Raw genomic sequence first — 54790 nt, forward strand, 5'->3', positions numbered from 1 at the left:
GGGCCGGGGCCCCCCGCCGCACCGCCCCCCGCCCGCCCGCCGCGCGCCCCCCCCCGGGGGGGGGGGGGGGCCCCCCCCGGGGGGGGGGGGCCCCCCCCCCCGGGGGGGCGCCCGCCCACCTCTCCTGTGTGACGGGCTCGGTCAGCAGATGTGAGCACGGCTCTCCATGGCGCCGCGTGCGGACTGCTCGTCGCCGTACACCTCGCACATGTGGCGGCCGTCGGGCGTAGCCGTGTGCTCGACCTCCCACAGGCTCGTCTCGCTGCCGTCGAGGAGCAGGAAGGCGTGCTCGTACAGGGTGAAACCGGCGTCCCGCCCGTCCACCCGGCACTGTCGGCCGAAGACCTGGGTGATGTGATGGGCGAACGCGGCGCGCAGCAGGCGGGCGGTCTCCTCACCGGGGCCGTCGCTGTTCTCCGCGCGACGCAGGACTCGGCGGGCGTGGTCGGCGGAATTGTCCGGGGCGTACATCCGGGGCAGCGGGACCGGGGGCGCCGCCATCAGGACCGTGAGCACCTCCAGATCGGCCTGCGGTCCGTCGTCCCCGAACATCGGGGCCTCACCGCAGCCGCCGGCCAGCCGCGCGGCGGCGACATGGACATCCGCCTCGTCGTCGTACAGCTCGTGGTGGCGCAGGTCGGGCTCCGTCCGGGACCGCGGGCCCGTCGCGCCCCGCGGACCGCCGTGCACCAGCTCCCACAGGGTGAGGGGGGTGCCGTCGGACAGCAGATACGTGTGCCGGTAGGTCTCCCGGTGGAGTACGGAACTGTGGTGCGAGGAGTGCAGGGAGCTGCTGTGGGCGAGTGCGGTACCGAGTCTCTCGACCGTGCTGTCGGGCAGGTCGAAAGAGTTGAGTGCCCGTCGCAGGAGTCGCTCGAGGTGCTGCTCGGTTGTCTCGTACGGATCGCTCAAGGTGCTGTCTCCAGGCCGTCGCCGCGTGTTACTTGGTGCGTGCTTAACGTAGTCCCTGGCTCCGACATCGTGACCGGGGTTCAGAAAAACGTATGTCGCGCGCAGATGGTTCCTGTCGGTTCGTCCGAACTTCCTTACTCGGGAGGCGAGTCGGATGCCGGGCGTTCGCGCGGCGCGGGCGGTGCCGGGGGCCGGTGTCCGCCGTAGAGATCGCTGTACGAAGGGTAACTGCCCCCGCCGGGGCGGCCGTCAACGCTCCGAGCTGCCCGGACGGCCTTCACGATGGCGCGGGTCAGGACGTCCGCGCCGGCCGCCAGGAGGTCGTTGAGCGCGATCGGGTTCCGCGGATCCAGCTGCTGGGCGCCGGTGGCCAGTGCGAAGACGGTGTCCCCGTCGGTCAGCAGATGTACGGGGCGGACGGCGCGCGCCAGTCCGTCGTGCGCCGTGCCCGCGAGCTTCTGCGCCTGGGCCCGGGTGAGATCCGCGTCCGTGGCGACGACCGCGAGGGTGGTGTTGAGCGGAGGCCGGACGCCCGTCGCCCGCGCCTCGGCCAGGCGTCGCTGTGCTGCACGGTGGACCTCGGGCGCGGGGTGCACCGGCGGTTCGGCGGCGCCGTACTCCCCGTACAGCACTCCCGTACGCGGATCGACCACCGAACCTGCCGCGTTCACCACGACGAGCGCGCCCACCGTGATCCCGGAGTCCAGCCGCACGCTCGCCGTGCCCACCCCGCCCTTCAGCTGCCCGGCGACCGCCCCCGTACCGGCGCCGACATCCCCCTCGGCGACCGGAGCCCCCGACTCGGTGCCCGCCGCTTCCTCCACCGCCGCGCGACCGGTCGACGCGTCGGGGCGGGCCCGCCAGTCGCCGCCCCGCCCCAGGTCGAAGACGCACGCGGCCGGAACCACCGGCACCACCTGTGCTGGATCGGGCCCGACCCGCACCCCGCGCCCCTGTTCCTCCAGCCAGGCCATCACACCCGACGCCGCGTCCAGGCCGTACGCGCTGCCGCCCGTCAGGACGACGGCGTCGACGCGCTGGACCAGATTGCGCGGATCGAGCGCGTCCGTCTCCCGGGTGCCGGGGCCACCGCCGCGCACGTCCACGGCCGCGATCGCACCGCCCTCGGGGGCGAGGACCACCGTGGTGCCGCTCAACGCACCCGCGCCCGCCACCCGCGCGTGGCCGACACGCAGTCCGGCGACATCGGTCAGCGCGTCGAGCGGCCCGGCGGCGGCTGACAACGGGGAGGGGCCCGTCGGTTCCTGCGGTTCTTCCGTCACGCGTGCTCCTCACTGGAAACTGGATTCACCACTACTGGAAACCGGATTCACCATGTGCGCCGTGCGGTGCTCGCGACTCGCCGCCCCGGCACCTCCGGCGCCACTCGCGCGACCGACGTCATCGGCGTCGGCCGTGCCGCTCGGGCCGTTCCTGCCATCCGCGGTTGTCGCTCACCGCCCGCTCGCCGCCCCTGCCCCGCCCGTGCCCGCCACGTCCGGCCGCCGGGACAGGGCCACGCCCACGGCCACCGTCGCCGCCGCCACCAGGCCGGCCGCGAACACCGCCCATTCCCCGGCGAACGTGCAGGCCAGGATCGCCAGCGCGGCCAGGGGGAGAGGCAACTGTTCCGCGAGATCGCGCTTGAAGTGGCGGGCGTGCAACGCCCACACCGTCAGCAGGAAGAGCGCGGAGGGCACGGTCACCGCGGCGGCCGCCACGGCGTTCGAGACATGGGCCTTGCCCACGGCCTGTTCCACGGCGACCTCGATGCCCGAGCCGATCGCCGCCGCCGAGCCGAAGACCAGGAAGTGTCCGTATCCCCAGATGAACGCTTCCCTGCTGCCGCGGAGGTAGTCGTGGATCGGCACGGCGAAATAGATCCACCACGCCGAGAAGACGATCAGCAGCCCACCCGCGGCGATCGGCAGCAACGCGCGGAACGCGTTGTGCTCGTCCATGGCCTCCTGGACCGCGACGGTGGCCGCCGCGATCGTCTCGCCCAGCACGATGATCGTGAACAGGCCATAGCGCTCACCGATGTGGCGTGGATGCCAACTCGTCGCGCGGTCGCGCTCGGCCAGCACCGGAACGGAGATCTCCGCGAGCACCAGCACGACGAAGACGGCGGCACGCGCCCCGCCCGAGTTGTCGGTCAGCAACAGCATGCCGATCCAGCCCAGCTGCACCACGGTGATCCCGACGGCGTACCGCAGGGCGACACGCCTCTCGGAGCCCTGGGTGCAGTACGCGGCGCGCAGCCACTGGCTGGTCAGCGCGAGCCGCATCACGACATAGCCGGCCACACCGACCGTCCAGTCGCCCGTGTCGAAGGCACGCGGCACCCCGGCGGCGAAGATGAGCACCCCGGTGATCTGGACGAGGGTGACCACGCGGTACAGGGGATCGTCGGTGTCGTAAGCCGAGGCGAACCAGCTGAAGTTGACCCAGGCCCACCAGATCGCGAAGAAGACGGCCGCGTAGCTGACGATTCCGGTGACGGCGTGTCCTTCGGCGACGGCGTGCAGCAGCCGTCCGCCCGCCTGCGCCACGGCGACGACGAAGCAGAGGTCGAAGAACAGCTCCAGCGGGGTGGACGCGCGATGTTCCTCGGCTCGACTGCGGGCAGTCATTCTGGGCCTGGTCATGGGCATATCGGCACACCAGATGGGTCGGCGGCGCTCGGGTGACGCGTCCCGGACGCCGGTCAGCGGATTCTCGTGCATGTGTTCATGAGCCGACGGGGGCGCAAGGTCCTCGGGGGAACCGCAGGCCGGTGCGGCTGTGCCGGCCCGGCGACAGATTACGGTCCGGACGGGCGAACGGGCTCACCCCGCCGATCAGCAAAACAGGACCAATCGCCCCACGCGACCCTACGGTGACGGAGTGACCGGGCCATCAGAAGCCTCCGCCGAAGCCGCGCAGCCCGCCTCCGGCGCGCGCATCCCCGGAGCGCCCGGCACCCAGCCCGCCGGGACCGGATCCGGGCCCGGTCGCACCGGACCGGGCGGACCCCCGACCCCCGACCCCCGGCTCCCCGACCCCCGACTCCCCGTTCTCCGGCTCCCGGTCCGTCACCGCCCGCGCGACCGCGGCCGGCGTCCTCGTCTCCGCTCCGCTGGCACACATGACCGAGGCCCAGCAGCACCGGAGCGAGGAGCCCCCGGACCGCCCGGAGTACCACCCGGGCAGCGCCCGTCCCGAGCTCAATCGCCCCCTCCACGAGCGGTATCCGCAGATCCGCTCCACCAGCGGCTACGGCGACCCGCGGGTCAGGCGCACCGGTCCCGGCCCGGGCGCGGGAACCGACCAGGAACCGGAGCGCTCCGCGAAACTGACGGCCCGGCTGGCCCCGACCGTGACCGTCGTCATCGGACAGCTCTGGGGCCTGACCGTCGTCATCGACGCGTGGATGGAGGGGAACACCGGCACGGCCTGGTGGGGTGCGGGCTTCCTCTGTCTGTCGTTCCCCTTCGTCCTCGGGTTGTGGCTGCTCGCCCCGAAGGACCGCTGACCGCCGCCGTACTCTGGATGTATGAGCACCGCCCCCGCCCCCGGCCCGCGCGATTCGAAGCCCACCCAGCCGGTACAGCCGAAACCCGGACCGGCGCTGATCTTCGACGATCCGCTGGACCAGCAGTCCGCGGACGATACGGACCGAGGATGGGGTGAGCGGGCCCCGGCCGGTGGCAGCGCCGGCGATCTGGCGCGCTTCCTCGACGAGAAGCCGCCCCACCACATCTGATCCCTTGCTCCGTGGTGGTCCGACGACGCCGCTGCCGGTTCTCCTGCCACGCGTCCCACCAGTGGTCGTGACCGCTACCGGTCGTGACCTCGGCCGGGGTCCTCGCCGTGGCCCCCGCGCATCGGGCCGCCGCGCAGCGAGACGAGAGCGTCGCGGATCTCCTTCAACACTTCCGGTTCGCTCACCTCCAGCGTCTCCGGCACGCCCTCCTTCGCCTGTGCCGTACGCGGAACGAAACCCTCCGCAACGTACGGCAGTGTGCGAAGAAGTCGCCCGATGTGCGCCTTTGGTTTGATTGTTTGATCGTTCATCAGCGCACGTCAGCACAGAGTCACCGCCAGCCTGGCCGAAATGCCCGCACCGGCCAGCGAGGCGGCCACGGCCCGGGGGACCGACAGCACGATCAGCGCTCCGTCTTCCGCAGGACCTTCGACCGGGGGCTGTGGGACGTCGGCCACCCGCGCGCCCTTCGCCAGCACCCGGACATCGCTTCCGGTCGGCGCGGCAGTGATCACGTCGACCCGGTCTCCCGGTCGCAGCAGCCGCACTGTCGCGGCATCCGCGATCCGGACCGGCGCGGACACCAGTGGAACCGACTGCCGCGCCCGCTCCGGAGCCGTCCCTGCCGTACCGCCCTCCCTCATCCGTGCCCCCCGCGCGGTGTCCCCGTCCGCGCCGTCACCGCCCAGCCCCGTCGCGGCGAGTGCGGCAGCTGTCAGGGCCAGCCCGGCGGCCAGGACGCGGCGCTGTCGCCACAACGCACGCCGCAGACGGTGCCCACCGCCTCCGCGCACCCGCACCGGCTCGAACGCGGGCACACCACCCGGCGGGGGAGCCGATGCCGGTGGTCCCGGAGCCGTCGGCCGTGCCGTCCCGGCACTCGCAACGGGACGTTCAGGGCGTACGGACGCCCACGACGGGGGCGATGGGAACGGAGGGAGCGGCGGCGAGCACGGCGGAGAGGGCCGAGGCGACGGGAACGCCTGGGGCGGAGGGCAGGACTGAGACGGCGGGGAGGGCGGGGGAGGCGAGAGCGACGGAGACGGCGGGGAGGGCGGGGGAGGCGAGAGCGACGGAGACGGCGGGGAGGGCAGGGACGGCGGGAACGACGGAGACTGAGGCAACGGAGACTGAGGCAACGGAGACATGGCAAACACCAACTGCCGTGAGGAGATTCGGACGAACACGCCTCACGATCCACCGTCCGCGAGTTTCCCGCCGAAGCCTGTGGATGCCCCAGGCGTTGTGGACAACTTCCTCACCCACTCACACCACAACGGTCACCCGCGACCCGCTACCCGCAACTGCCTCCCACTGCCTGCCCCACTCCGTCCCGTTCCCCTCACGGCCGTCCCCATCGACCCGCTAAGGAAGCTCGATCCCCGTGTCCAGCCCGTCCAGCGCGTGGGAGCACGGGCAGTCGCGGTCGGCCACCGCCGGCAGCGCGGCCACCACGTCGAAGAGCACCGCGCGCAGCCGGTCCACATTGGCCGCGAACACCTTCAGCACTTCTCCGTGGGAGACGCCCTCCCCGGCCTCCGCCCCCGCGTCCAGGTCCGTCACCAACGTCATCGTCGTGTAGCAGAGGCCCAGTTCGCGCGCGAGGATCGCCTCCGGATGCCCGGTCATCCCGACCACGGACCAGCCCATCGCCGCATGCCAGCGCGATTCCGCCCGGGTCGAGAAGCGCGGCCCCTCGACGACCACGAGCGTTCCGCCGTCCACCGGCTCCCAGTGCTTCGCGCGTGCTGCCGCCAGCGCGGCCCTGCGCCCCTCGGGGCAGTAGGGATCGGCGAAGCCCAGATGCAGGACGTTCGGCTCCGCTCCGTCGGCCCGGGTCTCCCCGTCGTAGTACGTCTGCGTCCTGGCCTTGGTGCGGTCCACCATCTGGTCGGGCACGAGCAGCGTGCCGGGCCCGTACTCCGGACGCAGGCCGCCCACCGCGCACGGGCCGAGCACCTGACGCACACCGACGGAGCGCAGTGCCCACATGTTGGCCCGGTAGTTGATGCGGTGCGGCGGCAGATGGTGGCCGCGCCCGTGACGGGGCAGGAAGGCGACGCGTCGGCCGCCCACCTCGCCGAGGAAGAGGGAGTCGCTCGGCGGTCCGTACGGGGTGTCCACACGCACCTCCGTCACGTCCTCCAGGAAGGAGTACAGGCCCGAGCCGCCGATGACACCGATCTCTGCGTTCACCATGCGATCACACTAGCGGCGCGAGAAAACGCCGAGGACCCCGCCGAACGGATCGACGGGGTCCCGGGGAACGTTGCGGTGCGACTCAGGCTGCCGACGTACCACTCGTCGAGGACGACGAGGACGACGAAGAAGACGCGGGGACCGAGGAGGAAGCGGGCGACTTGGAGTCGGACCCGGTCGACGACGACGAGGAATCGGAACCGGATGCCTTCGCCGAGGACGACGCCGGCGTGCTGCTCGACGAGGAGCCACGGCTGTCGTTCCGGTAGAAACCGGAGCCCTTGAAGACGATGCCGACCGCCGAGAACACCTTCTTGAGGCGTCCTTCGCAGCTCGGGCACACGGTCAGGGCATCATCGGTGAACTTCTGCACCGCCTCGAGGCCCTCGCCACATTCGGTGCACTGGTACTGATAGGTCGGCACTTGCTCCTCCTGGCACTCTCACTCAATGAGTGCTAACGACGCTCCATACTGACGTATTCCGCGGGATCAGTCCACCGTGACCGGCTCCCGGTGACCGACACCACGTGCCACGGTCCGCGGCGAGGCGGCGGGCACGAGCCTCGAACGCAGTGCCAGCAGCGTGGCCAGCGCCAGTACGGTCGCCACCAGCGGCACCACGAAACCGGTGCTCGCGCCGTGGGCGTCGGCGAGTCGGCCGGCGATCGTCACCGCGCCCGCCTGGCCCAGAGCGACCGAGCCCGTCAGCCAGGTGAACGCCTCGGTCCGGGCGGACTCCGGTACCAGCCCCTCGACCAGCGTGTAGCCGCTGATCAGGGCCGGGGCGATGGAGAGTCCGACCAGCAGTCCGAGCCCGGCCAGCAGGGTCATGGAGTGCACCGCCCACAGCCCGGAAGCGGTCAGGGCCAGTGCCGTGTACCCGACGATCAGCCGCCGTCGCGGCCCGCTCTTCCATGCGATGGCGCCGCAGGCGATCCCGGCCAGCATGTTGCCGGCCGCGAAGACCCCGTACAGCAGGCCGTTCGCACCGGGCCGGCCGACCTCCTCGGCGAAGGCGGTCAGCGAGACCTGCATGCCGCCGAAGACCGCGCCGATCCCCAGGAAGGTCACCGCGAGCACCCGGACGCCCGGTACGGACAGCGCGGACGCATGCCGCCGGGAGGTGCTGGTGGCGCGGGTGCTCACCGCGGGCTGGGTGCGGCGCTGCGCGGCGAAGAGCAGGCCGCCGACCAGAGTGAGGCCGGCCTCCGTGATCAGGCCGGCTGCCGGGTGCACCCCGGTGCACAGCGCGGTGGCGAGCACCGGGCCGATGACGAAGGTGAACTCGTCCGTCACCGATTCGAACGCCGCCGCGGTCGGCATCAGCGGGGAGGCCGCACGGCCCGGTGCCGCGCCCAGCACGGCTGCCCAGCGGGCCCGGACCATCGGCCCGACCTGCGGAACGGACGCGCCGGTCGGCACGGCCGCGGCGAACAGGGCCCACAGAGGCGCGTCCGCCAGCGCCAGCGCCGTCAGCGCCGACACGGACACCGCGTGCACCAGGACACCCGGCAGCAGTACGGCGCGCTGGCCGAAACGGTCGGCGAGCTTTCCGGTCTGCGGGGCGAACAGAGCCATGGAGACACCGGTCACGGCGGCGACGGATCCCGCGCTGCCGTACGAGCCGGTGGTGTGCTGGACCAGGAGCACGATGCCGATCGTCAGCATCGCGAAGGGCTGCCGTGCGGCGAAGCCCGGCAGGAGAAACGTCCACGCACCAGGGGTGCGCAGCAACTGCCCGTATCCGGGGCGGTCGGAGACCGTGGACGCCACGGTCCATGCCTTTCTGCCGCCTGGTGGCCGAGCTCCCGCCCTGCCGGCACGGGTGGTGCGGGCTCGTACGGGTGCTGCCGAGAGCTGTCCTCTTCGCGCGGGACTGCGGTAGATGCCGGGCGCTCAGCAGAGGCGGAGGACGCCACGACCGCCATACGGTCGCGCCAGCTCTGCGTCAGGCAGAGTTGGTCGTTCAGGTTGGTCGATCGGGTTGGCCGATCTGGCCGCTCGACCCCTACCGGGGGCCGATCAGATGGCCTTCATGATACAGGCAGACACCCTTGCGGGCCTCTGATTGTGGGCAGGGAGCCTGTTCAGGCCTCGGATAGAAATACACAGCCTCTTCCGTCCCAGCCGTCGCATCGACTCCGGCGGCCGGGGCCGCCGGAGTCGAGGGCCGCCGGGGTCGACGCGACGACGTCAGTGACGGGCTTTCGACCCGTCCGCCTTCCCCATTCTCTTCACGGCCTTCAGCGCGTGCGCCACGTCATGGGCGACATCGGGCGCGGCGAGGCTCTCGCCACCACTGCCGGTGGTGCCCAGCCAGCCCGCGAGCTTGCCGCCCTCGCCGACCGCGCGCAGCCGTGCCTCCGCCGAGTCGCGCACCGGGTCGGTGGTGACCACGAGCAGTTCGTCACCGCGCCGAAGCACGGTCGACGGCGCCGGCACGAAGCTCTTCCCGTCCCGTACGACCAGGGTGACCGCGGCGCCGGCGGGCAGCCGCAGCTCCCCGACCTCCACGCCGTGCATCTTCGACCTGCCGGGGATCGCCACCGACAGCAGATGGCCGCGCAGCCGTTCCAGTGGTGCCGACTCGATGCCGAGGTCGGTGGCCTCGGCCGGGTCGTCGGCGATCTTCAGGGCCTTCGCCATCCAGGGCAGGGTCGGTCCCTGGATCAGGGTGTAGACGACGACGAGCACGAAGACGATGTTGAAGATCCGGGTGGAGCCCTCGACCCCGGACACCATCGGGATGGTCGCCAGGATGATGGGTACGGCGCCGCGCAGCCCCGCCCAGGACATGAACGCCTTCTCCTGCCAGGGCAGCCGGAACGGCGCCAGCGAGATGAAGACCTCCAACGGACGTGCCACCACGGTCAGCACCAGTCCGACGATGACCGCGGGCCAGAAGTCGTCGTACAGGTCGTGCGGGGTGACCAGGAGACCGAGCAGCACGAACATGCCGATCTGGGCCAGCCAGCCGAGCCCGTCGGCGAAGCCGCGGGTGGCGGGCCAGTGCGGCAGTTTGGCATTGCCGAGGATCATCGCGGCCAGATAGACGGCGAGGAAGCCACTGCCGTGGACGAGGGCGCCCGCAGCGTACGCGGACACCGCGATCGCCATCACCGCGATCGGGTAGAGGCCGGACGCGGGCAGTGCCACGTGACGCAGCCCGAACGAGCCGAGCCAGCCGACGGCGAGACCCATGGCCGCACCGATCGCGAGTTCCAGGGCTATCTCGCCGACCAGTATGTACCAGCTGTCCACCGGTCCTTTGGTCGAGAAGGCCACCACCAGGATCACCACGGGGGCGTCGTTGAAGCCGGACTCGGCCTCCAGTACGCCGGTGACCCTGGCGGGCAGCGGCACCTTGCGCAGCACCGAGAAGACCGCGGCGGCGTCCGTCGACGAGACGACCGCGCCGATGATCAGCGACTGGCGCCAGTCCAGGCCGACCAGGTAGTGCGCCCCGGCCGCGGTGACACCGACGCTCACCGCGACGCCGGCGATCGAGAGCACAGCGGCAGCCGGCAGCGCGGGTTTGATCTCTTTCCACTTCGTGCCCAGGCCGCCCTCGGCGAGGATCACGACCAGTGCGGCATAACCGATCACCTGGGTCAGTTCGGCATTGTTGAACTTGACGTCGAAGAGGCCGTCCTGCCCCATGACGATCCCGATGCCGAGATACAGGAGCAGGCTGGGGAGCCCGCTGCGTGACGAGATGCGCACTGCCGCCACCGCGACGAGCAGGACGAGTGAGCAGACGAGCAGGAGTTCGTTGAGCACGTGGACAGTCAGTGGCCGTTCCTTCCCTGCGTACGCCTGCCGAATCGAGTTTCGGCATCGGCCGTTGGCGGCCGGTACTTCGTTACCTTACCTAATCTTTAACGTTTTCTTGACGCGTTCGATCGTTCGTACGACCACCTCGGAATTCGAACCATCTCGATGCCGCGTCAGAGCCGCGTCGGCGCTGCGCCTATGGTTGCTCCTGCACTCCCAGGACCACCTGCCCCTCGAAGGACAGCGATGCCCGCCAACACAACCGCCTCTTCCGGCACCACCGGTTCCACCGGTGGGAAGACCGGCAGGAAGAAGGGGCGACGTGCCCGCCTGATCGTGATCGTCCTGGTGCTGGCGCTTGTCGCGGGTATCGGTTACGGCGCGTTCTGGTCCGTATCAACCGTGCGGGCCTCGTACCCGCAGACGACCGGGTCGATCAAGATCGAAGGCCTCGACGGCAACGTCGACGTCAAACGCGACAGCTACGGGATCCCGCAGCTGTACGCGGACACCGACGCCGACCTCTTCCGCGCCCAGGGCTTCGTGCAGGCGCAGGACCGCTTCTGGGAGATGGACGTCCGCCGTCACATGACGGCCGGCCGGCTCTCCGAGATGTTCGGCTCCGGGCAGGTCGACACGGACTCCTTCCTGCGCACGCTCGGCTGGCGCAAGGTCGCTCAGGAGGAGTACGACAACGTCCTGTCCGCGGACACCAAGAAGAACCTCCAAGCGTACGCGGACGGCGTGAACGCCTACCTGAAGGGGCGCGACGGCAAGGACATCTCCGTCGAGTACGCCGCCCTCGGCCTCACCAACGACTACAAGCCGGCCGAGTGGACCCCGGTCGACTCGGTCGCCTGGCTCAAGGCCATGGCCTGGGACCTGCGCGGCAACATGCAGGACGAGATCGACCGCTCGCTGATGACCAGCAGGCTCGACGCGAAGAAGATCGAGGACCTCTACCCGCCCTACCCGTACAAGAAGCACAAGCCGATCGTCGAGGGGGGCGCGATCTCCTCGGTCACCGGGAAGTTCGACCCGGCCGCGACGCCGTCGTCGTCCGGCCTCGGCTCGGACACCGTGCAGGGCGCCACCGAGGGCGTGAGCACCCAGCTCGCCTCGCTCTCCGACACCCTCGACCAGATCCCGGCGCTGCTCGGCCCGAACGGCAACGGCATCGGGTCCAACTCCTGGGTGGTCTCGGGGCAGTACACGACGACCGGCAAGCCGCTGCTCGCCAACGACCCGCACCTGGCGCCGCAGCTGCCCTCGCTCTGGTACCAGATGGGGCTGCACTGCCGCGAGATCTCGGCGAAGTGCCAGTACGACACCGCGGGCTACACCTTCTCCGGCATGCCCGGCGTGATCATCGGTCACAACCAGGACATCGCCTGGGGCTTCACCAACCTCGGCGCGGACGTCACCGACCTCTTCCTGGAGAAGGTCTCCGGCGACGGCTACCTGTACGACGGCAAGGTCAAGCCGTTCACCACCCGCGAGGAGACCATCAAGGTCGCCGGCGGCAAGAGCCGGACCATCACCATCCGCGAGACGAACAACGGCCCGCTGGTCTCCGACCGCAGCAGCGAACTGGAGAAGGTCGGGCAGAAGGCCCCCGTCGGCAACTCGGCTCCGGACCGGGCCGAGGGGTACGCGGTCGCCCTGAAGTGGACCGCGCTGGAACCCGGCAAGTCCATGGACGCAGTCTTCGAGCTCAACCGGGCCAAGGACTTCAAGAGTTTCCGGGCGGCGGCCGAGCACTTCGAGGTGCCCTCGCAGAACCTGATCTACGCCGACACCAAGAACAACATCGGCTACCAGGCCCCCGGCAAGATCCCGGTCCGTATCCAGGGCGACGGCACGATCCCCAGCCCCGGCTGGTCCTCGGAGTACGGCTGGAAGAAGGACCCGATCCCGTTCGAAGAGCTGCCCTACGAGTACAACCCGAAGCGCGGCTACATCGTCACCGCCAACCAGCCCGTCATCGACGAGAAGAACTATCGCTACCTGCTCACCAAGGACTGGGGCTACGGCACCCGCAGCCAGCGGATCAACGACCTCATCCAGTCGAAGATCAAGGGCGGCGGGAAGATCTCGACCGAAGACATGCAGAAGATGCAGATGGACAACACCAGCGAGATCGCCGCGCTGCTGGTGCCCGAGCTGATGAAGATCAACATCTCGGACAAGAGCGTGCGCGAGGCGCAGAAGCTCCTGGAGGGCTGGGACTACACCCAGGAGTCCGACTCGGCCGCGGCCGCGTACTTCAACGCGGTCTGGCGCAACATCCTCCAGCTGGCCTTCGGCGACAAGCTGCCCAAGGAGCTGCGGGTCAAGGGCGAATGCCTCAATGTGCCCCGCGCCGACAGCTCGGGCCCGGTCGACGAGCAGGGCAAGCTGGTGCGCGAGTGCGGCCAGCGCGAGCCGGACACGGCACAGCCGGACGGCGGTGACCGCTGGTACCAGGTGGTCGCCAACCTGATGGACGACCCGAACAGCGACTGGTGGAAGTCGCCGAGGAGCGGCCGGGACACGGCGACCGAGAACCGCGACCAGCTCTTCGCCCGCGCCATGGCGGACGCCCGCTGGGAGCTGACCGCGAAGCTCGGCAAGGACATCACCACCTGGAGCTGGGGCCGGCTGCACCAGCTGACCCTGAAGAACCAGACCCTCGGCACCGAGGGCCCCGGTCTGCTCCAGCGTGTCCTCAACCGCGGCCCGTGGAACATCGGCGGCGGCGAGGCCGCGGTGAATGCCACCGGCTGGAACGCGGCCGGCGGCTACGACGTCGTCTGGGTTCCCTCGATGCGGATGGTGGTCAACGTGGGGGACTGGGACAAGTCCCGCTGGATCAACCTCACCGGCGCCTCGGGGCACGCGTTCGCGGCGCACTACACCGATCAGACCGACAAGTGGGTCAAGGGCGAACTGCTCGACTGGTCCTTCGGGACGAACGCCGTCATGAAGTCGACGACCGACACCCTGACCCTCAAACCGTAGGGCCCGTCCGGCGGGTCATGGCCGGAGTCACCACCACGTCCACGGGGTGGTCGTGCGGTTCCTCGGGGACCCGCGCGACCACCTCGTTCTCGTACAGCAGGACGATCAGCGCGGGATGCGCCCCCGCCGCGGCGAGCCGGGCCAGCACCCGGTCGTAGCTGCCGCCGCCGCGGCCGAGCCGCATCCCGCGCGCGTCCACCGCGAGGCCCGGCAGCAGGACCACGTCGGCCTCCAGAACCGCGTCCGGGCCGAGCCGTTCCCCGTCCGGCTCCAGCAGCCCGCGGCCGGCCGGGGCCAGACGGGCGGCTCCTTCGTACGGTGCCCAGTCCAGGTCGTTGTCCGGAAGGAGCACCGGCAGCAGCACCCGCACGCCCCGCGCGCGGAGCACGTCCAGCAGGGCGCGCGTGCCCGGCTCGCTCCCCACCGAGACATATGCGGCGACGGTGCGGGCCCCGGACAATTCCGGGAGACCCAATGCGACCCGGGACAGAACCACCCCGGCGTTTTCCACGTCTTCCCTGCTGAGAAGGCGCCGTGCAGCCAGCAGTTCACGCCTGAGAAGCGCCTTTTGGGACATGTCGGTGTTCAACGGTCACCCATGAATCTCTCGTATATGCATACAGGCGTACAAAATTAACCAGAGCCTCATCTTCCGCCCATACGCAACGGATATCGTTCTTCGCATGACTCAGTCGCACACCAGGATCAGCAAGGCTGTCATCCCGGCCGCAGGGCTCGGTACCCGCTTCCTGCCGGCCACCAAAGCCACTCCGAAGGAGATGCTGCCTGTCGTCGACAAGCCGGCGATCCAGTACGTCGTCGAGGAAGCGGTGGCCGCCGGTCTCTCCGACGTACTGATGATCACCGGTCGCAACAAGCGCCCCCTCGAGGACCACTTCGACCGCAATTACGAGCTGGAGTCCGCGCTCACCCGCAAGGGAGATGCCGAACGGCTCCAGAAGGTCCAGGAGTCGAGCGACCTGGCCACCATGCACTATGTCCGGCAGGGCGATCCGCGCGGCCTCGGCCACGCCGTGCTGTGCGCCGCACCGCACGTCGGCAACGAGCCGTTCGCGGTCCTGCTCGGCGACGACCTGATCGACCCGCGCGACCCGCTGCTGGCCCGCATGGTCGAGATCCAGGAGCGCGAGGGCGGCAGCGTCGTCGCGCTGATGGAGGTCGAGCCCGAGCAGATCCACATGTACGGCTGCGCGGCCTTCGAGCCCACCGGCGAAGGCGACGTCGTGCGCGTCACCGGTCTGGTCGAGAAGCCCGACAGGGCCGAGGCGCCCAGCAACCTCGCCATCATCGGCCGCTATGTCCTGGACCCCGCGGTCTTCGACATACTGCGCAGGACCGAGCCGGGCCGCGGCGGCGAGATCCAGCTCACCGACGCCCTGCAGCTCCTCGCCGAGGACGAGAAGATCGGGGGCCCCGTGCACGGTGTGGTCTTCAAGGGGCGCCGTTATGACACCGGTGACCGGAGCGACTACCTCCGTGCCATTGTCAGACTCGCGTGCGAACGTGAAGACCTGGGCCCCGACTTCAGGGCCTGGCTCCGCAGTTATGTCACCGAGGAGATGTAGCACTTTGAGCAGCAGCCCGATCTGGTCGGTGGACGAGCACCTGGAAGACATTCTCGGCGCGGTGCGACCGCTCGAACCCATCGAGCTGCAACTGCACGACGCCCAGGGCTGCGTTCTCGTCGAGGACGTCGTCGTGGAGATCGCCCTGCCACCCTTCGACAACAGCTCGATGGACGGGTACGCGGTCCGTGTCGCCGATGTCGAGGGCGCCGACGAGGAGTTCCCCGCCGTGCTCACCGTCATCGGTGACGTCGCGGCGGGCAGTGACGGGCTGCCCGGCGATCGGAGCGTCGGACCGGGCGAGGCCGCCCGCATCATGACCGGCGCCCCGCTGCCGGCCGGTGCCGAGGCCGTGATCCCGGTCGAGTGGACCGACGGCGGCACGGGCGGCGGCCCCGCCGACACCATGCGCGCCCACCGCGACGCCCCCGAGGGCGCGGGCGGTGAGGTCCGCGTCCACCGCCCCGTCGAGGCCGGCGCCCATGTCAGGGCGCGCGGCAGCGACGTCAGGCCGGGCGATCTGGCCCTGAGCGCCGGATCGGTGATCGGCCCTCCGCAGATCGGACTGCTCGCCGCGATCGGCCGCTCCACGGTCAAGGTGCGGCCCCGGCCGCGCGTCGTCGTGATCTCCACCGGCAGCGAACTGGTGCAGCCGGGCGAGGAGCTGACCGGCGGCCGGATCTACGACTCGAACAGCTTCGCCCTGACGGCCGCCGCCCGGGACGCCGGAGCGATCGCCTACCGGGTCGGTGCCGTCACGGACGACGCGGACACGCTCCGCGCCACGATCGAGGACCAGTTGATCCGCGCCGACATCGTCGTCACCACCGGTGGGGTCAGTGTCGGGGCGTACGACGTCGTGAAGGAAGCCCTGTCGTCGGTGGGCGACGAGGACGAGCCCGGCAGCGGCATCGACTTCCGCAAGCTCGCCATGCAGCCGGGCAAGCCGCAGGGCTTCGGCTCGATCGGCCCCGAACACACACCGCTGCTGGCGCTGCCGGGCAATCCCGTCTCCAGTTACGTCTCCTTCGAGCTGTTCGTGCGGCCCGCGATCCGTACCCTGATGGGGCTTCAGGACGTGAACCGTCCCACCGTCAGAGCCGCGCTGAACACCGACAAGGCGCTGTCCTCACCGGCCGGCCGACGGCAGTTCCTGCGGGGCACGTACGACGCGGAGGCCGGCACCGTCACCCCTGTCGGCGGTTCCGGATCGCATCTGATCGCGGCTCTCGCCCGAGCCGACGCGTTGATCGTGCTGCCCGAGGACGTCACCTCCGCCGAGCCCGGCACGGACACCGAGGTGATCCTGCTCCGCTGATCCCCGGGCGGTGGCGGTACGGTATCTGCCGCTGTGCCTTCCCGGGGACACCCCCGGGGCCCCGGGCCCGCACCCCGGTGCGGGCCGAGCGGGCAACCGGCGCCCTACCGCGAGGCGGAGTGAGTTGAGTACGCAGAACAGGCTGACGCACATCGACGAGGCGGGCGCGGCCCGCATGGTCGACGTCTCGGAGAAGGACGTCACCGCGCGGGTGGCCCGCGCCAGCGGCCGGGTCCTCGTCTCGCCGCGCGTCGTCGAACTGCTCCGCGGCGAGGGGGTCCCGAAGGGCGACGCCCTCGCCACCGCGCGTATCGCCGGGATCATGGGGGCCAAGCGGACCCCCGACCTGATCCCGCTCTGCCACCCGCTCGCCGTCTCCGGCGTCGCGGTCGACCTGAGCGTCGCCGACGACGCGGTGGAGATCCTGGCCACGGTGAAGACCACGGACCGCACCGGCGTCGAGATGGAGGCCCTGACGGCGGTCTCGGTCGCCGCGCTCACCGTGATCGACATGGTCAAGGCGGTCGACAAGTCGGCGGTCATCACGGACGTACGGGTCGAGGCGAAGTCGGGCGGCAAGTCCGGCGACTACCGGCGCACCGCACCGGACGGAGCGGACGCGTGACGGCGCCCGGAACCGGGGCCGGTGACAGCCGGCCGGCCGGGCCTCCGCTCGGTGGCGCGCCGACCACCCCGTACGCCGCCCTCGTCGTCACCGCGTCGAACCGGGCCTCCGCCGGGGTCTACCCCGACAAGGGCGGCCCCCTGATCTCCGAGGCGCTCACGCAGCTCGGCTTCACCGTCGACGGGCCGCGGGTCGTGCCCGACGGCGACCCGGTCGAACAGGCGCTGCGCGAAGGGGTGGCCGCCGGGTACGACGTCATCGTCACCACCGGTGGCACGGGTATCTCGCCCACCGACCGCACCCCCGACGTCACTCGTCGCGTCCTCGACCACGAGATTCCCGGCATCCCCGAGGCGATCCGTGCCGAGGGCCGCGACAAGGTGCCCACCGCCGCGCTCTCCCGAGGTCTCGCGGGTGTCGCCGGCGGCACGCTCATCGTGAACCTGCCGGGCTCCACCGGCGGGGTCCGCGACGGCCTCGCCGTCCTCGCACGTCTTCTGGTGCACGCCGTCGACCAGCTGCGCGGTGGCGATCACCCCCGACCCGGGAGCCCGAGCTGAACGTCCCGACGTGGCCGGTGGTCCTCAACGACGGCGAGGTCACTCTCCGTCCGGTGAAACTGCGCGACCAGCGCATGTGGCGCGAGGTCAACCGGCGCAACCGTGAGTGGCTGCGCCCCTGGGAGGCGACCGTGCCGCCGCCCGCCCCGGGCGGTCCGGTGGCCCAGCGCCCCACCTACCGTCAGATGGTCCGTCATCTGCGCTCCGAGGCCAACGCGGGCCGGATGCTGCCCTTCGCCATCGAGTACGAGGGCCGCCTCGTCGGTCAGCTGACGGTCGCCGGGATCACCTGGGGCTCGATGTGCTCGGGCCACATCGGCTACTGGGTCGACCAGGAGGTGGCGGGCCGCGGGGTGATGCCGACCGCGGTCGCCCTCGCCGTCGACCACTGCTTCGCCAGGGTCGGACTGCACCGCATCGAGGTATGCATTCGGCCGGAGAACAGGCCCAGCAGACGCGTCGTCGAGAAACTGGGATTTCGTGAGGAGGGCCTGCGCCCGCGCTATCTCCACATCGACGGCGCCTGGCGGGACCATCTCATCTACGCGCTCACCGCGGAGGAAGTGCCCGACGGGCTGCTCCGGCGCTGGCACCAGGCACGACCCGGAACACCACGGGAAATGAAATAAGTGTTCGATATTGATCGGCGTATGGCCGCAAACGAACGCGCAAACTCGCACGGGCGATCTGAACAATCACAAAAAAAGTCCTTGAAATCAGCCGGATCGTGCGACACACCGGGCCAATTGGCGGATGCCCCCGTGCAAACCCCTCTACGGTGTGAGACGTGAGCAGCAGCGGCCTGATCTACGCAGTCATCGTCGGGGCCTGGGCCGCCTACTTGGTGCCGATGTGGCTCCGCAGGCAGGACGAGCTCAATGAAGCCCGCCCGACGGAACGCTTCAGCACCGCCATCCGGCTGCTGTCCGGACGGGCGGCCATGGAGCGCCGGTACGCCAAGGAGTTGCGGGGGCGCATCGCCGAGGAGGCGGAGCCCGACGCCGACCCGGACGCCGTCACGGATCGATTGGATTCCGTGGACGTCCGGGCCTTCGCCGCGCCTCCGGCGCACACCGAAGCCCGGATGCACGACCCGGCGCACCCGCCCGAGCACTCGGACCGGGAGCGCTCCGGGCCCGGCCCTTCGCGGCGCGCGCGCCCGCGCTCCGGTGCGGCGGACGCCGAGCGCGTCCGGCGCGCCCAGCGCCTGCAGGTTCTCGCGCGCCGGCGGCGCACCACTGTCGTCCTCTTCCTCGCCTTCACCCTCGGCGCGGTCGTCGCGGCGGTGGGCGGCCTCGGCTTCCTCTGGGCGCCCGCGGTCCCGGCGGTCCTGCTGAGCACGTACATCGTGCATCTGCGCTCCCAGGAGCGACGCCGGTTCGCCTTCACCATGGACCGGCGGCGGGCCGAGGTGGCGGCGCAGCATCTGCGCGAGAACCGTCCCCGCAGGCACCAGCCGGCCGCGGCGGCCCCCGCCGAGGCCGACGAGGAGCCCGAAGCGCGCCACCCCGAGCCCGAGCCCGCACCCGCGGTCTCCCCGCAGGAGGCCGGCCGCCGCGCCCTGGTCGAGCAGACGGACCACGCGGAATGGGTCGACCAGCAGCGCGAACGCGGTCGGGTCCAGGGCGACAGCTGGGAGCCGGTCCCGGTCCCGCTGCCGACGTACGTCACCGCCCCGGTCGCCCCGCGTGTCACGGGCGGCGTCGAGGTGGGCAACCCGGAGACCTGGAGCGCGGCCCGCTCCAGCGCCGCCGAGCCCAGCCAGACGGGCACCTCGCACGCCGTGGCGCCCCCCGTCGACCCGGCACCGCGCCAGCGCACCAACCAGTCCCGCCGCACCCGCGACCGCGGCCGGACCCCGCTCTTCGACCAGTACGAGGACGGGGAACGCCCCCGTGCCGCCAACGAGTGAGCCCCTTCGCGCCCCGCTGCGACACCGACTCGGCTGACCAGCAAGGACCGGATTTCCGAGCACCCCTGTGGGGGTGCTAGAGTTTCACTCGTTGCAAGGGCCTGTGGCGCAGTCTGGTAGCGCACCTCGTTCGCATCGAGGGGGTCTGGGGTTCAAATCCCCACAGGTCCACCGCACACACGAGATCCCGTCCGATCGAAAGATCGGGCGGGATCTCGTCGTTCCGGTACTTCCTTCCGCACGGGTCCGTGTGGGGAAGGGACCTCACGGGCCGTCAGCGGCGGCGGGCGGCCCACAGCCAGGTGACGTCGATCACGGCGATCGCGCCCCAGATCCCGCAGACGGCGGCAACGCCGGGCGGCGCGAGTGCTGTTGCGAGGGCGCCGAGTGCGATCGTGCCCAGCACCACTCGGGCGCCACGCCCCGCGGTCAGGGAGGCGCGCAGCGGCCCGGGTTCGGCCAGCCGGTCGGACAGATAGGCGTCGAAGGCCTCCGCGACCTGGTCGTCGATCTCGTCCCGCAGCCGGGCGTCCAGGGAGTCGGGTACGCGGGCCGCCCGAGTCGCTCCCGCTGTGGCCCCGACGGCCGTCCCGGCTGCCGCCCCGGCTCCCGGTGGCACTCTTCCGGTCACTTCTTCTCGCATCTCGCCCCCGTGATACGCGGCGCCCGGTGGCGCCTCCCGGACCAACGTAGCGATTGCAGAGATGTTCTGCAAACAGTCTCTGCAATGATTGCAGAGAATCTCTGCACTATGCTGGCGGGCATGGTCGAGCGTCCCGAGACGAGAGTGCTCACCGGCCCGGACCTCAAGGCCTTCTACAAGGCGCTGTCCAATCCGGTGCGCCGCGACATCCTGAGCTATCTCGGCGAACACGGCGAAGCGAACTCCACCGGCGTCGCCAAGGCCCTCGGTGAGTCCACCGGTACCACCAGCTATCACCTGCGCAAGCTCGCCGACCTCAAGCTGATCGCGGAGATCGAGGAGCGTTCCACCGGGCGGGAGCGCTGGTGGAAGTCGCTCATGACCAACATCTTCACGCCGCCCGGCCTGGAGATGACGGCGGACGAACGCGAGGCCGCCGTGAAGATCGGCGCGCTCAAGATGACCCATGACCTGAATCTGGTCGTGCGGGCGTACGCCGGGTACGACGCCTCGGCGGGCTGGAACCAGATCTACCGGGCCGGGCTGCGGATGACGAAGGAACAGGTCGCCTCGTTCACCGAGGAGTACCAGGCGCTGCTGCACAAGTACGCGAGCGCGCCCGGTGAACACCCGCCGGGCTCACGCCAGATGGCCGTTCGCCTGGTGGTGCTGCCCGACGACGGGCGAGGCGCACCGCCGCCGGCCGACGGGGCGTGACGGCGGGGGCGCCGCACCGAACCGCTGTGTGTTCAGACGTGGTTGCCCGGTGTCCGGGGGACGTGTCGGTGGGGCGGTCTACGCTGGTGGCGCTCGGCTGCTTCCGCGGGTCCTGACGGGCCGAGTGCTCAGCTGCTCGTGACTTCCCGTACCAAGGAGCGTCCTGTGACGGCCGGAACACCCGAGGTCCAGATCGACACCGGCAAGCCCCACCCCGCGCGCGTCTACGACTGGCTCCTGGGCGGCAAGGACAACTATCCGGCCGACCGGCAGGTGGGGGAGACGCTGCCCGAGGAGGCGCGGGGCAACGCGGCGCGGAACCGGGCCTTCATGCACCGGGCCTCGGCGTGGCTGGCGCGGGGCGGGGTCGACCAGTTCCTCGACATCGGCACCGGCATCCCCACGGCACCCAATCTGCATCAGGTCGTCCAGGCCATCACCCCGGCCGCCCGGATCGTCTACGCGGACAACGACCCGATCGTCCTGCGGCACGCGGAAGCGCTGCTGACCAGCAGCGCGGAGGGGGCCACCGACTACCTCCACGCGGATGTACGGGAGCCGCAGGCCATCCTCGAACGCGCCCGTGGGCTGCTGGACTTCAGCCGGCCCATCGCGCTGTCCCTCATCGCGCTCATGCACTTCCTGCCCGACGACCAGGACCCCTACGGCATCACGCGCACCCTGGTCGACGCCCTGCCCGAAGGCAGCTTCCTGGTGCTCTCGCACGGCACGGCCGATCAGCACCCGGAGCTGCGGCAGAAGACCGAGACCGCGTACAAGAAGGGGGCGATCCCGCTGCGGATGCGGACCCGGAGCGAGGTCGAGCACTTCTTCGAGGGCCTGGACCTCGTCGAACCCGGGCTGGTGTACGCCACGCAGTGGTACCGGGAGGGGCCGGCGCCCGTCGAGGAACGCAGTGGTTTCCACGTGGGTGTCGGGCGGGTGCGCCGAGCCGGGGCGTGACGTTGGGGACCGATGAGTTCGGGGCGGTGCGGCGGTCCTCCCTCTGAACGCGACAGCGGGAAGGTGGACCGGTGAGCAATCTGCGCGACCTCCTGGAGAGGCATGTCGGCGGCGGATCGGCGCCCGGGGCCGTGGGGCTGGTGGCCCGCGGCGACCGGGTCGAGGTGGCGGCGGTGGGCTCCGCCGACGTGGTGGGCCGGGCCCCGATGGCCAGGGACTCGATCTTCCGCATCGCGTCGATCACCAAGCCCGTCACCGCCGCGGCGGTCATGATGCTGGTCGAGGACGGCCGGATCGCGCTCGACGACCCGGTCGGGCCGTGGCTGCCGGAGCTCGCGTCACCGAAGGTGGTCCGCACCCCGGCATCTCCGGCCGACGACGTGGTCCCGGCCGCCAGGGCGATCACGGTGGCGGACCTGATGACCTTCCGGGCCGGGTACGGCTTCCCGTCCGACTTCTCGCTACCGGTGGTCGGGCTGCTGTTCGACGAGCTGAAGCAGGGGCCGCCGCAGCCCCGGCTCGTCGAGGCGCCGGACGCGTGGATGGCCACCCTGTCCCGTATCCCGCTGCTGCACCAGCCGGGCGAGGTATGGCTGTACAACACCTGCTCCGACATCCTGGGCGTGCTGATCGCCCGGGTCTCGGGCTCGTCCTTGCCCGAGTTCCTGGCCGAGCGGCTGTTCGAGCCGCTCGGCATGGCCGACACCGGATTCGCGGTACCGGCGGACGGGCTCGACCGGTTCACCAGCTACTACCGGACCGGACCGGAGGGCGGTGGCCTTCAGCTGGTCGACGGCCCTGACGGGCAGTGGAGCAGCCTGCCGGCCTTTCCGTCCGGGGCCGGTGGCCTCGTCTCGACCGTGGACGACTGGTACTCCTTCGCCCGGATGCTGCTCGCCGGGGGGAGCGCCTGCGGGCGCCGCCTGCTGTCGGCCGAGTCGGTGCGACGGATGACCAGCGACCATCTGACGCGGACGCAGCGCGACGCCGGCACGTTGTTCCTGGAGGGGCAGGGCTGGGGCTTCGGCGGCTCGGTCGATGTCGAGGTCATCGACCCCTGGAACGTCCCGGGACGCTACGGCTGGGTGGGCGGCACCGGAACGGCGGCGCACCTCACCCCCGCCACCGGCACGGTCACCGTCCTGCTCACCCAGCTGGAGATGACAGGACCGACCCCGCCCGCGCTGATGCGGGAGTTCTGGCGGTACGCGGCCGAGGTCTGAGGCCCGGGAGTGCAGAAAACCTCAGTTCAGCGGCTTCGCGAAGCAGATGCTGCTCTCGTAGGCGCGGTAGTGGCCGAACTTCTCGCACGGGGTGTAGCCGCTGGACCTGTACAGCGCGATGGCCTCGGGCTGTTTGTCCCCGGTCTCCAGCACCATGCGGGTCCGGCCGGCGGCCCGTGCGTCGGCCTCCAGCGCGGCCAGGATGCGGCGCGCCAGCCCGTTGCCGCGGCCCTCGGGGATCACGAACATCCGCTTGATCTCGGCGTCGCCGTCGGAGTATCCCTCGGCGTTGTGCTCCTGGGAGCGCCAGCCGCCGGTGGCGACCGGGCGCCCCTGCGCGTCGTAGGCGAGGAGGTACAGGCCGTTCGGCGGGTCGAACATCGACGGGGCGAGCGGTGTGACATCGCCCTCGTCGCCGTATCGCTCGGCGTATTCGAGCTGCACCTGGTCGTTGAGTTTGACGGCATCGGCGTGGTCGAAGGGCCGAGGGTGGATAATCATGCGAATAATGGTACAGGTATGCAATTCATTGATGCCGGTATCGTGCCGTAATGCTCACTGTGACCACCGTCAATGTAAACGGGCTCCGCGCCGCCGCCAAGAAGGGCTTCGTCGAGTGGCTGGCCGGGACCGGAGCCGATGTGCTCTGTCTGCAGGAGGTGCGGGCCGAGCCGCAGCAACTGCCCGCCGAGGTGCGTGAACCGGAGGGCTGGCACACCGTGCACGCGCCGGCCGCCGCCAAGGGGCGGGCGGGTGTCTCCCTGTACACGCGGCGTGCGCCCGAGCGTGTGCAGATCGGGTTCGGTGGCTTCGGGGACGCCGGGAGCGAGGAGTTCGACGCGAGCGGGCGGTACGTCGAGGTCGATCTGCCCGGCGTCACGGTCGCGAGCCTGTATCTGCCGTCCGGCGAGGTCGGCACGGAGAAGCAGGAGGAGAAGGAACGGTTCATGGCCGCGTTCCTCCCTTATCTGCAGGGCCTCAGGAAGCGTGCCGCGGCCGACGGTCGCGAGGTGGTGGTCTGCGGTGACTGGAACATCGCCCACCGGGAGGCCGACCTGAAGAACTGGAAGGCCAACAAGAAGAGCTCCGGCTTCCTCCCGGAGGAGCGGGAGTGGCTGACCCGGGTCTTCGACGAGGCCGAGTACGTCGACGTCGTACGGGCGCTGCGTCCGGAGGAGGAGGGGCCGTACTCGTGGTGGTCCTACCGGGGGCGGGCCTTCGACAACGACACGGGCTGGCGCATCGACTACCAGGTGGCGACGCCGGGGCTGGCCGTCCGCGCGGTCAAGGGCTGGGTCGAGCGGGCCGCGACGCACGGTGAGCGGTGGAGCGACCATGCGCCGGTGACGGTGGTCTACGAGCTGTAGACCCGCGGGACGGAGACCGAGGGCCGGGGTGTCGACGGGGCGGGAGGCCCGGGAGTACGGGTCAGGACTCGCTTTCCCGCAATGGGCGGTCCGGGGCCTCGTGGCGCAGGCGCCGGTCCAGCGCCATGGAGAGCTCGGCGTCCACCACCGCGCGGGCCAGCGGGCGGAGCTGGGGCGGCTCGGTCTCGTCGCTGTGGGCCCGGAGGATGCCGACGAACAGGTCGGCGAGCGCGTCCGCGTGCTCGCGGACCCGGCGGCCGGCCGAGAGCACCGTGGCGAGCGGTATCCCCTCCCGGACCAGTTCCGCCGACGCCTCCAGCAGACGGCGGCTGATGTGGACGATCTCGTCGCCGTCGGTGGCCAGGTAGCCCAGGTCGAGCGCGGCGGCCAGATTCTCCGGGGTGACCTCGCCCTCGAAATGGTCCGCGAGCTGTTCGGGGGTGAGACGCACCGGCGTCTCCTCGCTCGGCTCGCCCAGGCCCAGCACTTCGGCGACATCGCGACCGCTCTCGAAGGTGCGGGCGAGATCGGCGATGCCGGTGAGCGTGTGACCGCGTTCCAGCAGGCCCGCGATGGTGCGCAGTCGCGCCAGGTGGTGGTCGTCGTACCAGGCGATGCGCCCCTCGCGGCGAGGCGGTGAGATCAGCCCGCGCTCCCGGTAGAAGCGCACGGTCCGCACGGGGATGCCGGCCGCATCGGCCAGCTCCTCCATGCGGTATTCACGGTGCTCGCGTCCCTCAGCCACACCCGCACCCTATGTTGTACCGCCGGTAACTTTCCCTTGTCGCCCCCTACCCATCGGTACGGAGCTGCTCTACTCTCCCAACAATGCCAGTGATTGCTGGCAGAGTCGTGTGACGTACCGCGAGAGGGGCAGCATGGCCCAGCACGAGCACGAGCACGAGCACGAGCACGAGCACGAGCACGTACGCGTGGCGGTGATCGGATCCGGATTCGGGGGCCTCGGGGCCGCGGTCCGGCTGCGCCGCGAAGGCATAACGGACTTCGTCGTCCTGGAACGGGCCGACTCCGTCGGCGGCACCTGGCGCGACAACAGCTATCCGGGCTGCGCCTGCGACGTGCCGTCCCACCTCTACTCGTTCTCGTTCGCCCCCAACCCCGAGTGGCCACGCACCTTCTCCGGGCAGGAGCACATCCGTGCCTACCTGGAGCACGTCGCGGACACCTTCGGGCTGCGTCCGCACCTCAGGCTCAACCATGAAGTGCTGCTGATGAGCTGGGACCGCGAAGCGCTCCACTGGGTCATCGAGACCGGCAACGGGGCCACCTTCACCGCCGATGTGGTCGTCTCCGCGACCGGGCCTCTCTCCGACCCGAAGACGCCCGACGTCCCCGGGCTCGACAGCTTCCCCGGCAAGGTCTTCCATTCGGCGCGCTGGGACCACGACTACGACCTGACCGGCAAGCGCGTCGCGATGATAGGCACCGGCGCCTCCGCCATCCAGATCGTGCCCGCGATCCAGCCGAAGGCGGGCAGGGTGACGCTCTTCCAGCGCACCCCGCCCTGGGTCATGCCGCGCATGGACCGGAGGATCAGCGGCGCCGAGCGCTGGCTGCACCGCACGCTCCCCTTCACCGGCACCGCGCGCCGCGGACTGCTCTGGGGCATCAGGGAGTTGCAGGTCAGTGCCTTCACCAAGCACCCCAACGAGCTGGGTGTGGTCGAGTCGATAGCCAAGTCCAACATGGCGCGGTCCATCAAGGATCCGGCCCTGCGGGCCAAGTTGACCCCCTCCTACCGCATCGGCTGCAAACGCATCCTGCTCTCCAGCACCTACTACCCGGCGCTCGCCCGGCCCAATGTCGACGTGGTCGCCTCCGGCCTGGCCGAGGTGCGCGGCTCCACGGTCGTCGCCGCCGACGGTACGGAGACCGAGGTGGACGCGATCATCTTCGGCACCGGCTTCCATGTGACCGACATGCCGATCGCCGAGCGGGTGGTGGGCGCGGAAGGCATCACACTCGCCGAGTCCTGGAAGGACGGCATGCAGGCGCTGCGCGGCGCGAGTGTGTCCGGCTTCCCCAACTGGATGACGATCATCGGCCCCAACACGGGGCTCGGGAACTCCTCGATGATCCTGGTGATCGAGTCCCAGCTGAACTACATGGCGGACTACCTGCGTCAGTTGAACGTGCTGGGCGGTCGCGTCGCACTCGACGCGCGGCCCTCGGCGGTCGGGGCCTGGAACCGGCACGTCCAGCAGCGGATGAAGCGCACGGTGTGGAACGTCGGCGGCTGTGACAGCTGGTACCTGGACGCCAACGGGCGCAACACCACGGTCTGGCCGGGTACCACCGCCGAGCTCCGCAAGGTGACCCGGTCGGTCGACCTCGCGGAGTACGAGGTCGTCCGGGCCCCGAAGAAGGCCGCCGTGCCCGGGGAGCCCACCACGGTGAAGGCCGTCGCCGAGGAGGTCGTGCGATGAGCCGGCCGCTGCGGCGGGACGACGCCCCGCCCGCCCCCGTGCGCGAACTGACCGCTCTCTCCGCCGACGGCGCGCGCATCCATGTCGAGGTGCACGGGCGCGAAGGCGCCCCCGCGGTGGTGCTTTCGCACGGCTGGACCTGCAGCACCCGCTTCTGGGCGGCGCAGATCCGGGACCTGGCGGTGGACCACCGGGTCGTCGTCTACGACCAGCGGGGCCACGGCCGTTCGCCCGCGCCGGGCCGCGAGGGGTACAGCACGGACGCCCTCGCCGACGACCTCGAAGCGGTGCTGGCCGCCACGCTCGAACCGGGTGAGAAGGCCGTGCTCGCCGGGCACTCCATGGGCGGCATGACGATGATGGCCGCCTCGCGGCGGGCCGGACTGCGCGAGCACGCGGCGGCCGTACTGCTGTGCAGCACCGGCAGTTCTCGGCTGACGGCCGAGTCGCGGGTGGTGCCGTTGCGGGCCGGGGCCGTCCGGACCAGGGCGACCCGCGCGATCCTCGGGTCGCGGGCCCCGCTCGGACCGGTCACACCGGTCTCCAGGTGGATACTCAAGTACGCCACGATGGGGGCGGGTTCGGCCCCCGACCGGGTCGAGACCTGTGCCCGGATCGTGCATGCGTGCCCGCGGGGGGCCAGGGTCGCCTGGGGACACGTCCTCGCGGAGCTCGATCTCGACGCGGGAGTGAGGGAGTTGCGGGTGCCCACGGCGGTGATCGCGGGAACGGAGGACCGGCTGACGCCGCCCGTGCACGCCCGCGCCATCGTGGCGGCGCTGCCCGACTGCCTGGGGCTCACCGAACTGGCGGGCATGGGGCACATGACACCGGTGGAGGCGCCGGAGGTGGTCACGGCGAAGCTCCGGGAACTCGTCACCGCGTACCTCCCGGTGGGTGCGGTCGGCGTGGACGGTGTGGACGGTACGGCCGAGAAGGAGGATGTCGCATGAGCGGCAGGCGGAGTCTGGAAGGACAGGTCGTCGTCGTCACGGGCGCGGCGCGTGGTGTGGGCGAACTGCTGGCCCGCAAGCTCTCGGCGCGCGGCGCCAGGCTCGCCCTGGTCGGTCTGGAGCCGGACGAGCTGAAGAAGGTCTCCGAGCGGCTGCACTCGGAGAGCGACCACTGGTTCGCGGACGTCACCGACCACACGGCGATGGCGCGCGTCGCCGAGGAGGTCAAGGCGCGGTTCGGGAAGGTCGACGTCGTCGTCGCCAATGCCGGGGTCGCGGCGGGCGGGCCGTTCCTCGACTCGGACCCGGAGGCGTGGCGTCGGGTCATCGAGGTCAATCTGATCGGTGGCGCGGTGACGGGGCGGGCGTTCCTGCCGGTGCTCATGGAGAGCCGTGGGTACTTCCTGCAGATCGCCTCGCTCGCGGCGATGACGCCGGCGCCGATGATGACCGCGTACTGCGCGTCCAAGTCGGGCGTGGAGGCGTTCGCGCACAGCCTGCGGGCCGAGGTCGGCTACCGGGGGGTGAGGGTCGGGGTCGGATACCTCTCCTGGACCGACACGGACATGGTGCGGGGCGCCGACCAGGACGACGTGATGCGGGAGCTGCGGCAGCGGCTGCCCTGGCCGTCGAACCGTACGTACCCGCTGGGACCGGCGGTCGACCGGATCGTGGCCGGCATCGAACGGCGTTCCGCGCATGTGTACGCACAGTGGTGGCTGCGCGGGATGCAGTCCGTACGGGGCTACCTCCCCTCGGTGATCGGGGTCGTCGGCCAGCGCGAGATGCAACGGTTCGGGTCGCGGCTGGAGGGTGTGAGCAAGGCGCTCGTCGGTGCCGGAGGGGCCGCTGACCAGGACGCGCGGGCGGTGCGCACGCAGCGTAAGTGATCGAAATGCGATGCGTGCCGGGGCGTGTCACTCTGGTCGAGGTCCTTACGGACCGTCCCCAAAGCACCACTAGGAGTGAACAGCATGGGTATCGCAGACCAGTTCAAGGACAAGGCGCAGGAGCTCGCCGACCAGGCGAAGCGCAAGGCGAACGAGGGCAAGGACACGGGTCGGGAGCGGATGCAGGACGCGTCCGGCCGCACCTCGAAGACGTCGCAGCAGGGCCGTGACCGCGCCCAGCAGGGCCGCGAGAAGGCCCAGCAGGGTCGCGAGAGGGCCCAGCAGGCGACGGACGGCGCCCGCGAGCGCTTCGACCGCTGACGCGTTTCGCGACGCCGCGCGTTGTCCGATGAGGGGCGTGCCCGGGTGACCGGGCGCGCCCCTTGCGCATGGCGTGGATCAGGGCTTCGGGGCCGCCGACGGGCGACGACCGGAGGCCGGTTCCCGGCCCGGTGCGCCGGGCCGCTCGGTCGGCGTTCGCCGCGCGCGGCGGCGGCCCGTTCGTTGCTGCCCGCGGAACGGTTCGGGCCCCGCACTCGGCCGGTCCGCCGCGGTGGTCGTCCCACCGTCCCGACGTCCCACCGTCCCCCCACGACGTCACCGCGGACGACGTCCTCGCAGGTCAGTGCGTGGGACGTCCCCTGAGCGCGTCACTTCTCCGGTACTTCTGGCACCTCTCGACCCCCGCCCCGCAGTCTTGTTGGCGAACCGACCGACGCGGTCGGATCCAACTAGGGGGAAGGCAAAGAGAATGCGAACCTTGACGAGGACGTTCGTCGGTGTCACCACCGCGCTTGCGATCGCCGGCGGTGGCGTGGCGGCAGCGGGTACCAGCTTCGCGGCGTCCGAGCAGACCGCGAAGCCGGTGGTGAGTTCCGAGGCCGTCTCCCCGCTCGCGGTGGTCAACCTCGGCCTCAACGCGACGCAGGCCAAGAAGCTCCAGCGCCAGCTGAAGGCCAACTGGGGTTACAAGGGCAAGATCGACGGGCAGCTCGGCACCGACAGCTGGAAGGCGATGCAGCGCTGGCTCAAGAGCTCCTGGGGCTACACCGGCAAGATCGACGGGAAGGTCGGGAGCGGCACGGTGAAGGCGTTGCAGCGCTTCCTCAAGAAGTACTGGGGCTACAAGGGCAAGATCGACGGAATCGCCGGATCGGCGACCAAGGCCGCTTTCGCCCGTTCCTGCAACTCGCTCTGAACCGGGCCCGTCGCGGCGGATCCGTCGTACGCACCGGAGGGCAGGCTGCGCCGCCCCCGGTGCGTACGGTCCGCGCGGCGGGCGGCGCGGGTCGCCCTCGGACCGTCGCCCTTCGGGCGCCGTCGGCCCGAGGGTGCCCGCGTCCGGGGTGTGCGGGGGCCGCAGCCGCCGCACACCGACGCGCATGCCGGTGGTTCGGGTTCAGTCGGTGAAACATTCGGGGCGTCTGCCGGGTACGTCCAGGCAGATCCTGGTGCTGGTCCGGTTGTCGCCGGAGGCCATCGGGGTCGCCAGATACCGCCCTGCGTCGAGACTTCCTTCGGCCGTGACCGACCGCGTGCGTCCGGCCGGCAGCGACAGCTCCACCCGGTCGCCCGGCATCAGCCCGGTGGCCCGGACCCACACGGCGTGGCAGAGCTCGGCATGGCGGAGTTCCAGGCGCCGTCCGCCGTAGGCGGTGTGAGTGGCCAGGGTGGTGATCATCCCGGCCGCGCCGCAGCCCATGGCCACGGGGCTCTTGCCCTCGCAACTGTCGGCGCTGCAACCGACGTTGCGTACGGGCGGCTCCGTGGCGGTGCGCGCCTGCTCGTCCGGGTTCCTGTCGGCGAATGCGAGTACGGCCAGACAGGCCACCGCCACCCCGGCGACGGCCGCGGCGACCGCCCACCACCGCACGCCAGCGCGGGCGGCGGCGGGCGTGACGGGGGAGGGGGCAGGGCGGCCCGGCACCTCCGGCTCCCTCGGTGCGGACGCGGGCCGTGCCCGGCCGCTCCACTCGGCGTCCGCCAGCTCCCAGAACGCCAGCAGCCTGCCGGGCGGCGTCCCGGTGAGCGCGCACAGCGCCTCGACCGCCTGGCGCGGTGCGGGTTTCTTCCCGTTGAGGTACCGCTCCCAGGACGATTTGCTGTACGGGGTGCGGGCCGCCAGCGCGGCCAGGCTCAGCCCGGACCGTTCCCTGACGCGCCGGAGTTCCTCCGCCAGTTCACCGCCCGCGGTGGAGGCCGTCATCTGCGCAGCTCCCTCCAGGTGTCCGGGCCGATGATGCCGTCGACGACCAGGTGGTGCGCATGCTGGAACTTCTTGGCGGCATCCTTGGTCCGCTCGTCGTACAGTCCGTCGAAGACGCCGGGGCTGAAACCCCTCTCACGCAGCAGGCACTGGGCCTCCACCACGTCGAAACCCGTGCTGTTGATGTCGAGCAGCATCTCGCGGGTGTCGCTGTGCCCCGCCCGCAGCTCACCGTCCTTGCGCCGCACCGCGCACTCGTAGGTCCGGCCGCGCAGATAGCCCGTTCCGGCCGCCGCGGGACCGGTCTTCCCCGCCGGGGCTTCGTCGTCCCACCCCCGCGCCGCCAGCAGCCCGGCCCCGAAGGCCACGGCGACTGCCAGGGCCACAGTGGCGAGCATCCACCCCAGCGGCACCGTGCGGCCCGGTCGCGCCGACGCCGACGCCGACGCCGACGCCGACGCCGAATCCTGGTCCTGGTCCTGGTCCGGAGCCTGTTCTTGTTCCTGCTCCTGCCCCCGCTCAGGAGCGGTCGAGGAGGGCTGCGCGGGCCTCGGGCGCGACGAAGGTTCGTTCGCTCGCCCGGGCGCGGGCGCCTTGGCGCGGGCCCGTTCGGCGACGTCGTACAGCACGATGAGCCGCGTCGGCTCCGTACCGCAGACCCGTGCCAGTTCCTCGACGGCCTTGCGCGGCACGGGCTTCTTCCCGTTCAGGTACCGCTCCCACGAGGAACGGCTGTAGCTGGTCCGGCTCGCGAGGGCGGCCAGACTCAGATCGCTGTGGTCCTTCAACCTGCGTAACTGGACAAGGAGTTGGCGTTCGGTATGGGATGTCTCTTCGGGCAGCTCTTTCCATCGCGGCATGCGGATTCCCCCGATGCATTGCGGCAGTTGCCATAAATAGTGCGGCATCGTGGCCGGGCAGGAGAAGGCGTGGCGTGTCGGCCACGGTCCCCGTTCTGCGGTCGCGCTCCGGGACGACGCGCCTCAGCAGGTCAGGGCGTGGAACGTCCCGCGCGGGCCCGGATCGACCACGGCTCGGGCCGTACGGAAGTTGGCGCATCGGAGCCGTTGCCGAACCCGGGTCCGGTCTGCTGCCGGTCGGCCGTGCGAAGAAGGACGGGGGTCTGCTTCGCACGGCCGACCGGGCCGCGGCCCGCGTGGCGCCTCGCGTGGGACCGGATGGTGCGAGCTGTCGCGGGCCAGCCGACAGGATCCAGGTCCTCCGCTTTCCGGCCGGCGAGCCCGCCGGCGAAGGGCTGAGTCGATCAGAGCCCGTTGTCGACCAGCAGGTGAGAGCTGAGGGTGCGCAACGCCCCTTGCTCCCATTTGGCCGGCGGCCACGCGCGGTCGCGGGTGAGGAGCAGGAAGAGCTCCGGGCTGAGGACGGCGTACATGATGTCCGTCGCCTCGTCGGCGGGGATGTCGGGACGGGCGCCCGGGTTCTTCGTCAGGGACCTCGCCGCTGCAGTGATCACTGTGTACCGCGGGTCCGCCTGATCCGGCCACAACTCGCGGATCTCCGGGTCCGTCGCTGCCGCGGCGTGGACCATCTCGTCGATGGCCGCGACGCGTTCGGCCGCGCGCCGTCGGTGCTGATCACACCCGGACAGCGGGCGGACCGCACGCGGTCCGCGCCGGTCATGGACGAGATCCACGTCCCGCGCACCCGGACGGGGCGGGTGCGTTCAGTCGAAGGGGACGGCGTCCGCCGGGGAGGTGTGCCAGTTGGTGACGACCGGGGTGTCGACCGTGATGGTGTCGACCGGCAGGGAGACCGGGTTGTCGTCGTCGTCACCGACGACGACGATGATGCTGTCCAGTTCCTTGCCACCGTCCGCGTTGGTGGTCTTCGGGTTCACCCCGGCGTAGGCGGTGGTGTTCCCGCTCAGCGTGATCTGCTTGCCGACGGCCTGCTCCGCGGGGCCCGCCTCGGTGCCGTCGGAGCCGAAGGCCACGGTCGGAAGCGCGGCCGGCAGGACACAGGTGATCCCCGACTTCGCCTTCGCGATGACCAGGATGTATCCGCCGGCCTGGGTCTCGGACCTGGTGCTCCAGGAGATGTCGTTGGCGCCGCAGACCTGCCCGACCGGCTCCCGCCTGCCGTTGCCGGTGTCGGCGCCGGAACCGGCCCCGTCCTTGGTTCCCTTGCCCGTCGTCGCGCCGGAGCCCTTGTCCGTGCCCTGACCGCTGCCCGCGGTCGACGACCCGGACGGGGTGGCCGCATCGCCGGCCGGAGTGGCGGACGAAGAGCCCTGCGCGGCGCCGGTGTCCTTGGTCGCGTCCGAGTCCTGGCACGCCGTCATCAGCATGGCCCCGCCCACGATCGCTGCGGAGACGAGGAAGGCCTTGCGACGGTTGCCGGACATGAAGTTCCCCTTGGTGATGAGTGGTTGAGGCCGGATCGGTCTCGGCCTCTCGGTGCTCGCTCGACCACTATGAGGGGGCTGTGGGCCGAAAAGGCCCGGCGTCTTCGTCCCAGGACGACGCCGTCGCAGACCGGTGACATGATCACGAAGTGGAAGACCAGGGCCTGCCGATGACCACAGCGGTCATCGGCAGGCGCTGTCATCTGCTCTCCGCCGAACCTTGTGGGCACGTCGACGGCTCGGCGTCAGGGGCCTGGCCGTCGGGTGTCGCGGGTCAAGGGCCGGCGCCCGGGGCGTGGGCTCGGTCTCAGTCGTCGATTGCCTGGTAGAGCGTGGTCCAGAAGTCGTGGATGAGCCGCGCCGAATCCGGGGTGGACATCCCGACCTGGGTGAGCAGAGTTCCGAAGAGCTGGTGGTGCGGGTCGGCGTAGGTCGTGGTGCCGGTTCCGCCGTCCCAGCCGAACTGGCCGATGGGCGCGTAGTCGCCGCGGTAGGTGCGCACCGCCATGCCGAAGCCCCAGCCGCCGTGCTGCCCTTGGCCGAACGAGATATGGACGTTGTCGCGGGCCATGGCGTTGAGGGCGGCGTTCTGCTCGGGCGTGAGGCAGTTGGTGGTCATCAGCTCGACGGCGGGCCGGGACAGGATCCGCTCGCCCCCGTGCATCCCGCCATTCAGCAGCATCTGGAAGTAGGCGTGGTAGTCGTCCACGGTGGAGACCAACCCGCCGCCGCCCGACTGGAATGCCGGAGACCTGCTGTACTGCCCGCCCGCTGCCTCGTCCCACACGGTGAACTCCCCGGTCTGCGGGTCGGGGACGTAGCCGGTCGGCAGCCGGTCGATCTTCCCGGCGGGCACGTGGAAACCGGTGTCCTTCATCCCCAGCGGATCGAAGATGCGTTCGCGCAAGAACGCCTCGAACGACTGTCCCGTGACCCTGGCGACGAGCACGCCGAGCACGTCGTTGCTGATCTGGTACTGCCAGCGCTCCCCGGGCTGGTGCATCAGCGGAAGTGTGCCCAGCCGGCGCATCCACTCATCCGGGCCGGGCGCATCCTGCGCACTCTGGGAGAAGACGCCCCGCTCGAAGATCGCGTCCATGATCGGGGTGCCCATCGACGTCAGGTCCACGCCGATCCCGAACGTGGAGGTCAGCAGGTCCCGTACGGTGATCGGCCGCCGCGCCGGCACGGTGTCGTCCAGCGGGCTGTCGATCCGCTTCAGCACCCGCCGGTCAGCGAGCTCGGGCAGCCACGGCTCCACCAGGTCGTCCAGCCGCAGCCTGCATTCGTCGAGCAGGACCATCGCCGCCGCCATCGTGACCGGCTTGGACGTCGAGGCCATCCGGAAGATGGTGTCCCGGCACATCGGCGCGCCACCGTCGTGGCGCATCGTCCCGATCGCTTCGACGTGCGTCTCGCCGCCCCGGCTGACCAGGGCGACGAGCCCGGGAATCTTCCCGGAATCGACATGCCGTGCCAGCACGTCGCGGATTCTGCGCAGCCCTGTTTCGGAGAAGCCGCTGTGCCGGCCGATGAGGTTGAGGGACATGGCTGTGTGTGCTCCTTTTCGGGCGATGGCCGTGCTGCGTTCGCCGTGCGGGACGTCTCCCCGGTGCGGCGTCCATGGCGTTCGCGCGTTCGCGTTCGCCCCGACGGCCAGGGGCGTCGAGGGTGCTCCTTCGGAAGGAGCGGATCAGAGGCTGTGGGCGGTGATGTCGCCGTGGGGGGTGGTGGCGTGGATGTCGAGTTGGGCGGTGCCATCGTTCTTGAGGGCGTTGCTGATACGGCCGTGGCCGGTGCCGGCGTCCAGGGCGGCCGGCACGCTGGCGGCGGCGCCGACCGTGATGTCGCCGGACTGGGTGTTGAGCACGACCTTGCCGCCCGTGGCCTCGGTGATCCGGATGTCGCCCCTTGCGGTGCTGATCTCCGCGGGGCCGCCCAGTCGGCCGACCTCGACGTCGCCCTCGACCGCAGTGAGGCGAAGGCCCGCGACCTCGTCGATCTTGATCTGGCGGTACGCGCCTGCGAAGGCGACGTCGCCGAGGCGGCCGAGGGTCCGGAGTTCAGTGCTGGCCGTCTTGGCCTCGATGCGGGAACCGGTGGGCAGCTTGACCGTCACCTCGATGGACCCGGTGGGTCCGAAGTGCTGGTCCTTCGCCGAAGACTCGATCCGCAGGACTCCGTCGGCGTATTCGACCGTGGTCTGCTCCGCTGCCTTCACGTCGCGGCCCTTCGAGGCGTTCGCGGGCAGGACCTCGACCACGGTGTCGGCCCGGTCTGCGGCGATGAACTGGACGCGTCCCGCAGGGATGGCCAGGACGGCGGAGATCGGGGCGGGGGTGTCGAACTTCTGCATCATGCTCTCCCTCGTGCTGACGACTCGCTGTTTCCTAACGATGGAAACGCTACGTTGCTTTCTGCTTCTGGGCAACGATGCTTTTGCTTAGAAACGGCAGATGTGCAGGTGGGAGCGGGATAATCATTGCAACGCCCTCTCGTTTAACGCAACGATGGAAGAGTCGACCGTTGCAATGCGTCGAAGGTGAACGCTATGGTGGAGGCGTCAAGGAACACCGAGCAGCACCATGGGGCACCCGTGGGGCATGAAGGGGGTCGTGATGCCGGGAGGCAGGCTCACCCAGGCCGAGCGCCAGCAGATCGCGATGGGGCTGGCCGACAATCTGGCCTACGCCGAGATCGCCCGACGTCTCGACCGTCCGACCTCCACGGTCACGCGTGAGGTGACGCGGAACGGCGGCCCTGTCGGCTACCGCGCCGACCTGGCCCACCGCGCCACCCAGCAGCGCACCCACCAGCGCAGGCACGCCGCACCCCAGGGGGCGCAGGCGTCCCCGCAGCCCTACGGACGCGACGCCGAGGCCGTGCGCGACTACCAGGAGGCCCTCACCACCGTCTTCATGACCTCGGGCCTGCCCAAGATGATGGCCCGGGTGCTGGGCTGCCTCTACACCACCGACACCGGCAGCCTCACCGCCTCCGAACTCGCCCAGCGCCTCCAGGTCAGCCCGGCGTCCATCTCCAAAGCGATCACGTTCCTCGAGGGCCTGGACCTCGTCCGCCGGGAGCGCGACGAACGCCGCCGCCGCGAGCGCTATGTCGTCGACGACGACCTCTGGTACCAGGCGATGCTCCGCAGCGCCCGGGCCAACGACCAGTTCATCGAGACCGCACGGCAAGGCGTCGGCATCCTCGGCGCCGACACCCCGGCCGCCACCCGCCTCGAAAATGCCGCCCGCTTCCTCGACTTCGTCAGCGAAGGACTCATCCGCGCCGCGGAGCAGGGCCGCGAAGTCCTCTACACCAGAACCGAAACGCCCCCGGACGGCCCCGATGCCCTGGACCAGACACCAGCCGCAAGGTAGCGGGGGGCCACGTACCGGCGAGGGTGACCGCGTTCTCCAGCTCGGGTCGTTTCGTGGCACGGGTGGGGATTTCCTCCGAGAAGACACGGGTCACCCCGGCCTCGGCCGGGGAGTCGAGCCGGGAGTCCAGCGACTGCGGGGCAGGGGACGTGCGTGCGTACCCCAGGCGGACGCGCCCGGCCGGCGCGGTCCAGACCGACCCGGGCTTGCGTACGGCGGGAGTCGGCACGTTCAGCGCCTTGGCGAGTGGGGGCACCAGCCGGAAGCGGGCACTTGTCGGCTGGTCTGCTGCTCGTTGACGGCACGCCGAGTTGAGAGGATCTGCCGCCCCCTTCCCAACCTCTTGTCCGCTCAGGTACCTTGCATTGCATGGAACCAGGTGATTCGACCAAGCAGGCCCGGGCAGCCGCCCAGCTGCGCAAGGGGGTCCTGGAGTACTGCGTACTCGCCCTGATGCGGGACCGCCCCCGCTACGGCGTGGAGCTCCTCCACGCCCTGGAGGACTCCGGCGCCCTGGCCACCAGTCAGGGCACGGTCTACCCGCTGCTCTCGCGGCTCCGCCGGGACAACCTGGTCGCCACCACCTGGCAGGAGTCTGCCTCCGGACCACCCCGTCGCTACTACGCGCTCACCGACAGCGGCCGGGCCGCGCTCGACGAGTTCACCCGGGTCTGGCCCGGCTTCCGTAACGCCGTCGACGCCTTCCTGGCCACCCCGCACCCCTCCACCGGAGACCTCGCATGAAGACCTCTGCCGACCCCGTACGCGACTATCTCTCCGCCGTCGAGCGCGAGGGCTCCGCACTCCCCGCCAACCGTCGCCAGGAACTCCTGGCCGACCTCGCCGAACACATCGAGGTGACGCGCGCCGAACGCCCCGATGTCGCGATCGGCGAGATCCTCGCGGAGCTGGGGGACCCCCGCACGATCGCGGCAACGGCGCTGGCTGAGGAAGGGAACGGGGACGCCGGGGCCTCGGCCCGGAGCAGTGCCGACGCGCCTGCCCGGCGCGGCAAGGTGCACCCCCTGGTCCCGCTCTTGATGCTCACTCTCTCGCTGCCCTTCGTAATGATCTTCCCCGACCTCCCCGGGCCGCTGTTCGGCGTCCTGTTCCGCGTCACCGGCGCGGTACTTCTCTGCACGTCAGTGCACTGGACCGCCGTCCAGAAGACCACCGGCGTACTGCTTACCGCCATCCTGCCGAGCGCCGTCATCACGACCTGGAACCTGTCGGACGCCCCGGGCGGCACCCCGGCCCTCCTGGCCAACCTGGTAACGCTTGCCCTGCTGGCCGGCACGGCAGCATGGCTCTGGCGGGTCCGCCGCGCCTGAGAAGTGACGCCGTACAGGCTGAACCCGTTGCGGCGCAGCACCCGCTGCGACGGCAGATTCTCCAGATGGGTGGACGCCTCGGCGCGGTGCAAGTCCGAAATGATCATGGTGGCCGTGGGCCGGGCGGGACCGTTGCCCACGGAGCGGATCATCCGTCTCGACTTCGCCTGCTGCCGGGCTGTCGGGCCGGTGCTTCGGGTCCGGCCCTCTCGAACCGGGCCCCGTTCCGGGGCTGTTAACCTGCGGCGATCCATTCTCCTTTACCGGACTCTTACCAGTCCCTCACCAACAAGAGGTTGCGCATGCGCGCAGGCAGATCCGGCTTCGCGGTCGTGGCCGCGGGAGCGCTCGCCCTGGGGGCATTCACCGCGCCGTCCGCGCAGGCGGCGGGCACCGGCGTCAAGGTGTCGAACCTGGTCCTGAACAAGGGCAAGTCCATCATCGTGGGTACGTCCGCAGAGGTCAGGCCCACCTTCACGTACCACGTGTCGTGGCCGTCCGGCCTCAAGCAGTCCGACGTGAACACCTCCCTGTTCCTGTACCACGACACCACTCCCGCCAAGGCCTCGGAGCGCGGGGCCATCTACATGGGGTTCACGGCCTGTCAGGACGGCTCCGTGGCTGCCGACTGCGAGGGCGAGCTGTACATCGACCCGCGCTACACCCTCGACTCGAACAACGACGCCACGACCTGGAAGAGCGCAGTCTGGGTACGCATCTGGAACTCGAAGGGCGGGCTCAAGAGCGAGGAGTTTCTGCCTCTCTCCGCCACCGCGCAAGTCAAGCGCGCGGCGAAGGTCACCGTCGACGCCTCGCCCGAACCCGTCGCCAAGGGCGGCAAACTCACCGTCACCGGCAAGATCACCCGCGCGGACTGGGTGAAGCACACGTACACCGGCTTCGGTGGCAAGGCGGCCAAGCTCCAGTTCCGCAAGGCCGGCACCAGCACGTACAACACGGTCAAGATCGTGAAGGCGAGCTCGACCGGTGCCCTGAAGACCACGGTCACCGCCTCCGTCGACGGCTACTGGCGCTGGACCTTCGGTGAGACGAACACGACCGGCGGCGCGACCGCGGCCGGCGACTACGTCGACGTCAAGTGACGGTCTCCTTCCCTCGGAACAAGCCGACCCGGTAGCCCCGGCACGGCGCGCCGGGCTCCTGGAGCGCCGGGTGAGACAGTCCTGGCCGGTGTCCCGGTCGGACCGGTCGTCTCACCCGGCGCACAGCACCACTGCCCGCAACCCGGGGTGCGTATCGGGTTGTGATCGACCTGGGGCGACACCGGCGAGACGTCAGTGGAACACGATGGCGTGGCCGCCGGTGATGCTCGCCCGGCACGCCTGGTAGAGCGCGTACCAGGCGAAACGCTCCGCCTCGAAGGGTCCGTCGATCGCGGGACCCACGGCCGGTCCGGTCCCCTCCGGATCGGAGGGAACGCCCTTGTCGTCGAGATCGATGCCTATCGACGCCGCGATGCCCGAGAGTTCGGCCAGCAGGCGCCGACTGGAGCCGACCATTCCAGCGCCCTCTACTTCCGCCTCGTCGGGGAGGAAGAGCGGATCGTCGAAGTCGACCGGCACGTAGTAGCCGGCATGGTCGGAGTGACAGAGGAGATGGGAGGCGAGCATCGACGTCTCGTCCCGGATCTTCTCGCAGTCGTGGTCGTACTGGCGCTTGCCGACCGCCAGGGCCGGTGTGACGGGTTCGCCGAGGTTCGCGAGTACCAGGATGCGGCGCAGCTGGGTCAGGTACCCGTAGGGGAAGCCGCCGGAGAAGGTATGGGCACAAGGCGGATCGGTGATCTCCGGCTCGTGCCAGCTGATTCCCTCCGCTGTGAGCGCCCGGCCGAGGCGGGCGAAGGAACGGCGGTGGTGGTCGAGACCCTCGGCGTCATTGCGAGCCTGGTCGTAGAGGAGTCCGACCGATATCGAAAGTCCCATGGGCCGAAGTGTAGGAACGACCTCTGACAGCGGCGGACCGGCCGCCCGCGGTGACACATCAGGCCGGCGTTCCGGTGGTGCCGTCGGACGGTACGCCTGTCTTGGCCGGGGGTGTTGTTCCCAATCGTTATGCGGGACTAATGGGGCAAGTGGCGCGTACTGCGGCGCATGTGGTCAGAGGCGCATTGACGGGGCGTGTGTCGGCGCAGGAGGCTGAGCGGTCTCCCCCCACGGCCAATCCCCCCACGCGGTAAACCTTTCATTCAACCGTTGGATTGCCCATGCGCACAGTTGCTTCCGCAGGCACGCTCACGGCCGCCGTCACCGCGGCCCTGCTGCTTGCACCTTCGGCGTACGCCACCGCTCCCGGCGACAACGGCACCGTGAAGATCCACGATGCCGCGACCGGCGAGGAGCTTCGTAAGAACGAGCCTCACGTGTGCACCTTCTATCTCGACGCCTTCGGTTTCGACGCCGGCCAGAAAGTGGACTGGCGCATCGCAGCCTGGCCCCCGACCGCCCAGGTCAAGGGCGAGATCGTGAAGTCCGGTTCGCTGACGCTCGACGGCAAGGGACACCTTCGTTCGGAGGACCAGTCCCTGCCCGACGGCCACTACAAGCTGTTCTGGAACTTCGACGGTGAGCACGGCAAGGCCAAGCACAAGGTCTTCTGGGTCGACTGCGGCGGTGAGAACCCGGGCGGCGGGAACCCGGGTGGTGAGAATCCGGGCGGCGAGAACCCGGGTGGCGAGAACCCGGGTGGCGAGAAGCCGGGCGGTGAGAAGCCGGGTGGCGAAAAGCCCGGTGAGTCCACGCCGTCGGAGTCCGCCACCGAGCCGGGATCCGTCAGCCCGTCCACCCCGACGCAGCCGAGCGGGACACCCGGTTCGTCCACCCCCGAGGACGCCACAGCGACGCCCTCGGCATCGGCTTCGGCCTCCACCCCCTCGTCCGCACCGTCCGCACACGGTGGCGGTGACCTCGCTGAGACCGGTAACGGCGCGCCCGTCGGCCTGTTGTCCGCAGCGGCTGCCGCGCTCGTCGCGGCCGGTGGCTTCCTGGTGATCCGTCGCCGCAAGGCGCAGCAGCACTGATGCGCGTCGGGGCCTCCGTGCTCCGTGGCCGGTGAACTCGTCGTTCGAACTCCGCCCGTGGTCGGCCCTTGGCCGGCCACGGGCTTCGGGGTTTTCGAGCAGGCTGGACCCAGCGCGAGCGATCGGAGGTCACGTGCGGGCCGGGTGCATAGTGGAGGGTCTCGGAGACCGTTCTGTTCTCACCTGGAGTCGTCGATGGCTGTTCGCCGTGTCGTGCCCAACATCCAGTCAGAAGCTGCGCAGGAGAGCCGGGAGTTCTATGGCCTGCTGGGCTTCGAGGAGGTCATGAACCACGGCTGGATCATGACGCTCGCCTCTCCGTCCGGTCCTGCGGCGCAGGTCAGCTTCATGACCCACGACAAGACTGCCCCGGTCGCTCCCGACATGAGTATCGAAGTGGACGACGTGGACGCGGCCTATGCGGTCATGCGGGACAGTGGTGCGGAGATCGTCCATGCCTTGCAGGACGAGGAGTGGGGCGTGCGGCGCTTCTTCGTCCGCGACCCCAACGGCCGGGTGGTCAACGTGCTGGGCCACCGCTGACGCCACTCTTGCACGGCCTACGAAGGTGGCGGCCACAGCCACTTGTTGATGGCTGCGACCAGTGCGGTCGCTTCGTAGTGGACCGCGAGCTTGTCATGGCACGTGGCCACAGCCCTGTGGCGCTTGAGTCGATCGATGCCGCATCCGATCGCATGCCGCTCGCGTTCGTCGACCTTGTCGAAGTCGAACTCCGGCGGAGCCGACCATCGTGAGAGCCGCGCTCTTGCCGTTCCGGATGCTGCGGCGGGTCAGGATGCCTTGACGGCCTCGATGAACGGCGTCCAGGCGGACGCGGCGATGACGAGGGCCGGTCCTTCGGGGCGCTTGGAGTCGCGGACGGGGACGATGCCGGGGTGACCGTCCGCGACTTCGAGGCAGTTGCCGCCGTCGCCGTTGCTGTAGCTGCTCTTACGCCAAGTAGCGGCGCGGAGATCAAGGTCGATGCTGGCCATGCCGGTACTCCTCAGCCGCCTTCTCGATCAGGGCGAGGGACACCTCTGGCGGCGAGGCGGCGGCCCTCAGCCGATCGTATGCCTTGCGGTAACGCACCACGATGGACGGATCGTCGATGGTCTGACCGTGGTAGGGGCCCTCGGTGTAGAGCAACGGCGGTTCGTTGTCGAAATCCATGAGGAGGAGGGGTAGTTCCGAGAGGGAGCGGGTTGGGCCGTTCCACGGAAGGATCTGTGCAACGACGCGGTTCCGCCTTACCAGGGCGGCGATATGGTCCAGCTGCTCGGCCATTTCCACAGGCGGGACGATGGAGTGGTGCACCAGGGACTCGTGCATGATCACCCAGTACTCGGGCTTTTTGGGGTTGTGGAAGAGTCGGCCCCGGTGCAGCCGGGCGACGATCTTGGCCTCGACCTCTTCCGGCGTATCCAGGGAATGCGCGGAGTGAATGACAGCAGTTGCGTACGACCTGGTCTGGAGCAGCCCGGGGATTAGCGTGCCGGACCACTCGCTGATGGTCCGGGCTCGCGTCTCCGCCTCCACGACCGCAGCGAAGTACGCGGCGTGCGCCCCCTGTTTGGCCTTCCGCACGTCCTCGCACCGCCGCTGGAAGAACCCGTCCGTCCCCAGCACCCGGTCCACATGCTGTGCCAGATCCGCCGGCATCCGGCGGTGGCCGTGCTCGATCTCACTCAGGTACGTGATGCCGTAGAAACTGCCGTCCACCAGTTTCTCCAGGGTCAGGCCCGCCTCCTCCCGTTTGAAGCGGAGTTCCTTGCCGTAGAACTGAGGGACACCCGCCGAGCCGTCGATCTCCTTACGCGTAGCCACCTTTGACCACCTTTCGCGCTGTGCGTTGTGGAGCGGGAAACCTTTTCAAGGTAGAGCCCCGTGCGGCAGCGTGTGAGCAGTTCGTCACAGTGTGCAACGAAAGGTGGATGGCCCCTCATGGGCGAGACACAGGACACCCCCGACTACGACATCGACTCGGCCATCGACGCGCTCCGTGCCGCGCTCACGGCACACGGCATCACCCTGCCCTCGCTGGGCGTCGATCCGTTGACGCTCGCCTGGTGGGCGCCCCGGCCGCCGCTGGTCGCGCTCGGCAACTGCAATGCGGCCACCGCGCGTCGGCTGGCCGAGGTGCTGCGTACGGCGGCCGGTGGATGAGCCCGCTGCCGATCGCGGTGGACCTGCTCGCGGTGCCGAAGGCCGTACCGGAAGCGCGACACCTCCTGCGGGAGCGGTGCGGGGGTGCGGATTCGCCCGATCTGCTGCTCTGCGTCAGTGAGTTGCTGACCCATGTGATCGTGCATCTCGGCGAGGGAACGCCGGTCACGCTCCGGGTCAGCGGCACATGCACCGGTCGTGTCCGCGTCGAGCTGAGCGATCCGGAACCGTGTGCCTGGCCGGCGATGCGGAGCGCGGCAGGCGGTGACGAGTCGGGGCGGGGGCTGGTGCTCGTGGACGCGTTGTCGCTTCGGTGGGGGGTGGATCAGGGCGTACGTGGCAAGACGGTGTGGTGCGAGCTGCCGGCGCCCACCGGGTGGAACCGGGCGGTGGGCGAGCCGGTCGCCGTCGGTGGTGGGGGAGCGGGGCCGCCCGCTTAGAGCCGCCCCCCGTCCGCGGGCGGGACGTGCCCCGGTCAGCGACGTGCCAGGGCCGCGGCCTCCTGGCCGAAGCCCACCACCAGTCGGCCGCCCGGTGTCACCGCCACGGCCCGCACTTCCGAAGGGAACAGCAGCTCAGGGCCCATCTGCCGGCCGGCTGTCAGGTCCCAGAACCGGACCGTGGCGTCGTCGCCGCCGGTGACGGCGACCGGGCGGCCCTCCAGTGCGGTGACAGCCACGCCCCTGACCGGGCCGGTGTGTCCGGTGAGCAGGCCGTCGAGCCGGTGTGCGGCGAGGTCCCACATCCGCACCGTGCCGTCGTGGCAGCCGGTGACCGCCACCGGACGGTCCCCGGCCATGCCCGCCGCCGCCGACAGGCCCCAGTCGCCTCCGGCCAGCGGCTCGCCGACGGGCTCCCCGGCGGCCAGGTCCCAGATCCGCACCGTCTCGTCCTTGCCGGTGGTGACGGCGAGGGGGCGGCCGTCCACCACCGTGGTTGCCATGGCCCACACCCAGCCGGTGTGCCCGGTGAGAGGTTCGCCGAGCGGTTGATGCGTCGTCAGGTCCCACAGGCGAACGGTCTTGTTCCATCCGCAGGTCACGGCGACGGGCCGCTCGTCCATCACCGTGACGGCCACCGCCGTGACCGGCAGGGTGTGACCCTGGAGAGCGCCCACCTGGCGACCGGTGACGGTGTCCCACAGGTGGACCAGCGTGTCGCAGGCCGTGAGGGCGACAGCGCGCCCGTCCAGTTCCGCGGTCGCCAGTGCCTTCATCGGCCGGGTGTGCTCGGTGAGGAGGCGGCCCGTGCTCACGACTGTGCCTGTGTCCAGGTCCCATGCCCGTACCGCACCGTCGTCGCCGGTGGTGACGGCCATCGGACGCCCTTCGGCCACTGCCGTCGCCGCTGCGCTCACCGGCTGGCGGTGGGCCGCGAGGGGTGAACCCGGCAGATCGCCGGGGCCCAGCCCCACCACCTCGACCGTCTTGTCCTCGAAGGCGACGAGGACGACCGGGCGGCCGTCCACCTCCGCGGTGGCCACGGCAAGGATCGTGGAATCCGCACTGTGGCCCAGATCATCCAGTACCTCCCCGGTGGCGGGGTCCCACACCTCCAGGGTGGGGCAGGGGTCGCACTCGTCGAGCCAGCCGGCCGTGACGACGGCCGTCCGGCCCTCGACCAGTGTGGTGGCGATCGCGCTGACGCTCTGCTGCTGTGGCCCCCTGCGGGCCCCCTTCATCGGCTCCCGCGAGGCGAGATCCCACCGGCGCAGTTTCCCGTCGGAGCCTGCGGCGAGGGCGACCGGACGGCCCTCCACCACGGCGGTCGCCACCGCACGCGCCTCCCGGTCCTCGCCCGTGTCCAGCGGACCGACCGGCCGTCGGGCGGCCAGGTCCCACACCTGTACGGCCCGCTCCTTCTCGTCCCAGCCCGTGGTGACGGCGACGGCCCGGCCCTCCACCACCGCGGTGGCGACACCGGTCACGGCCCCCTGGGATCCGGTGAGGGGTTCCCCCAGCGGCGCGAGCGCGGCAAGGTCCCAGACCCGCACCACGCCGTCCCGGTCGCCGCTCACGGCTACCGGGCGGCCGTCCACCATCGCGGTGGCCACGGCGCACACTGCGCCACTGTGGCCGGTGAGGGGCTCACCGATGCGACGGCCGCCAGCCAGGTCCCACACCTGAACCGTCTTGTCCTGGCCGCCGGTCACGGCAACGGCGCGGCCGTCCACGAGGCAGGTGGCCACAGCGGTGATGCCGGACTTGTGTCCGGTGAGTGGTGCGCCGACCTGTCGACGGGTGACGAGGTCCCAGATCCGTACGGTCCTGTCGGTGCTTCCGGTGACGGCGACGGCCCGGCCTCCCAGTACCGTCGCGGCCACCGCCGCCACCTTGCCGGTGTGGCCGGTCAGCGTGTGCAGCGGCCGGTCGGCCCGGTGCAGTTGGCCGCTGGAACCGGTGGCCCAGTCCACCACCCAACGGACCTCGGGACCTCCCTCGACCGGCACGTCGGAGATCCGTCGGGACAGGTCCCGGTCGCCGAACCGTGCCGCGGCCAGCGCGAGCAGGTCGCGTCGTCCGTGCGGGCTCGCGTCACGGCGGGGGTCCTGGGTTGACAGCCGGTACACCGCCGCGGCCAGGCGCGCCGCGGGGCTCACCGCCTGGTCCAGGAGCGCGTGGACGTCTTCCGTAGCCCCCCGTACGAGGAACGCCGGGTCCGACAGCCGTGCGTCCACCTCCGCAGCCTCGGTCAGCACAGCGGCGAACCGCTCAGTCCCGTTCAAGGGTGAACACTCCGATCTTCATTTGCCCGTCGCCCGAGCGGCCGTACGAACCCAACGCCGCCACTCCTGCTGGGGATTGAGGGGAAGCGGGCGTGGAGACATCGGCCCGGCGAGCGCCCGTGCCAGGAAGTTTTGCCGCACTCCGGAAGCTCGTACAACAGTTCGCCGTGCACGTTGTTGTGATGCTCCTCACGCAGTGGAGGATGGCCCGGATCACGGACCTGTGGTGGTCCGCCCTCGGCCCCGCGGGGTCGAGGGCGGACCGGCCAAGGGTGCTCACCGCAGGGTGAGCGGGGTCTCGGATTCGACGCGGGTCAGCTTCGCCGGGTTGCGGACGTAGTAGAGGCCGGTGATGCGGGCGTTCTCGACCCGCGGTGCCAGGACACCGTCGATCTCGCCGTCCAGACGCAGCACGAGTGCGGGGTTGCCGTTGACCACGGTGGGGCCGACGGTGAGTACGCCTGTGGCCTTGCCCGAGCCTCCGATGATGAAGCGGGCCACCTTGTCGGCGCCGACGACCGGCCGCCGCGCGGCCTGTTTGACGCCGCCGCCGTCACTCATCAGGACCACCTCGGGGGCGAGTACGTCGAGGAGTCCTTGCAGGTCCCCGGTTTCGAGCGCGCGCCGGAACGACTCCAGTGCCGCCCGGGTCTCGTTCGCCGAGACCGCCGCGCGGGGGCGGCGGGCATCGACGTGACGGCGGGCGCGGTGCGCGATCTGGCGGACGGCCGCGGGGCTCTTGTCGACGGCGGCGGCGATCTCGTCGTAGTCGACGTCGAAGACCTCGCGCAGCACGAAGACGGCGCGCTCCGTGGGCGACAGCGTTTCGAGGACGAGCATCAGGGCCATCGACACGCTCTCGGCGAGCTCGACGTCGTCGGCCACGTCCGGCGCGGTGAGTACCGGCTCGGGAAGCCAGGGGCCGACGTATGTCTCCTTGCGGCGTGACAGCGCGCGCAGGCGGTTGAGCGACTGGCGGGTGGTGATCCGGACCAGGTACGCGCGCTGGTCGCGTACCTGCCCCGGGGCGACCCCGACCCACCGCAGCCAGGTCTCCTGGAGGACGTCCTCCGCGTCGGCCGCCGACCCGAGCATCTCGTAGGCGACGGTGAAGAGGAGGTTGCGGTGGGCGACGAAAGCCTCGGTCGCCGGGTCGGTGGCGTGGTCGTCGTTCACGTCTCGCCTCTCTTCAGCTCTCGGATCCTGGCTCCCGGCTCTCAGGCTGCCCGCTCGGCGGTGGTGGCCGGTGCCTCGCCGCGATCGGGTCGCGGAGCGCTCCTGCGCGCCTCGTTCACCAGCTGCTTGACGGTGGACTTGCAGATGAACTCCTTGAGCTTCGCACCGGGGCGGCCGCCCAGGTAGAACGGGTTCGCGTGGTCGTCCAGGGAGGCGAACTGGAAGATCCCGGTGCGACGGCCCAGGCTGATGCACTGGCCGGCGAACCGCACGGTGAGGGGCGCGGGTTGTTCGCCCGCGATCCGGCTGAGCACCGTGCGGGCGGCGCGCGTGCCCAGCTGGCCCGCGGCCTGGCAGCTCATCCGGAACGGTGCGTTTGCCGGTGCCGCCGCGTCCCCGGCCGCGACGATGCGCGCGTCGTCCACGCTCGTCAACGTCTCGTCCGTGAGCAGGCGGCCCACGGCGTCGGTGCTCAGCCCGCTGCGGGCAGCCAGATCCGGCACGCCGAATCCGGTGGCCCAGACGGTGACCCGGCTGGGGAGCTCGCGGCCGTCGTCGAGCCGTACGGCGTCGCGGGTCACGGCCGCCACCCTCGCGCCGGGGCCTTCGAGCACGGTCACACCGAGTTCGGCGAGGGCCCGGGCGACCGAGCGCCGGCCTCGGGGGTGCAGATACGGGCCGAGCACCCGGCCGCAGACCAGGGTCACGGCGCGGCCCTCCTCCGCCAGTTCGGCGGCGGTCTCGATGCCGGTCGGACCGGACCCGACCACGGTCACCGGGGCCGACGCGGGCGCGGCATCGACGACCGGCCGCAGCCGCCGCGCCTCTTCCAGGGTGGCGATCGGGTGGGCGAACTCCGCCGCGCCGGGCACGTCCGGTTCGGCGCTGCCGCTGCCCACCGCGTAGATCAGGTAGTCGTAGCCGACCGTGCCCCCGGTCGTCAGTGCCACGTGGCGCCCGGCCGCGTCGATGGTCGCCACGCTGTCGACCACCAGCCGGACGTTCTCGGCCAGCACTTCCCCGTAGTCGACGACCGCGGCATGGGTGCCACCGACCAGTTGGTGGAGGCGGATCCGTTCGACGAAGTCGGGTCGCGGGTTGATCAGCGTCACGGACACGTCGTCGCGGTGTGCCAGGCGGTTGGCCGCGGTGACCCCCGCGTAACCTCCCCCGATCACGACCACGTCGGTGTTCTTGTCCATGTTCTCGTTCATGGTGTCTCCGTCCGTTGCCCGGTCTCGGCATCAAGACACCGGAGGGAGGACCGCTGTGACAGGGCGTGAGACAGATCACTCGCGCGGGAACGGGAACGGGGACAGCGGCCGGGGGCGGCAACGGGAGCGGGGGCTGGTGCGGGGCGGCCGCTTCGTCCCGCCCCGCCGTGGAACGATCCCCCTACCGCGGCGGCAGGGGCGGACGCCGTCGGTCCGGGACGTTGTCGTACGTCGGCGGGGTCGCCGCCGGATGCGCGGCGAGCAGGTCCAGCGCCACCCGTACCCCGTCGTCCAGTACCGCGTACCGTCCCTCGGCCCAGTCGAGCGGGGTGCGCAGTGCCTCCAGGTCCGGTTCGACGCCGTAGTTCTCGATCGACCAGCCGTACGTGTCGAACCAGGCCGCGTTCATCGGCACGGTGATCACCGTGCCGTCGCCCAGCCGGTGCCGCCCGGTCATGCCGACCACGCCGCCCCATGTCCGCTGCCCCACCACCGGGCCCAGTTTCAGCAGCCGGAACACTGCGGTGATCATGTCGCCGTCGGAGGACGTCGCCTCGTCGGCCAGGGCGACCACCGGGCCACGCGGCGCGTTGGAGGCGTAGCTGACCGGCTGGGCGTTGCGGGTCAGGTCCCAGCCCAGGATCGTGCGGGTGAGCTTCTCCACCACCAACTCGCTGATGTGGCCGCCCGCGTTGCCGCGCACGTCGACGATCAGAGCCGGGCGTGAGACCTCCATGCGCAGGTCCCGGTTGAACTGGGCCCAGCCCGAGCCGCCCATGTCGGGGATGTGCAGGTACCCGCACTTGCCGCCGCTCAGCTCCCGTACGACCTCACGGCGTTTGGCCACCCAGTCCTGGTAGCGCAGCGGGCGTTCGTCGACCAGTGGGACGATCGCGACCCGGCGCGAGGGGCCTGCGCCGTCGGCGGGCCTGAAGGTGAGTTCGACCGTGGTGCCGCCCGCCGCGGAGAGCAGCGGGTACGGGCCGGTCACCGGGTCGACCGGGCGGCCGTCGACATGGGTGAGGACCGCGCCCTCCCGGATGCCCGTACCGGCCAGCGGGGAACGGGCCTTGGAGTCGGAGGAGTCGCCGGGCAGGATGCGCCGGATCGTCCAGTCGCCGTCCCGGCACACCAGGTTCGCGCCGAGCAGCCCGATCGCGCGCTGGTAGTGCGGCGGGCCCTCGTTGCGGCGGGCCGGTGCCACGTACGCGTGCGAGGTGCCCAGTTCGCCCAGGACCTCGCGCATCAGATCGGCGAACTCGTCGGGGGAGGCGACCCGTTCGACCAGCGGGCGGTACTGGTCGAGCACACCGTCCCAGTCGATGCCGCACATGTCCGGTTCCCAGAAGTACGCGCGGATGATGCGGCCCGCCTCCGCGTAGGCCTGCCGCCACTCCGCCGCGGGGTCGACGTCGTGCAGGATGCGGCGCAGGTCCAGGTAGACCGTCGAGTCGGTGTCGGCGATCTCGGTGGCGGGGACGGCGCGCAGCTCGCCCTCGTCCATCACGACCAGTCGGGTCGCGTCGCCGCTGACCGCGAACGAGTCCAGGTGTCCGACGAGTTCGGTCTTCCTGGCCTTGGAGATGTTGAAGTGTTCGAGCGTGGGGCGGCCCGACATGTCCGCCGGGTTGGCGAACGTCTCGCCGAGCGCGCCCGAGATCGGCCAGCGCAGCCAGACGAGTCCGCCGCCGCTCACCGGATGCAGGGCCGAGTACTTCGACGCGGAGACCGGGAACGGCGTCACGCGGTTCTCCAGCCCCTCGAACTCCACCGTGACCGTGGACGGTCCCTCGCCCGTGCCGGCGTCGACGACGTCGTCGGCCGGGTCGAGACCGCCCGCCGCCGGGCGCCCCTCCGGGGACAGGGCGAACGGGGAGGGGGTCGCCGAGGAGAGCGGCACCAGGTAGGGGCGGCAGCCCAGCGGAAAGGAGAGGTCCCCGGTGTGCACGTCGTACACCGGGTCGAAACCCCGCCAGGAGAGGAAGGCGAGGTAGCGGCCGTCACCGGTGAAGACGGGGTTCTCGTCCTCGAAGCGGCCGTTGGTGACGTCGACGATCACCGGCGATCCCGTCCCCAGGATGCGGGCCAGTTTGATCTGACGCAGCGAACGGCCGATCCCGGGGTGCGCCCAGGTCAGCCAGGCACCGTCCGGGGAGAACGCCATGTCGCGGACGGGGCCGTTGATGGAGCGGATCAGTTCCACGGGCTCGCCCGTGGACGTCTCCTCGTCGGTGTCCAGGAGCAGCAGCCGTCCGTCGTCGGTGGCGATGGCCAGGCGTTCGCCGTCCGGGTCGGCGATCAGTTCCTGGACCCTGCCGACGTGTCCGGAGGCCAGTCGGCGAGGCTCGCGGTCGCCGCTGGCGCGCGGCAGGTACGCGATCTCGATCGCGTCCTCGCCCTCCGCGTCCGTGACGTAGGCGACCTGGCCGCCGCTGCCGAGCATCTCCGGCAGCCGGACCCGGACCCCCGGGGTGTCGGCGATCGTCCGGGCGGGGCCGTCGCGGTGGGTGAGCCAGTACAGGCTGCCGCGGACGCAGACGGCGCTGGCCCGGCCCGTCTCGTCCACGGACAGCGAGTCGACGTTGGTGGCGGCCGGCACCTGGTACGTACGTCGTCCGGCGCGCGGCCCGCCGAGCCGTACCTCCAGCTTCCGTGGCACCGCGTCCGGCGACGCCAGGTCGTCCACCAGCCACACGTCGCCCGCGCACTGGTAGACGACCCGGTGCCCGTCACTGGACGCGTGCCGGGCGTAGAAGGCGTCGTGGTCCGTGTGGCGGCGCAGATCGCTGCCGTCGGGTCGGCAGGAGTACAGGTTGCCGACGCCCTCGTGGTCGGAGAGGAACGCGATCCGGCCGCCGACGAACATGGGCGAGTCGAGGTGCCCGCCGATGTCCGGAAGCAGCCGCTTGCCGTGCAGCCACAGCCGGCCCATGGCGCCGCCCCGGTACCGCTTCCAGGAGGCCGGTTCGTGCGGCGGCTTGCCGGTCAGCAGCAGGGTGCGACGCTCGCCGTCGATGTCGGTGACGGCGATGTCGGAGACGGGCCCCCAGGGCAGCTTGCCGCCGGGGCTGCCGTCGGTGGGGACGGCGTAGGCCCAGGAGATGTGTGCGAACGGCTGGTTGTGCGAGGACACGGCGAGGATCTGCGAGGCGTCCCCGGGGTCGGGGGTCCAGCCGCAGACCCGGGCGTCCGTGGACCCCCAGTAGGTGAGCCGGCGCGCCGGGCCGCCCTCGACCGGCGCGAGATGGATCTCGGGGTCGAGGCTGCGCCAGGTCGTGTAGGCGATCCTGGTGCCGTCGGGCGAGAACCGCGGATGACCGACCCGGGTCCGGTCGACGGTCACCCGCCAGGCGCGGCCGGGCCGCTGCCCCTCCGGGGCGAGGGGAGCGACCCAGAGGTCGTCCTCGGCCGCGAAGCAGAGCAGATCGTCGTGGATGTGCGGGAAACGGAGATACGCGACGTCGTCACTCACCCTTCAATGCTTTCCGCGTGCGTGGGCCCCGGCAACTTGTGGTGCGGAACACAAGCGAAACGATTTCGTTTCGCTGGGCGGGCGGGGTACCGTCGATGTGTACGAAACAGTTTCGTTCGATTGACTGATGTACGAGACCGAGAAGCGGGAACGAGAGGTCGGCACATGGCGCGCACCCGGCTCACACCCGAGCGTGAGAGCGAGCTGTACGCCGCCGTGCTCGACCTGCTTCGCGAGGTCGGCTACGACGCCCTGACCATGGACGCCGTCGCCGCCCGTACCCGTTCCAGCAAGGCCACCCTCTACCGCCAGTGGGGGAGCAAGCCCGAGCTGGTCGTCACCGCGCTGCGGCACAACAAGCCGGTGTCCCTCGCGGAGATCGACACCGGATCGCTGCGCGGCGACTTCCACGCCGCGCTGAGCCGCAGTGACGACTGTCAGATGGAGAAGAACTCCGCGCTGATGCGGGGCCTGAGCCATGCCGTCCACGACAATCCCGATCTGCTCCAGGCCCTGCGCGACCTGCTGATCGAGCCGGAAGTGACCGGCCTCGACACGCTGCTGCGCCGAGCCGTGGACCGGGGTGAACTGCGTCCGGACAACCCGGCGCTGAAATATGTACCGCACATGCTGGTCGGTGCCTTCGCCGCTCGGCAGCTGGTCGAGGACCGCCCCGTCGACCAGGCGTTCCTCATCGACTACGTCGACTCCGTGATGCTCCCCGCGCTCGGAGTCTGACCCCCAGTCCCCTTCGCGCGACCCGTTCCCCTCGCACGGCCCGTCCCCTTCGCACGGCCCCCTCCCCAAGCCCCACCTGACACGCCGCTCTCGTCGTCGGGCTGGTTCCACACGCCCTTTTTCACTCACACGACCTGACCGGGAGTACGCCTCCGTGGCCACATTCCTCTACAAACTCGGACGGCTCGCCTTCCGGCGCCGCCGCTATGTCGCCCTGATCTGGGTGGCACTGCTGGCCCTCGCCGGATTCGGCGCGGCCTCCGCGTCCACCGCCACCTCCAGTTCCTTCTCCATCCCGGGTACGGAGGCGCAGAGGGCCTTCGACCTGCTGGAACAGCGTTTCCCCGGCGCCAGCGCCGACGGTGCGACCGCGCGGGTCGTCTTCAAGGCCCCCGACGGCCAGAAGATGACGGACCCGGCGAACAAGGCCGAGGTGAACAAGATCGCCGGCGAGCTGAAGTCCGGCTCGGACCAGATCGCCTCGGTCACCGATCCGTACACCGGGAACGCCGTCAGCAAGGACGGCTCCACGGCGTACGTCTCCGTGTCCTACAAGGTCAACTCCATGGAGCTGACCGACGGGACGCGCAGCGCGCTGGAGGACGCGGGCCACGCGGCGCAGAAGAGCGGGATGACCGTGGAGATCGGCGGTGACGCGCTCCAGGCGATGCCGGAGACCGGGGCCACCGAGATCATCGGTGTCGTGATCGCCGCGGTGGTGCTGGTCATCACCTTCGGATCGCTGATCGCCGCCGGGCTGCCGCTTCTCACCGCCCTGATCGGGGTCGGTATCGGGGTCTCGACGATCACGGCGCTCGCGAACGTGCTCGACCTGGGCTCCACCACCTCCACCCTCGCGATGATGATCGGCCTCGCGGTCGGCATCGACTACGCGCTGTTCATCGTCTCCCGCTACCGCGCCGAACTGGCCGAGGGCCGGGAGCGCGAGGAGGCGGCCGGGCGGGCCGTCGGCACGGCCGGCTCCGCGGTCGTCTTCGCCGGTCTCACCGTCGTCATCGCGCTGGTCGGCCTCGCCGTCGTCAACATCCCGATGCTCTCGAAGATGGGCTTCGCCGCGGCCGGCACGGTCGCGATCGCCGTCCTCATCGCGCTCACCCTGGTCCCGGCGGTGATGGGCTTCGCGGGCAAGCGGGTCATGGGACGCAAGGCGCGCAAGGCCGTCGAGACCGAGAACCGGCCCGAGGCGAAGCCGAACATGGGCACCCGCTGGGCACGGTTCGTGCTGCGCAGGCCGGTGTGGGTGCTGCTGGTCGGCGTCCTCGGCCTCGGCGCGATCGCCGTGCCGGCCGCGTCCCTGGAGATGGGCCTGCCCGACGACGGCTCCCAGCCCACCAGCACCACCCAGCGGCGCGCCTACGACCTGCTCTCCGACGGCTTCGGCCCCGGTTTCAACGGGCCGCTGATGGTGGTCGTCGACACCGCGCACAGCTCCGACGGCAAGACGGCCGCCAAGCAGGTCTCCGACGAGATCTCCGGCATGCCGGGCGTCGTCGCCGTCACCCCGGCCCAGTTCAACAAGGCCGGCGACACCGCGATGATCACCGTCGTCCCGAAGGACCGGCCGAGCTCCACCGAGACCGAGAACGTGGTCCACGCGATCCGTGACGCGGGCAAGGACATCAGGTCCGACACCGGCGCCGAGGTCCTGGTCACCGGTTCCACGGCGATGAACATCGACTTCTCGCAGAAGATGAACGACGCGCTGCTGCCGTATCTGGCGCTCGTCGTCGGCCTGGCGTTCCTGCTGCTGATGCTCGTCTTCCGGTCGGTGCTGGTGCCGCTGAAGGCGGCCCTCGGCTTCCTGCTCTCGGTCGTGGCGGCGCTGGGCGCGGTCGTCGCGGTCTTCCAGTGGGGCTGGCTCGGCTCGCTCTTCGGCGTCGAGCAGACCGGCCCGATCATGTCCATGATGCCGATCTTCATGGTCGGCGTGGTCTTCGGTCTGGCGATGGACTACGAGGTCTTCCTCGTGACCCGCATGCGTGAGGCGTACGTCCACGGCGAGAAGCCCGGCCAGGCGATCGTCACCGGCTTCAAGCACGGCGCCCGGGTCGTCACGGCCGCGGCCGTGATCATGATGGCGGTCTTCGCCGGCTTCATCGGCTCCAGCGAACAGATGATCAA

The 54790-nt window shown here is 70.6% G+C and carries 53 protein-coding genes, 1 tRNA gene and 2 pseudogenes (1 of these 56 running past the window's edge); 29 read left to right on the top strand and 27 right to left on the bottom strand.

Going from position 1 to position 54790, the window contains the following annotated elements; all coding sequences use genetic code 11:
• Positions 1–141: 141 nt before the first annotated feature.
• The 3 genes from ACIRP2_RS23605 to ACIRP2_RS23615 all read right to left on the bottom strand — a co-directional run bounded on the left by ACIRP2_RS23605 (position 142) and on the right by ACIRP2_RS23615 (position 3560).
• Positions 142–912 carry a DUF6227 family protein gene (locus ACIRP2_RS23605; protein ID WP_404253330.1) on the bottom strand — a complete coding sequence of 257 codons (771 nt, stop codon included), beginning with the start codon at positions 910–912 and terminating at the stop codon, positions 142–144.
• 134 nt (positions 913–1046) lie between these two features.
• Positions 1047–2156 carry a P1 family peptidase gene (locus tag ACIRP2_RS23610; protein ID WP_404253739.1) on the bottom strand — a complete coding sequence of 370 codons (1110 nt, stop codon included), beginning with the start codon at positions 2154–2156 and terminating at the stop codon, positions 1047–1049.
• A 210-nt stretch (positions 2157–2366) separates the two neighbouring features.
• Entirely contained in the window at positions 2367–3560 is a 1194-nt protein-coding gene (locus ACIRP2_RS23615; RefSeq protein ID WP_404253332.1) for a low temperature requirement protein A, read from the bottom strand.
• 479 nt (positions 3561–4039) lie between these two features.
• Here ACIRP2_RS23615 and ACIRP2_RS23620 point away from each other — a divergent pair, with 479 nt between their 5' ends.
• A complete protein-coding gene (locus ACIRP2_RS23620; RefSeq protein WP_404253334.1) occupies positions 4040–4426 on the top strand; it encodes a hypothetical protein in 387 nt (128 codons plus the stop codon).
• A gap of 21 nt (positions 4427–4447) precedes the next feature.
• A complete protein-coding gene (locus ACIRP2_RS23625; protein WP_404253336.1) occupies positions 4448–4657 on the top strand; it encodes a hypothetical protein in 210 nt (69 codons plus the stop codon).
• Between the two features lie 74 nt (positions 4658–4731).
• On the opposite strand, the pseudogene ACIRP2_RS23630 reads toward ACIRP2_RS23625, so the two are convergent.
• The 6 genes and pseudogenes from ACIRP2_RS23630 to ACIRP2_RS23655 form a co-directional block, all read right to left on the bottom strand.
• Positions 4732–4875, bottom strand: a pseudogene (locus ACIRP2_RS23630) (large conductance mechanosensitive channel protein MscL); the annotation flags it as partial.
• A gap of 102 nt (positions 4876–4977) precedes the next feature.
• Complete coding sequence (locus ACIRP2_RS23635) at positions 4978–5475, bottom strand: hypothetical protein (RefSeq protein ID WP_404253338.1); 498 nt, start codon at positions 5473–5475, stop codon at positions 4978–4980.
• Between the two features lie 547 nt (positions 5476–6022).
• The gene (locus tag ACIRP2_RS23640) at positions 6023–6856 is read right to left on the bottom strand and encodes an S-methyl-5'-thioadenosine phosphorylase (protein WP_404253340.1); all 834 of its coding nucleotides are present in this window, start codon (positions 6854–6856) and stop codon (positions 6023–6025) included.
• Between the two features lie 82 nt (positions 6857–6938).
• Positions 6939–7280, bottom strand: a complete 342-nt coding sequence (locus tag ACIRP2_RS23645) for an FmdB family zinc ribbon protein (RefSeq protein ID WP_404253342.1) — start codon at positions 7278–7280, stop codon at positions 6939–6941.
• Between the two features lie 66 nt (positions 7281–7346).
• Positions 7347–8630 carry an MFS transporter gene (locus ACIRP2_RS23650; RefSeq protein WP_404253344.1) on the bottom strand — a complete coding sequence of 428 codons (1284 nt, stop codon included), beginning with the start codon at positions 8628–8630 and terminating at the stop codon, positions 7347–7349.
• Positions 8631–9050: 420 nt separating this feature from the next.
• Positions 9051–10589, bottom strand: coding sequence for a potassium/proton antiporter (locus tag ACIRP2_RS23655; RefSeq protein ID WP_404253741.1), 1539 nt, complete (start codon positions 10587–10589; stop codon positions 9051–9053).
• Between the two features lie 288 nt (positions 10590–10877).
• On the opposite strand from ACIRP2_RS23655, the gene ACIRP2_RS23660 reads away from it, so the two are divergent.
• The gene (locus tag ACIRP2_RS23660) at positions 10878–13631 is read left to right on the top strand and encodes a penicillin acylase family protein (protein ID WP_404253346.1); all 2754 of its coding nucleotides are present in this window, start codon (positions 10878–10880) and stop codon (positions 13629–13631) included.
• Here the strand turns inward: ACIRP2_RS23660 and ACIRP2_RS23665 are convergent.
• Entirely contained in the window at positions 13621–14208 is a 588-nt protein-coding gene (locus tag ACIRP2_RS23665; protein ID WP_404253348.1) for a 5-formyltetrahydrofolate cyclo-ligase, read from the bottom strand. The genes ACIRP2_RS23660 and ACIRP2_RS23665 overlap by 11 nt on opposite strands.
• A gap of 106 nt (positions 14209–14314) precedes the next feature.
• On the opposite strand from ACIRP2_RS23665, the gene galU reads away from it, so the two are divergent.
• The 7 genes from galU to ACIRP2_RS23700 all read left to right on the top strand — a co-directional run bounded on the left by galU (position 14315) and on the right by ACIRP2_RS23700 (position 19803).
• The gene (gene galU, locus ACIRP2_RS23670) at positions 14315–15217 is read left to right on the top strand and encodes a UTP--glucose-1-phosphate uridylyltransferase GalU (RefSeq protein ID WP_404253350.1); all 903 of its coding nucleotides are present in this window, start codon (positions 14315–14317) and stop codon (positions 15215–15217) included.
• A complete protein-coding gene (glp, locus tag ACIRP2_RS23675) occupies positions 15198–16535 on the top strand; it encodes a gephyrin-like molybdotransferase Glp (protein WP_404253352.1) in 1338 nt (445 codons plus the stop codon). The genes galU and glp overlap by 20 nt, the downstream gene beginning before the upstream one ends.
• A gap of 124 nt (positions 16536–16659) precedes the next feature.
• Positions 16660–17160 carry a cyclic pyranopterin monophosphate synthase MoaC gene (moaC, locus tag ACIRP2_RS23680; protein WP_404253355.1) on the top strand — a complete coding sequence of 167 codons (501 nt, stop codon included), beginning with the start codon at positions 16660–16662 and terminating at the stop codon, positions 17158–17160.
• Positions 17157–17720 (top strand): molybdenum cofactor biosynthesis protein B, encoded by a 564-nt coding sequence (locus ACIRP2_RS23685; protein ID WP_404253357.1) that lies wholly within the window; start codon positions 17157–17159, stop codon positions 17718–17720. The genes moaC and ACIRP2_RS23685 overlap by 4 nt, the downstream gene beginning before the upstream one ends.
• 17 nt (positions 17721–17737) lie before the next feature.
• Positions 17738–18349, top strand: coding sequence for a GNAT family N-acetyltransferase (locus tag ACIRP2_RS23690; RefSeq protein ID WP_404253359.1), 612 nt, complete (start codon positions 17738–17740; stop codon positions 18347–18349).
• Positions 18350–18507: 158 nt separating this feature from the next.
• Positions 18508–19632, top strand: coding sequence for a gephyrin-like molybdotransferase receptor GlpR (gene glpR / locus ACIRP2_RS23695; protein WP_404253361.1), 1125 nt, complete (start codon positions 18508–18510; stop codon positions 19630–19632).
• Positions 19633–19729: 97 nt separating this feature from the next.
• Positions 19730–19803 (top strand) — tRNA-Ala (locus ACIRP2_RS23700).
• Positions 19804–19906: 103 nt separating this feature from the next.
• On the opposite strand, the gene ACIRP2_RS23705 is transcribed toward ACIRP2_RS23700, so the two are convergent.
• Positions 19907–20275: a hypothetical protein gene (locus ACIRP2_RS23705; RefSeq protein WP_404253363.1), complete on the bottom strand. Its 369-nt coding sequence runs from the start codon at positions 20273–20275 to the stop codon at positions 19907–19909.
• A 120-nt stretch (positions 20276–20395) separates the two neighbouring features.
• On the opposite strand from ACIRP2_RS23705, the gene ACIRP2_RS23710 reads away from it, so the two are divergent.
• The 3 genes from ACIRP2_RS23710 to ACIRP2_RS23720 all read left to right on the top strand — a co-directional run bounded on the left by ACIRP2_RS23710 (position 20396) and on the right by ACIRP2_RS23720 (position 23178).
• Entirely contained in the window at positions 20396–20992 is a 597-nt protein-coding gene (locus ACIRP2_RS23710; RefSeq protein WP_404253365.1) for a helix-turn-helix domain-containing protein, read from the top strand.
• Positions 20993–21157: 165 nt separating this feature from the next.
• Positions 21158–21955: an SAM-dependent methyltransferase gene (locus ACIRP2_RS23715; protein ID WP_404253367.1), complete on the top strand. Its 798-nt coding sequence runs from the start codon at positions 21158–21160 to the stop codon at positions 21953–21955.
• A 71-nt stretch (positions 21956–22026) separates the two neighbouring features.
• Positions 22027–23178: a serine hydrolase domain-containing protein gene (locus ACIRP2_RS23720; protein ID WP_404253369.1), complete on the top strand. Its 1152-nt coding sequence runs from the start codon at positions 22027–22029 to the stop codon at positions 23176–23178.
• 21 nt (positions 23179–23199) lie between these two features.
• On the opposite strand, the gene ACIRP2_RS23725 is transcribed toward ACIRP2_RS23720, so the two are convergent.
• Complete coding sequence (locus tag ACIRP2_RS23725) at positions 23200–23679, bottom strand: GNAT family N-acetyltransferase (protein WP_404253371.1); 480 nt, start codon at positions 23677–23679, stop codon at positions 23200–23202.
• A gap of 50 nt (positions 23680–23729) precedes the next feature.
• On the opposite strand from ACIRP2_RS23725, the gene ACIRP2_RS23730 reads away from it, so the two are divergent.
• Positions 23730–24545: an exodeoxyribonuclease III gene (locus ACIRP2_RS23730; RefSeq protein WP_404253373.1), complete on the top strand. Its 816-nt coding sequence runs from the start codon at positions 23730–23732 to the stop codon at positions 24543–24545.
• Positions 24546–24606: 61 nt separating this feature from the next.
• On the opposite strand, the gene ACIRP2_RS23735 is transcribed toward ACIRP2_RS23730, so the two are convergent.
• A complete protein-coding gene (locus tag ACIRP2_RS23735) occupies positions 24607–25257 on the bottom strand; it encodes a MerR family transcriptional regulator (protein ID WP_404253743.1) in 651 nt (216 codons plus the stop codon).
• 166 nt (positions 25258–25423) lie between these two features.
• Here ACIRP2_RS23735 and ACIRP2_RS23740 point away from each other — a divergent pair, with 166 nt between their 5' ends.
• The 5 genes from ACIRP2_RS23740 (at position 25424) to ACIRP2_RS23760 (ending at position 30033) form a co-directional block, all read left to right on the top strand.
• Positions 25424–26992, top strand: coding sequence for a flavin-containing monooxygenase (locus ACIRP2_RS23740; protein WP_404253375.1), 1569 nt, complete (start codon positions 25424–25426; stop codon positions 26990–26992).
• The gene (locus ACIRP2_RS23745; RefSeq protein WP_404253377.1) at positions 26989–27945 is read left to right on the top strand and encodes an alpha/beta fold hydrolase; all 957 of its coding nucleotides are present in this window, start codon (positions 26989–26991) and stop codon (positions 27943–27945) included. Before ACIRP2_RS23740 ends, ACIRP2_RS23745 begins: the two co-directional genes overlap by 4 nt.
• Positions 27942–28835 carry an SDR family oxidoreductase gene (locus ACIRP2_RS23750; RefSeq protein WP_404253379.1) on the top strand — a complete coding sequence of 298 codons (894 nt, stop codon included), beginning with the start codon at positions 27942–27944 and terminating at the stop codon, positions 28833–28835. The genes ACIRP2_RS23745 and ACIRP2_RS23750 overlap by 4 nt, the downstream gene beginning before the upstream one ends.
• An 84-nt stretch (positions 28836–28919) precedes the next feature.
• Entirely contained in the window at positions 28920–29156 is a 237-nt protein-coding gene (locus ACIRP2_RS23755; RefSeq protein ID WP_404253381.1) for a hypothetical protein, read from the top strand.
• Between the two features lie 430 nt (positions 29157–29586).
• A complete protein-coding gene (locus tag ACIRP2_RS23760; protein WP_404253383.1) occupies positions 29587–30033 on the top strand; it encodes a peptidoglycan-binding domain-containing protein in 447 nt (148 codons plus the stop codon).
• Between the two features lie 201 nt (positions 30034–30234).
• Here ACIRP2_RS23760 and ACIRP2_RS23765 read toward each other — a convergent pair whose 3' ends face one another.
• The 6 genes from ACIRP2_RS23765 to ACIRP2_RS23790 all read right to left on the bottom strand — a co-directional run bounded on the left by ACIRP2_RS23765 (position 30235) and on the right by ACIRP2_RS23790 (position 35762).
• A complete protein-coding gene (locus tag ACIRP2_RS23765) occupies positions 30235–31041 on the bottom strand; it encodes a helix-turn-helix domain-containing protein (protein ID WP_404253385.1) in 807 nt (268 codons plus the stop codon).
• Positions 31038–31901 (bottom strand): helix-turn-helix domain-containing protein, encoded by an 864-nt coding sequence (locus ACIRP2_RS23770; protein WP_404253387.1) that lies wholly within the window; start codon positions 31899–31901, stop codon positions 31038–31040. The genes ACIRP2_RS23765 and ACIRP2_RS23770 overlap by 4 nt, the downstream gene beginning before the upstream one ends.
• Positions 31902–32305: 404 nt before the next feature.
• Positions 32306–32695: a hypothetical protein gene (locus ACIRP2_RS23775; protein WP_404253389.1), complete on the bottom strand. Its 390-nt coding sequence runs from the start codon at positions 32693–32695 to the stop codon at positions 32306–32308.
• Between the two features lie 30 nt (positions 32696–32725).
• Positions 32726–33406: a DUF4232 domain-containing protein gene (locus ACIRP2_RS23780; protein ID WP_404253391.1), complete on the bottom strand. Its 681-nt coding sequence runs from the start codon at positions 33404–33406 to the stop codon at positions 32726–32728.
• Between the two features lie 307 nt (positions 33407–33713).
• Entirely contained in the window at positions 33714–34955 is a 1242-nt protein-coding gene (locus ACIRP2_RS23785; RefSeq protein ID WP_404253393.1) for a serine hydrolase domain-containing protein, read from the bottom strand.
• 144 nt (positions 34956–35099) lie between these two features.
• The gene (locus ACIRP2_RS23790) at positions 35100–35762 is read right to left on the bottom strand and encodes a DUF4097 family beta strand repeat-containing protein (protein WP_404253745.1); all 663 of its coding nucleotides are present in this window, start codon (positions 35760–35762) and stop codon (positions 35100–35102) included.
• A 262-nt stretch (positions 35763–36024) separates the two neighbouring features.
• Here ACIRP2_RS23790 and ACIRP2_RS23795 point away from each other — a divergent pair, with 262 nt between their 5' ends.
• The 3 genes from ACIRP2_RS23795 to ACIRP2_RS23805 all read left to right on the top strand — a co-directional run bounded on the left by ACIRP2_RS23795 (position 36025) and on the right by ACIRP2_RS23805 (position 38120).
• Positions 36025–36789, top strand: a complete 765-nt coding sequence (locus ACIRP2_RS23795; protein WP_404253395.1) for a helix-turn-helix domain-containing protein — start codon at positions 36025–36027, stop codon at positions 36787–36789.
• A gap of 369 nt (positions 36790–37158) precedes the next feature.
• On the top strand, positions 37159–37533 hold the full coding sequence (locus ACIRP2_RS23800; protein WP_404253397.1) for a PadR family transcriptional regulator: 375 nt from the start codon (positions 37159–37161) through the stop codon (positions 37531–37533).
• Positions 37530–38120 (top strand): HAAS signaling domain-containing protein, encoded by a 591-nt coding sequence (locus tag ACIRP2_RS23805; RefSeq protein ID WP_404253399.1) that lies wholly within the window; start codon positions 37530–37532, stop codon positions 38118–38120. Before ACIRP2_RS23800 ends, ACIRP2_RS23805 begins: the two co-directional genes overlap by 4 nt.
• Here ACIRP2_RS23805 and ACIRP2_RS23810 read toward each other — a convergent pair.
• Positions 38114–38212: pseudogene (locus tag ACIRP2_RS23810) on the bottom strand (GNAT family N-acetyltransferase); the annotation flags it as partial. The gene ACIRP2_RS23805 and the pseudogene ACIRP2_RS23810 overlap by 7 nt on opposite strands.
• A gap of 210 nt (positions 38213–38422) precedes the next feature.
• Here ACIRP2_RS23810 and ACIRP2_RS23815 point away from each other — a divergent pair.
• Positions 38423–39223, top strand: a complete 801-nt coding sequence (locus ACIRP2_RS23815; RefSeq protein WP_404253401.1) for a hypothetical protein — start codon at positions 38423–38425, stop codon at positions 39221–39223.
• A 192-nt stretch (positions 39224–39415) separates the two neighbouring features.
• On the opposite strand, the gene ACIRP2_RS23820 is transcribed toward ACIRP2_RS23815, so the two are convergent.
• A complete protein-coding gene (locus ACIRP2_RS23820; protein ID WP_404253403.1) occupies positions 39416–40063 on the bottom strand; it encodes a hypothetical protein in 648 nt (215 codons plus the stop codon).
• A gap of 281 nt (positions 40064–40344) precedes the next feature.
• Between ACIRP2_RS23820 and ACIRP2_RS23825 the strand changes: the two genes are divergently transcribed.
• The gene (locus ACIRP2_RS23825) at positions 40345–41157 is read left to right on the top strand and encodes an LPXTG cell wall anchor domain-containing protein (RefSeq protein WP_404253405.1); all 813 of its coding nucleotides are present in this window, start codon (positions 40345–40347) and stop codon (positions 41155–41157) included.
• A gap of 195 nt (positions 41158–41352) precedes the next feature.
• The gene (locus ACIRP2_RS23830) at positions 41353–41700 is read left to right on the top strand and encodes a VOC family protein (protein ID WP_404253407.1); all 348 of its coding nucleotides are present in this window, start codon (positions 41353–41355) and stop codon (positions 41698–41700) included.
• Between the two features lie 248 nt (positions 41701–41948).
• On the opposite strand, the gene ACIRP2_RS23835 is transcribed toward ACIRP2_RS23830, so the two are convergent.
• A complete protein-coding gene (locus tag ACIRP2_RS23835; protein ID WP_404253409.1) occupies positions 41949–42152 on the bottom strand; it encodes a DUF397 domain-containing protein in 204 nt (67 codons plus the stop codon).
• A complete protein-coding gene (locus ACIRP2_RS23840; RefSeq protein ID WP_404253411.1) occupies positions 42133–42984 on the bottom strand; it encodes a helix-turn-helix domain-containing protein in 852 nt (283 codons plus the stop codon). The genes ACIRP2_RS23835 and ACIRP2_RS23840 overlap by 20 nt, the downstream gene beginning before the upstream one ends.
• 117 nt (positions 42985–43101) lie before the next feature.
• On the opposite strand from ACIRP2_RS23840, the gene ACIRP2_RS23845 reads away from it, so the two are divergent.
• Positions 43102–43323 carry a hypothetical protein gene (locus ACIRP2_RS23845; protein WP_404253413.1) on the top strand — a complete coding sequence of 74 codons (222 nt, stop codon included), beginning with the start codon at positions 43102–43104 and terminating at the stop codon, positions 43321–43323.
• On the top strand, positions 43320–43763 hold the full coding sequence (locus ACIRP2_RS23850) for an ATP-binding protein (RefSeq protein WP_404253415.1): 444 nt from the start codon (positions 43320–43322) through the stop codon (positions 43761–43763). Before ACIRP2_RS23845 ends, ACIRP2_RS23850 begins: the two co-directional genes overlap by 4 nt.
• Positions 43764–43798: 35 nt before the next feature.
• On the opposite strand, the gene ACIRP2_RS23855 is transcribed toward ACIRP2_RS23850, so the two are convergent.
• From ACIRP2_RS23855 to ACIRP2_RS23870, 4 genes are all read right to left on the bottom strand, one after another.
• Positions 43799–46048 (bottom strand): WD40 repeat domain-containing protein, encoded by a 2250-nt coding sequence (locus ACIRP2_RS23855; RefSeq protein WP_404253417.1) that lies wholly within the window; start codon positions 46046–46048, stop codon positions 43799–43801.
• A 276-nt stretch (positions 46049–46324) separates the two neighbouring features.
• Entirely contained in the window at positions 46325–47224 is a 900-nt protein-coding gene (locus ACIRP2_RS23860; RefSeq protein WP_404253419.1) for an RNA polymerase sigma-70 factor, read from the bottom strand.
• A 41-nt stretch (positions 47225–47265) separates the two neighbouring features.
• The gene (locus ACIRP2_RS23865; protein WP_404253747.1) at positions 47266–48426 is read right to left on the bottom strand and encodes an NAD(P)/FAD-dependent oxidoreductase; all 1161 of its coding nucleotides are present in this window, start codon (positions 48424–48426) and stop codon (positions 47266–47268) included.
• Positions 48427–48619: 193 nt separating this feature from the next.
• The gene (locus tag ACIRP2_RS23870; protein WP_404253421.1) at positions 48620–51910 is read right to left on the bottom strand and encodes a S41 family peptidase; all 3291 of its coding nucleotides are present in this window, start codon (positions 51908–51910) and stop codon (positions 48620–48622) included.
• Positions 51911–52075: 165 nt separating this feature from the next.
• Here ACIRP2_RS23870 and ACIRP2_RS23875 point away from each other — a divergent pair, with 165 nt between their 5' ends.
• Together ACIRP2_RS23875 and ACIRP2_RS23880 are read left to right on the top strand one after the other, a co-directional pair.
• The gene (locus tag ACIRP2_RS23875) at positions 52076–52648 is read left to right on the top strand and encodes a TetR/AcrR family transcriptional regulator (RefSeq protein ID WP_404253423.1); all 573 of its coding nucleotides are present in this window, start codon (positions 52076–52078) and stop codon (positions 52646–52648) included.
• 154 nt (positions 52649–52802) lie between these two features.
• On the top strand, positions 52803–54790 hold the 5' portion of the coding sequence (locus tag ACIRP2_RS23880) for an MMPL family transporter (protein WP_404253425.1). Its footprint extends 223 nt past the window's final position; 1988 of the gene's 2211 nt are visible here — the first part of the coding sequence; the start codon lies at positions 52803–52805; its stop codon lies off the right edge, out of view.

This window comes from Streptomyces sp. NPDC101194, assembly GCF_044767885.1.
In the GTDB taxonomy this organism is placed as follows: Bacteria; Actinomycetota; Actinomycetes; order Streptomycetales; family Streptomycetaceae; genus Streptomyces.

What these genes read in the sequence shown, in the direction of transcription:
- ACIRP2_RS23750 (WP_404253379.1), top strand. Translation starts at nt 27,942, where the DNA reads ATGAGCGGCAGGCGGAGTCTGGAAGGACAGGTCGTCGTCGTCACGGGC.
- ACIRP2_RS23755 (WP_404253381.1), top strand. Translation starts at nt 28,920, where the DNA reads ATGGGTATCGCAGACCAGTTCAAGGACAAGGCGCAGGAGCTCGCCGAC.
- ACIRP2_RS23760 (WP_404253383.1), top strand. Translation starts at nt 29,587, where the DNA reads ATGCGAACCTTGACGAGGACGTTCGTCGGTGTCACCACCGCGCTTGCG.
- ACIRP2_RS23815 (WP_404253401.1), top strand. Translation starts at nt 38,423, where the DNA reads ATGCGCGCAGGCAGATCCGGCTTCGCGGTCGTGGCCGCGGGAGCGCTC.
- ACIRP2_RS23865 (WP_404253747.1), bottom strand. Translation starts at nt 48,426, where the DNA reads ATGGACAAGAACACCGACGTGGTCGTGATCGGGGGAGGTTACGCGGGG.
- ACIRP2_RS23790 (WP_404253745.1), bottom strand. Translation starts at nt 35,762, where the DNA reads ATGCAGAAGTTCGACACCCCCGCCCCGATCTCCGCCGTCCTGGCCATC.
- ACIRP2_RS23875 (WP_404253423.1), top strand. Translation starts at nt 52,076, where the DNA reads ATGGCGCGCACCCGGCTCACACCCGAGCGTGAGAGCGAGCTGTACGCC.
- ACIRP2_RS23740 (WP_404253375.1), top strand. Translation starts at nt 25,424, where the DNA reads ATGGCCCAGCACGAGCACGAGCACGAGCACGAGCACGAGCACGAGCAC.
- ACIRP2_RS23710 (WP_404253365.1), top strand. Translation starts at nt 20,396, where the DNA reads ATGGTCGAGCGTCCCGAGACGAGAGTGCTCACCGGCCCGGACCTCAAG.
- ACIRP2_RS23850 (WP_404253415.1), top strand. Translation starts at nt 43,320, where the DNA reads ATGAGCCCGCTGCCGATCGCGGTGGACCTGCTCGCGGTGCCGAAGGCC.
- ACIRP2_RS23830 (WP_404253407.1), top strand. Translation starts at nt 41,353, where the DNA reads ATGGCTGTTCGCCGTGTCGTGCCCAACATCCAGTCAGAAGCTGCGCAG.
- ACIRP2_RS23620 (WP_404253334.1), top strand. Translation starts at nt 4,040, where the DNA reads ATGACCGAGGCCCAGCAGCACCGGAGCGAGGAGCCCCCGGACCGCCCG.
- ACIRP2_RS23660 (WP_404253346.1), top strand. Translation starts at nt 10,878, where the DNA reads ATGCCCGCCAACACAACCGCCTCTTCCGGCACCACCGGTTCCACCGGT.
- ACIRP2_RS23640 (WP_404253340.1), bottom strand. Translation starts at nt 6,856, where the DNA reads ATGGTGAACGCAGAGATCGGTGTCATCGGCGGCTCGGGCCTGTACTCC.
- ACIRP2_RS23745 (WP_404253377.1), top strand. Translation starts at nt 26,989, where the DNA reads ATGAGCCGGCCGCTGCGGCGGGACGACGCCCCGCCCGCCCCCGTGCGC.
- glp (WP_404253352.1), top strand. Translation starts at nt 15,198, where the DNA reads ATGTCACCGAGGAGATGTAGCACTTTGAGCAGCAGCCCGATCTGGTCG.
- ACIRP2_RS23735 (WP_404253743.1), bottom strand. Translation starts at nt 25,257, where the DNA reads ATGGAGGAGCTGGCCGATGCGGCCGGCATCCCCGTGCGGACCGTGCGC.
- ACIRP2_RS23800 (WP_404253397.1), top strand. Translation starts at nt 37,159, where the DNA reads ATGGAACCAGGTGATTCGACCAAGCAGGCCCGGGCAGCCGCCCAGCTG.
- ACIRP2_RS23765 (WP_404253385.1), bottom strand. Translation starts at nt 31,041, where the DNA reads ATGACGGCCTCCACCGCGGGCGGTGAACTGGCGGAGGAACTCCGGCGC.
- ACIRP2_RS23785 (WP_404253393.1), bottom strand. Translation starts at nt 34,955, where the DNA reads ATGTCCCTCAACCTCATCGGCCGGCACAGCGGCTTCTCCGAAACAGGG.
- galU (WP_404253350.1), top strand. Translation starts at nt 14,315, where the DNA reads ATGACTCAGTCGCACACCAGGATCAGCAAGGCTGTCATCCCGGCCGCA.
- ACIRP2_RS23835 (WP_404253409.1), bottom strand. Translation starts at nt 42,152, where the DNA reads ATGGCCAGCATCGACCTTGATCTCCGCGCCGCTACTTGGCGTAAGAGC.
- ACIRP2_RS23820 (WP_404253403.1), bottom strand. Translation starts at nt 40,063, where the DNA reads ATGGGACTTTCGATATCGGTCGGACTCCTCTACGACCAGGCTCGCAAT.
- ACIRP2_RS23805 (WP_404253399.1), top strand. Translation starts at nt 37,530, where the DNA reads ATGAAGACCTCTGCCGACCCCGTACGCGACTATCTCTCCGCCGTCGAG.
- ACIRP2_RS23625 (WP_404253336.1), top strand. Translation starts at nt 4,448, where the DNA reads ATGAGCACCGCCCCCGCCCCCGGCCCGCGCGATTCGAAGCCCACCCAG.
- ACIRP2_RS23615 (WP_404253332.1), bottom strand. Translation starts at nt 3,560, where the DNA reads ATGACCAGGCCCAGAATGACTGCCCGCAGTCGAGCCGAGGAACATCGC.
- ACIRP2_RS23795 (WP_404253395.1), top strand. Translation starts at nt 36,025, where the DNA reads ATGCCGGGAGGCAGGCTCACCCAGGCCGAGCGCCAGCAGATCGCGATG.
- ACIRP2_RS23730 (WP_404253373.1), top strand. Translation starts at nt 23,730, where the DNA reads ATGCTCACTGTGACCACCGTCAATGTAAACGGGCTCCGCGCCGCCGCC.
- ACIRP2_RS23725 (WP_404253371.1), bottom strand. Translation starts at nt 23,679, where the DNA reads ATGATTATCCACCCTCGGCCCTTCGACCACGCCGATGCCGTCAAACTC.
- ACIRP2_RS23845 (WP_404253413.1), top strand. Translation starts at nt 43,102, where the DNA reads ATGGGCGAGACACAGGACACCCCCGACTACGACATCGACTCGGCCATC.
- ACIRP2_RS23825 (WP_404253405.1), top strand. Translation starts at nt 40,345, where the DNA reads ATGCGCACAGTTGCTTCCGCAGGCACGCTCACGGCCGCCGTCACCGCG.
- ACIRP2_RS23780 (WP_404253391.1), bottom strand. Translation starts at nt 33,406, where the DNA reads ATGTCCGGCAACCGTCGCAAGGCCTTCCTCGTCTCCGCAGCGATCGTG.
- ACIRP2_RS23665 (WP_404253348.1), bottom strand. Translation starts at nt 14,208, where the DNA reads ATGTCCCAAAAGGCGCTTCTCAGGCGTGAACTGCTGGCTGCACGGCGC.
- ACIRP2_RS23705 (WP_404253363.1), bottom strand. Translation starts at nt 20,275, where the DNA reads ATGCGAGAAGAAGTGACCGGAAGAGTGCCACCGGGAGCCGGGGCGGCA.
- ACIRP2_RS23770 (WP_404253387.1), bottom strand. Translation starts at nt 31,901, where the DNA reads ATGCCGCGATGGAAAGAGCTGCCCGAAGAGACATCCCATACCGAACGC.